The sequence below is a fragment of the Bacteroides sp. genome, from assembly GCA_036351255.1.
GTDB lineage: Bacteria > Bacteroidota > Bacteroidia > Bacteroidales > UBA7960 > UBA7960.
Genome location: JAZBOS010000128.1, coordinates 57,672 through 115,342, shown reverse-complemented (window position 1 = coordinate 115,342; position 57,671 = coordinate 57,672). Strand labels below are relative to the sequence as shown.

Annotated in this window: 37 protein-coding genes (1 of these 37 only partly in view); 30 read left to right on the top strand and 7 right to left on the bottom strand. The window is 46.3% G+C overall.

The genetic code is table 11. From position 1 onward, the window contains the following. Positions 1-61: 61 nt before the first annotated feature. The 13 genes from V2I46_12780 to V2I46_12720 all read left to right on the top strand — a co-directional run bounded on the left by V2I46_12780 (position 62) and on the right by V2I46_12720 (position 22,769). On the top strand, positions 62-3,457 hold the full coding sequence (locus V2I46_12780) for a hypothetical protein (GenBank protein MEE4178372.1): 3,396 nt from the start codon (positions 62-64) through the stop codon (positions 3,455-3,457). A gap of 2 nt (positions 3,458-3,459) precedes the next feature. Beyond that, positions 3,460-4,812: an MFS transporter gene (locus V2I46_12775; protein MEE4178371.1), complete on the top strand. Its 1,353-nt coding sequence runs from the start codon at positions 3,460-3,462 to the stop codon at positions 4,810-4,812. Between the two features lie 59 nt (positions 4,813-4,871). Beyond that, complete coding sequence (locus V2I46_12770; GenBank protein ID MEE4178370.1) at positions 4,872-6,140, top strand: hypothetical protein; 1,269 nt, start codon at positions 4,872-4,874, stop codon at positions 6,138-6,140. 166 nt (positions 6,141-6,306) lie between these two features. Then, positions 6,307-7,665: a glycoside hydrolase family 30 protein gene (locus V2I46_12765; GenBank protein MEE4178369.1), complete on the top strand. Its 1,359-nt coding sequence runs from the start codon at positions 6,307-6,309 to the stop codon at positions 7,663-7,665. A gap of 21 nt (positions 7,666-7,686) precedes the next feature. Beyond that, complete coding sequence (locus V2I46_12760) at positions 7,687-9,117, top strand: MFS transporter (protein ID MEE4178368.1); 1,431 nt, start codon at positions 7,687-7,689, stop codon at positions 9,115-9,117. A gap of 53 nt (positions 9,118-9,170) precedes the next feature. After that, entirely contained in the window at positions 9,171-10,091 is a 921-nt protein-coding gene (locus V2I46_12755) for a glycosyl hydrolase family 17 protein (protein MEE4178367.1), read from the top strand. Further along, positions 10,078-11,013, top strand: coding sequence for a hypothetical protein (locus V2I46_12750; GenBank protein ID MEE4178366.1), 936 nt, complete (start codon positions 10,078-10,080; stop codon positions 11,011-11,013). The genes V2I46_12755 and V2I46_12750 overlap by 14 nt, the downstream gene beginning before the upstream one ends. Before the next feature lie 94 nt (positions 11,014-11,107). After that, a complete protein-coding gene (locus V2I46_12745; protein ID MEE4178365.1) occupies positions 11,108-14,326 on the top strand; it encodes a T9SS type A sorting domain-containing protein in 3,219 nt (1,072 codons plus the stop codon). Positions 14,327-14,431: 105 nt separating this feature from the next. Continuing rightward, positions 14,432-15,070, top strand: coding sequence for a hypothetical protein (locus tag V2I46_12740; protein MEE4178364.1), 639 nt, complete (start codon positions 14,432-14,434; stop codon positions 15,068-15,070). A 1,673-nt stretch (positions 15,071-16,743) separates the two neighbouring features. Further along, entirely contained in the window at positions 16,744-17,898 is a 1,155-nt protein-coding gene (locus V2I46_12735) for a hypothetical protein (protein MEE4178363.1), read from the top strand. A 587-nt stretch (positions 17,899-18,485) separates the two neighbouring features. Further along, entirely contained in the window at positions 18,486-19,541 is a 1,056-nt protein-coding gene (locus tag V2I46_12730; protein MEE4178362.1) for an FAD-dependent oxidoreductase, read from the top strand. A gap of 262 nt (positions 19,542-19,803) precedes the next feature. Beyond that, positions 19,804-21,027, top strand: coding sequence for a DEAD/DEAH box helicase (locus V2I46_12725; GenBank protein MEE4178361.1), 1,224 nt, complete (start codon positions 19,804-19,806; stop codon positions 21,025-21,027). A gap of 314 nt (positions 21,028-21,341) precedes the next feature. Then, a complete protein-coding gene (locus V2I46_12720) occupies positions 21,342-22,769 on the top strand; it encodes an aspartate aminotransferase family protein (protein ID MEE4178360.1) in 1,428 nt (475 codons plus the stop codon). A gap of 118 nt (positions 22,770-22,887) precedes the next feature. On the opposite strand, the gene katG is transcribed toward V2I46_12720, so the two are convergent. After that, a complete protein-coding gene (gene katG, locus V2I46_12715) occupies positions 22,888-25,095 on the bottom strand; it encodes a catalase/peroxidase HPI (protein MEE4178359.1) in 2,208 nt (735 codons plus the stop codon). A 205-nt stretch (positions 25,096-25,300) separates the two neighbouring features. Between katG and V2I46_12710 the strand changes: the two genes are divergently transcribed. Further along, on the top strand, positions 25,301-25,696 hold the full coding sequence (locus V2I46_12710) for a hypothetical protein (protein MEE4178358.1): 396 nt from the start codon (positions 25,301-25,303) through the stop codon (positions 25,694-25,696). A 40-nt stretch (positions 25,697-25,736) separates the two neighbouring features. Here the strand turns inward: V2I46_12710 and V2I46_12705 are convergent, their stop codons facing one another. Beyond that, positions 25,737-27,170, bottom strand: coding sequence for a radical SAM protein (locus tag V2I46_12705; GenBank protein MEE4178357.1), 1,434 nt, complete (start codon positions 27,168-27,170; stop codon positions 25,737-25,739). A 198-nt stretch (positions 27,171-27,368) separates the two neighbouring features. Between V2I46_12705 and V2I46_12700 the strand changes: the two genes are divergently transcribed. The 9 genes from V2I46_12700 (at position 27,369) to hisF (ending at position 35,940) form a co-directional block, all read left to right on the top strand. Continuing rightward, on the top strand, positions 27,369-28,493 hold the full coding sequence (locus V2I46_12700) for a peptidoglycan bridge formation glycyltransferase FemA/FemB family protein (protein MEE4178356.1): 1,125 nt from the start codon (positions 27,369-27,371) through the stop codon (positions 28,491-28,493). Positions 28,494-28,738: 245 nt separating this feature from the next. After that, positions 28,739-29,602: an ATP phosphoribosyltransferase gene (gene hisG / locus V2I46_12695; GenBank protein MEE4178355.1), complete on the top strand. Its 864-nt coding sequence runs from the start codon at positions 28,739-28,741 to the stop codon at positions 29,600-29,602. A 104-nt stretch (positions 29,603-29,706) separates the two neighbouring features. Next, complete coding sequence (gene hisIE, locus V2I46_12690) at positions 29,707-30,339, top strand: bifunctional phosphoribosyl-AMP cyclohydrolase/phosphoribosyl-ATP diphosphatase HisIE (GenBank protein ID MEE4178354.1); 633 nt, start codon at positions 29,707-29,709, stop codon at positions 30,337-30,339. 41 nt (positions 30,340-30,380) lie between these two features. Further along, the gene (hisD, locus tag V2I46_12685) at positions 30,381-31,646 is read left to right on the top strand and encodes a histidinol dehydrogenase (GenBank protein MEE4178353.1); all 1,266 of its coding nucleotides are present in this window, start codon (positions 30,381-30,383) and stop codon (positions 31,644-31,646) included. Between the two features lie 15 nt (positions 31,647-31,661). Further along, positions 31,662-32,705 (top strand): histidinol-phosphate transaminase, encoded by a 1,044-nt coding sequence (gene hisC, locus V2I46_12680; protein MEE4178352.1) that lies wholly within the window; start codon positions 31,662-31,664, stop codon positions 32,703-32,705. A gap of 10 nt (positions 32,706-32,715) precedes the next feature. Next, positions 32,716-33,798 carry a bifunctional histidinol-phosphatase/imidazoleglycerol-phosphate dehydratase HisB gene (gene hisB / locus V2I46_12675; GenBank protein MEE4178351.1) on the top strand — a complete coding sequence of 361 codons (1,083 nt, stop codon included), beginning with the start codon at positions 32,716-32,718 and terminating at the stop codon, positions 33,796-33,798. A 12-nt stretch (positions 33,799-33,810) separates the two neighbouring features. Continuing rightward, a complete protein-coding gene (gene hisH / locus V2I46_12670) occupies positions 33,811-34,392 on the top strand; it encodes an imidazole glycerol phosphate synthase subunit HisH (GenBank protein ID MEE4178350.1) in 582 nt (193 codons plus the stop codon). 3 nt (positions 34,393-34,395) lie between these two features. Next, positions 34,396-35,103: a 1-(5-phosphoribosyl)-5-[(5-phosphoribosylamino)methylideneamino]imidazole-4-carboxamide isomerase gene (gene hisA, locus V2I46_12665; protein ID MEE4178349.1), complete on the top strand. Its 708-nt coding sequence runs from the start codon at positions 34,396-34,398 to the stop codon at positions 35,101-35,103. Positions 35,104-35,184: 81 nt separating this feature from the next. Next, positions 35,185-35,940, top strand: a complete 756-nt coding sequence (gene hisF, locus V2I46_12660; GenBank protein MEE4178348.1) for an imidazole glycerol phosphate synthase subunit HisF — start codon at positions 35,185-35,187, stop codon at positions 35,938-35,940. Positions 35,941-35,954: 14 nt separating this feature from the next. Here hisF and V2I46_12655 read toward each other — a convergent pair whose 3' ends face one another. Continuing rightward, positions 35,955-36,923 (bottom strand): bile acid:sodium symporter family protein, encoded by a 969-nt coding sequence (locus V2I46_12655; protein MEE4178347.1) that lies wholly within the window; start codon positions 36,921-36,923, stop codon positions 35,955-35,957. Between the two features lie 385 nt (positions 36,924-37,308). Between V2I46_12655 and V2I46_12650 the strand changes: the two genes are divergently transcribed. After that, positions 37,309-37,719, top strand: coding sequence for a DUF4332 domain-containing protein (locus tag V2I46_12650; protein ID MEE4178346.1), 411 nt, complete (start codon positions 37,309-37,311; stop codon positions 37,717-37,719). A gap of 394 nt (positions 37,720-38,113) precedes the next feature. Beyond that, the gene (locus V2I46_12645) at positions 38,114-39,691 is read left to right on the top strand and encodes a M81 family metallopeptidase (protein MEE4178345.1); all 1,578 of its coding nucleotides are present in this window, start codon (positions 38,114-38,116) and stop codon (positions 39,689-39,691) included. A gap of 146 nt (positions 39,692-39,837) precedes the next feature. Here V2I46_12645 and mgrA read toward each other — a convergent pair whose 3' ends face one another. From mgrA to V2I46_12630, 3 genes are all read right to left on the bottom strand, one after another. Then, on the bottom strand, positions 39,838-40,833 hold the full coding sequence (mgrA, locus tag V2I46_12640) for an L-glyceraldehyde 3-phosphate reductase (GenBank protein ID MEE4178344.1): 996 nt from the start codon (positions 40,831-40,833) through the stop codon (positions 39,838-39,840). Positions 40,834-40,873: 40 nt separating this feature from the next. Then, positions 40,874-44,422: a choice-of-anchor J domain-containing protein gene (locus tag V2I46_12635; GenBank protein MEE4178343.1), complete on the bottom strand. Its 3,549-nt coding sequence runs from the start codon at positions 44,420-44,422 to the stop codon at positions 40,874-40,876. A 115-nt stretch (positions 44,423-44,537) separates the two neighbouring features. Beyond that, positions 44,538-49,085, bottom strand: coding sequence for a choice-of-anchor D domain-containing protein (locus tag V2I46_12630; GenBank protein ID MEE4178342.1), 4,548 nt, complete (start codon positions 49,083-49,085; stop codon positions 44,538-44,540). 382 nt (positions 49,086-49,467) lie between these two features. Between V2I46_12630 and V2I46_12625 the strand changes: the two genes are divergently transcribed. Continuing rightward, positions 49,468-50,484, top strand: coding sequence for a pirin family protein (locus V2I46_12625; GenBank protein ID MEE4178341.1), 1,017 nt, complete (start codon positions 49,468-49,470; stop codon positions 50,482-50,484). 16 nt (positions 50,485-50,500) lie between these two features. Here the strand turns inward: V2I46_12625 and V2I46_12620 are convergent, their stop codons facing one another. Further along, a complete protein-coding gene (locus V2I46_12620; GenBank protein ID MEE4178340.1) occupies positions 50,501-53,071 on the bottom strand; it encodes a M14 family zinc carboxypeptidase in 2,571 nt (856 codons plus the stop codon). Between the two features lie 227 nt (positions 53,072-53,298). On the opposite strand from V2I46_12620, the gene V2I46_12615 reads away from it, so the two are divergent. The 4 genes from V2I46_12615 to V2I46_12600 form a co-directional block, all read left to right on the top strand. Continuing rightward, positions 53,299-54,072, top strand: coding sequence for an enoyl-CoA hydratase/isomerase family protein (locus V2I46_12615; protein ID MEE4178339.1), 774 nt, complete (start codon positions 53,299-53,301; stop codon positions 54,070-54,072). Beyond that, the gene (locus V2I46_12610; protein ID MEE4178338.1) at positions 54,065-55,078 is read left to right on the top strand and encodes a tRNA-dihydrouridine synthase family protein; all 1,014 of its coding nucleotides are present in this window, start codon (positions 54,065-54,067) and stop codon (positions 55,076-55,078) included. Before V2I46_12615 ends, V2I46_12610 begins: the two co-directional genes overlap by 8 nt. An 85-nt stretch (positions 55,079-55,163) precedes the next feature. Beyond that, on the top strand, positions 55,164-56,630 hold the full coding sequence (gene nhaC / locus V2I46_12605; GenBank protein MEE4178337.1) for a Na+/H+ antiporter NhaC: 1,467 nt from the start codon (positions 55,164-55,166) through the stop codon (positions 56,628-56,630). Positions 56,631-56,741: 111 nt separating this feature from the next. Then, positions 56,742-57,671, top strand: partial view of a glycosyltransferase gene (locus V2I46_12600; GenBank protein ID MEE4178336.1) — the 5' portion only. It continues 204 nt past the right edge of the window; the window shows 930 of its 1,134 coding nt (coding positions 1-930); its start codon is at positions 56,742-56,744; its stop codon lies off the right edge, out of view.

Sequence of the window (57,671 nt, the reverse complement as noted above, 5' to 3'; positions counted from 1 at the left end):
AATCCCCATGAACAAAGCATATTCAGGCGAAACAAAAAACACTACAGGAAAAAAGGTTGAAATGGAGATCGTAGCTCATGAAAATGAAAGCTATTTCAAAATTATCAATCACGACGCAATGCGTCCCTTCTTTATGAGCATCGTAAGTGACTCTAATCACTGGATGTTTGTTTCGAGCAATGGCGGTCTTTCTGCCGGTCGCAAGAACCCCGAATATGCTTTGTTTCCTTACTACACCGACGACAAAATAACCGAATCGGCCGATATTACGGGAAGCAAATCCATTTTTCAAATTCATTTCAATGGCGGCACCCATATTTGGGAACCTTTTTCTGAAAGGTTTACAGGCAAGTATGTCATTAGCCGAAATTTGTACAAAAGCGTTCATGGCAATAAGATTATTTTTGAAGAGATCAACCATGACCTGAATCTGGTTTTCAGATACCAGTGGAACTCATCCAAGGTATTTGGGTTTGTAAGAAAAGTTTCTTTAAACAACCTGTCGGATACTGATTACCAGATTACGCTCCTTGACGGAATTCAGAATATCATGCCATTTGGGGTGCCCAGCGATCTGCAACGATCGACCAGCAATCTGGTAGATGCCTACAAAAGGAGTGAACTGGAACCCTCAGCTGGAATTGGCATTTTTGCCCTCAGCGCAATAATCGTTGACAAGGCCGAACCCAGCGAAGCACTCAAAGCCAACATCGCCTGGTCATTGGGGCTGGAGAGACCCAAATACCTGCTCTCTTCCTTGCAGCTGAACAACTTCAGGAAGAAGCAGGAGATCTTTGGAGAAACGGATGTGAAGGGTGAGAAAGGCGCTTATTTTGTTTCCTGTACTATTTCGATGCCACCTAAAGCTTCGAAAAAGTGGGAGATCATTGCCAATGTCAATCAAACCCATTCGCAGATTATCAGCCTTGGCAAAGAAATTAAGGACAACCCCGATCTCCACAAGCAAGTCCGGGCGGATATTGAATCAGGAACCAATAGCCTGATTCAGTTGGTTGCAGGCGCGGATGGCCTGCACTGCACCGCCGATAAACTGAACGATACCCGCCATTTTTCCAACACCCTGTTCAATATCATGCGCGGGGGAACCTTCGACAATAACTACCAGATTGAGAAGGAAGATTTTGTCCAATATCTTTTAAAGGCCAATAATAAAGTTGTGGGCAAACACCAGGACTTCATTGGAAAATTGAAGAAAGTTTTCAGCCAGCTAGAGCTTAAAGAGCTTCTTCAACAAACCGGAGACGCCGATTTAATGCGGCTTTCCATCGAGTATCTGCCCTTAAAGTTCAGCCGCAGGCACGGAGATCCCAGCCGCCCCTGGAACTATTTTACCATCAACGTACAAAACGAAACCGATGGGTCCAAGATCCTTGATTATGAAGGCAACTGGCGCGATTTGTTTCAAAACTGGGAAGCATTGGCCCACTCCTATCCCGAATTTATTGAAGGGATGATTTTCAAGTTCCTCAACGCTTCCACTTTCGATGGTTATAATCCATACAGGGTAACCAAAGACGGCTTCGACTGGGAAACCATTGAGCCCGACAATCCCTGGTCGTATATCGGTTATTGGGGTGACCACCAGATCATTTACCTGCAGAAGTTTTTTGAGATCATTGAAAAACACCAGCCCGGTCATTTGCAGTCCTTGTTCGACAAGGATTGGTTTGTGTATGCCGCTGTGCCCTATCTTATCAAGCCCTACGATCAAATCCTGATAAACCCCAAGGACACTATCGAATTTGATCATAATTGGGACTTGGCTATTAGAAAACAGCGCGATTTGCTTGGAGCGGACGGTGCCCTGCTCACTGCCAATGACAAAAAGATTTACCGGGTCAACTTCATTGAAAAAATTCTGGCCACGGTGCTGGCAAAAATGTCGAACCTAATACCTGAAGCCGGTATTTGGATGAACACCCAGCGGCCCGAATGGAATGATGCCAATAATGCGCTCGTTGGAAACGGCGTTTCAATGGTTACGCTATACTATCTGCACCGTTTCATGAAGTTTTTCCAGCAAATCGTTGATCGTTCAGAGCTGGAAAGCATAAAGTTATCGGGTGAACTGATTGAATTCTACCACAGTGTGAGAGAAACCTTACAGGAGTTCAGCCCCTTGCTGTCAAAATCCATGAACGATAAAGACAGAAAAGCTATTGTGGATCGCATTGGAAAGGCGGCATCAGACTATCGTCAGCAAATTTACCAGAACGGCTTTTGGGGTAAAAAAAGAACTTCTTCCATCTCAGGACTAAAGACTTTCACGCAGGTGTGCCTCGATTATATTGAGCATTCAATCCGGGCCAACCAAAGGCCTGACAAGCTTTACCACGCCTACAATCTTTTGACTTTAAAGGAAACCGAAGTTTCTTCTTCGCACTTGAGCGAAATGCTCGAAGGGCAGGTGGCGGTTTTAAGCTCGGGTTACTTGACCGCTGAACAGGCTTTGGATGTGCTCGACGCCATTAAAGGCAGTGCCCTTTTCAGAAAAGACCAGTACAGCTATATTTTATATCCCGAAAAAGAATTACCGGGGTTTTTACAAAAAAACATCATACCTGAACCTGATGCACAATCATCAGAATTAATACGAAGGATGCTTTTTGTCGGACGAAGGGAAATCGTGGAACAAGATGTTCTGGGAGGAATCCACTTCAACGGCAATTTCAAGAACGCCAGGGATCTTGAAAATGCCTTAAATGCGCTGGCCGCCAGCGAATACAAGGAATTGGCAGCGAAAGAGAAGAAGCTTGTGCTGGATATTTTTGAGAAGGTGTTCAACCATAAAGCTTTTACGGGCCGCTCAGGCACTTTCTACTCTTATGAGGGGCTGGGCTCCATTTACTGGCATATGGTTTCGAAACTGCTGCTGGCTGTGCAGGAATGCTGCCTGAAGGCCATGGAAGAAGGGGCTGATCCGGTTATCGTTGGCAAATTGCTTGATCATTACTATGAGATCGAAGCGGGTATTGGCGTACACAAATCGCCCAAACTTTATGGCGCCTTCCCCACCGACCCATATTCGCACACCCCCAAGCACAGGGGCGCTCAGCAACCCGGTATGACCGGTCAGGTGAAAGAAGATTTCCTGGCACGCTTGGGAGAACTAGGCGTGTTTGTGAAGGAAGGAAAGCTTTATTTCGACCCCTGCCTGCTCCGGAAGGAAGAGTTTCTGACTGAAGCACAAGCATTTGAATACTACACCATTAAGGGAGAATTAAAAAATCTGAAACTAAAAAGAGATCAGCTTGGGTTTACCATTTGCCAGGTACCAGTAGTTTACTCTATTTCAATCACTGAAAGCATCAATGTTTTTTACGCCGATGGAACCAATGAGAACATTAATGGAAAGGCTTTAAACCATAAAATAAGCAGCCATATTTTCGGCCGCAGCGGAAAGGTTGAGCGGGTTGAAGTTTCAGTAAATAAATAACCATGAGCAAAACCATTACGAAGCTATCAGTAAAGGAAAAGATAGGTTATGGCTTGGGCGATACTGCCTCCCACTTCGTATGGGATATGGTGGGCTTCTGGATTTTGATTTTCTATACCGATACTTTTGGAATATCTGCTGCCGCAGCTGGCACCATCATGCTGATTGCCCGCATCTGGGATATGGTTAGTGATCCGCTGATGGGCGTAATTGCCGACAGGACCAATACGCGCTGGGGTAAATTCCGCCCCTACTTGTTATGGATGGCATTGCCCTATAGTATACTGGCTGTGCTGACTTTTACAACTCCTGATTTCGGTCCCAGTGGTAAAGTAGTGTATGCCGGGGTAACCTATTTCTTGCTGATGACCGTTTTTACTGCCATCAACCTGCCTTATTCTTCATTGGGAGCGGTTATGACCTCTGATTCATACGAAAGGGCAGGATTGAACTCATATCGCTTTATTTTTGCCTTTGCAGGGCAACTTATCGTAACCGGCACTGCGCTATACCTGGCAAACTATTTCGGTAGAGGAAATACAGCCCAAGGGTACCAATATACCCTGATCCTTTTTGCGGTGATTAGTTTAATTCTGTTTATGATCACCTTCAAAACCACAAAGGAAAGGATTAGCCCTCCTCCAACCCAGCAAAAAAACCTAAAGGAAGATATCAAGAACCTCTTTAGAAATAAGCCCTGGGTTATTCTGTTTTTTGTTGGTATCCTCTCTTTTGTGATGTTCGCCATGCAAAATCTATCCATTGCCTATTACTTCAAATACTACATTGGCAATGAAGAAAGCGTTCAATTGTTCAATGTGATTGGTTCTGTTGCCTTGATTTTGGGCATACCCCTATCCAAACCACTTGCCAAGCGATTTGGAAAACGAAACGTTTATATCGCAAGTTCTCTAATATCAGGGACATTCTTCATTTCCCTTTATGTTCCGGGAAATGATAACGTCTATACTATTTACACACTAAACATCCTGGCAAAGTTCACCTATGCACCTGCTGTTCCGTTACTTTGGACCATGCTCGCCGATGCTGCAGATTACTCTGAATGGAAGTTTGGCAGGCGGGCAACAGGGCTGGTATTTTCGGCAGCCACTTTTGCCCAAAAAGCTGGCTGGGGCATAGGTGGGGCACTTGCTGGTTGGCTACTTGCATTGTTCAGATTTATCCCTAATATTGAACAAACAACCACCACAATTACCGGAATAAAATTGATGATATCTGTTTTCCCAGGCATCCTTTATATGTCGTGTGCCATTCTCCTGTATTTCTATGCCATTGATCATAAAACCTGTCTGGTAATGCAGGATGAATTGGAGCAAAGAAGGGAGAGACAATAATAAATTATTATTTCACAGTTATTATGAAACAATTTAATTCGAATACAATCCCAGCTGCTTTGAAGAGGTTCTTTTCAATCCTGATTTCCTTGGTTACCCTGGCGTTAGTGACCTCATGCGCTCAAAGCCCACAGCAAACCAGTAAAACTGCCGCCGAAATATTAGGTAATTCTGATTATCAGGCCATTTCTTATGGGGGTTATCGGGAGAAATCAAGGGATATTCAACCAACAATTTCTGAGTTGAAAGAAGACATGAGAATTCTGTCGGCCATGGGAATAAAAGTGCTCAGGACCTACAATGTGTATTACGATGAAACAGCCAACCTTTTGCAAGCAATAACCGAATTGAAGCAGGAAGATCCGGATTTTGAAATGTATTTGATGATGGGAATCTGGATCGACTGTAAAAACGCCTTTACTGACCTGCCCGACCGGATAAGGAACGAAGAAAGCCAGGAAAACGCGGCGGAAGTTGCCCGGGCCGTGAAACTAGCGCAGCAATATCCCGACATCGTAAAAATAATTGCCGTGGGCAACGAAGCCATGGTACACTGGGCCTGGGAGTATTATGTGGAGCCGGCCATCATTCTGAAATGGGTAAATTATTTGCAGGATCTGAAAAAAGCAGGTGAATTGCCTGAAACCTTGTGGATCACAAGTTCCGACAATTTTGCGTCCTGGGGCGGCGGCGGAAGTGAGTATCACAATGACGATCTGAATGAGCTCATCAAAGCCGTGGACTTTATTTCCATGCACACCTACCCCATGCATGATACCCACTACAATCCCGATTTCTGGGGCGTCCCTGAAGAGGAAGAGCATTTGTCGGACCTGGAGAAGATTCATGCTGCCATGCTCAGGGCCCGCGACTATTCAAAAAACCAGTACGAAAGTGTGGTGGACTACATGCAGAGCTTGGGGATAGACAAACCGGTGCATATCGGCGAAACCGGCTGGTCCACACAATCAAATGAGCACTATGGAGATGAAGGATCAAGAGCAACCGATGAATACAAATCTGCCCTCTATTACTGGAATACACGCGAATGGACCAATGATGCCGGCATTACTTGCTTTTATTTTATTGGATTTGATGAACAATGGAAAGATGCTGAGAATCCGCTTGGATCTGAAAACCATTTCGGGCTCATAAACCTGAAATCGCAAGCCAAATTTGCCATCTGGGATTTGGTGGATGCAGGCACTTTCGATGGTTTAACACGCGATGGAATGCCCATTACTAAAACCTACAATGGCGACAAAGACGCGCTGATGAGCGATGTAAAAGTTCCGCCCACCGACAATGAAATTCAGGCACGAAAATAAAAACCGTATGAAAGCATTGACCAAATTCTTATTCACAATTTCCATTATTCTTCTTTTGATGAATAGTTGTATGAAACCGGAACCATTAAATTTTGAGGTTTTTGAAACATCGGAAAGTGGCCACCAACTTACCAAATTAACAAAATTCCCTTCCGTTGAGAAAACTTTGGAGATTTCCATTTTACCGGAAGAAAAGTTTCAGACTATTACTGGGTTTGGCGGCTCCTTTACCGAAGCTTCTGCTTACCTGCTCAATCAGTTGAGCCAAGAGAACAGGGATAAAATCCTGGAAGCCTATTTCGGTGAGACAGGCGCAAGGTATTCTTTGACCCGCACCCATATAAACTCCAGCGACTTTTCACTGGGCAACTATTCTTATGCCCCAGTGGAAGGCGATAAGGAGTTGGAGCATTTTTCAGTTGACGAGGACATGGACGACATCATTCCCATGATAAAAAATGCCATGGCCATTTCAAAAGATGGGTTCAAAATCATTTCCTCGCCCTGGACTGCTCCCCCATGGATGAAGGACAACAACGACTGGCGCGGCGGAAAGCTCTTGCCTGAATATTATGATACCTGGGCTTTGTTCTTTTCAAAATACATTGAGGCTTATGGTGAACAAGGAATTGACATTTGGGCATTAACAGTAGAAAATGAACCCCTTGGCAACGACAGCAACTGGGAAAGCATGCATTTTACGCCGGAGGAACAAAACGAATTCGTTAAGAATCACCTGGGTCCAAGATTGAGGGATGACGGACACCAGGTTAAAATTCTGGGTTTTGACCAGAACCGCGACGAAGAGTTAAAAAAATGGGCAGATGCCATGTTTGATGATGAAGAAGCAAAAAAATTCTTCGACGGTACTGCTGTACACTGGTATGCCAGCACTTTTGATTTTTTTCCTGATGCCTTGCAGTATACTTATCATAAAGCACCTGGCAAGCATCTGATTAATACGGAAGCATGCATAGATGCGGAAGTACCCGAATGGGAAAATGATCAATGGTACTGGTCGAAGGAAGCCACAGACTGGGGTTATGACTGGGCTCCAGAAGAACATAAGTACTTGCATCCAAAATATGTTCCTGTGTTCAGGTATGCCCGTGATATTATTGGCTGCCTTAACAACTGGGTAGATGGATGGGTTGACTGGAACATGGTGCTCGACAGGCAGGGCGGCCCCAATTGGGCGAAAAACTGGTGTATTGCCCCTGTTATTGTTGACCCTGATATGGACGAAGTGTACTTCACCCCCTTATATTATACCCTGGCTCATTTCAGCAGGTTTATAAGGCCCGGCGCCATTAGAATTGGCTTTACAAGTCCTGATGAGAACCTGCAGATTACAGCAGCTCAGAACCTTGATGGCAGTATTGCCGTAGTCATTTTCAATCCTACTGAAGAAGCCAGTGGAATCCGCCTTTCTTTAGGTGGAAATGCCTTTGAATTCTCCATAAACGGAAAGGCTATTCAGACAGTTTTAATCACAGGTCAGGAAAAAATCATTGCCGCAATATAACCATAAACTAAAATCACCACCATGTCAACCCACGTTACCCCATTAAAAGACAGGGTCCCTTTAGGGCAAAAAGCAGCTTTTGGAGCAGGCCACCTGGTCAATAACCTTTTGCCTGGATCATTAGGTATTTTCATGTTCTTTCTACTTACGGCCTTTGGCATGGATCCATTTCTTGCAGGCCTTCTAGGTGGCTTACCGAGATTTTTCGATGCCATTACTGACCCTATCATGGGCTATATCTCGGACAACACCAAATCGAGGTTTGGGCGCCGAAAACCTTACATTTTTTTTGGGGCCATTCTGAGCGGAGTGCTTTTTGCCGTGTTATGGCAACTCAACCCGGATAATTCGCAGATGTACAATTTCTGGTATTTTCTCATCCTTTCTATGGTTTACCTGATTGGAAATACCATGTTCTCGACCCCCCTAATAGGGCTGGGATACGAAATGACATTCGATTACAACGAGCGAACCCGGCTGATGGGTTTCTCGCAAACCATCGGGCAAATTGCCTGGATGATCGTTCCCTGGTTCTGGGTGCTTATTGCTAATCCAAACTTATTTGATTCGCAAGCCATTGGTGTTCGTCGGCTTTCCATTATAGTTGGAGGGATATGCATGATTTTGGGTCTGATGCCGGCTTTGTTTTGTAAAGAAATTGACCAGGCAAACCTAAGCAACAGAGACGACCTCACCATAAAGAATATTGCCAAAAACTTTAAGAGCCTCATACATAATATGGTGCTTATTTTCAAGAACATTACATTCGTGAGACTTTGCGCTGCCACCTTTCTGGTTTTCAATGGCTTCCAAATGGTTGCATCCTTTAGTTACTTCATCATTGTTTTCTACATGTTCAAAGGTGATTATGGCCTTGCCGGCACCTGGCCCGCATGGTTCTCTACCGTTAGTGCGCTGGCTACCGCATTTCTGGTTATTCCGATTATTACCAAGATGGCCAACAAATGGGGCAAAAGAAATGCCTTTATTGCCTCCACGGCCATCTCAATGGTAGGATACGCATTGAAATGGTACGGCTTCAATCCGGAAATTCCATGGCTAATGTTCATGCCGCTGCCATTAATGGTATTTGGTATTGGTGGCTTGTTTACCCTGATGATGAGCATGACAGCCGATGTATGCGACCTGGATGAACTGAACAATGGCATGCCCCGTAAAGAAGGCACCTTCGGGGCCATTTACTGGTGGATGGTGAAACTCGGGCAGGGCTTGGCGCTCGTATTGGGCGGACTTGTGCTTAAACTGGTTGGCTTTGATCAGAATGCTGCACTTCAAACCACCGAAACAATCACCCGCCTGAGACTTGCAGATATCATCATACCTGCCTTGACGGCCGGCCTGGCTATCCTGGTCATGTGGAATTATGACCTGACAGAAGAAAAAGCCCGTGAAATAAAAGATGAGCTGGTACGACGCAGAGGGGAGCTATAAAATAAGAGCGCGTTTTTAATAATTGGATTTTTTGAATTTAAATAACTTGAAATATGTCATTCAGAGCGGAAAAGTATCTAAAATTCAGGGGATCAAAAAGCATCCCCGCCGAAAACTTTCTCGACGACAAGTCGCCTGAGTATCTAAAAAATTTGTTCCTGGAAATCCTTCATGGTGGGGTCCACGGTTTTTGTTTCAGCCTTTACGAGGAAGGACAAGGGCCTGGAGATATTATTCCGGAAGCGCAAATAAGAAAAAGGATGCAGATCCTTAAAAAGCACACCAGCTGGATTCGTTCCTTTTCGTGCATTGAAGGCAATGAATTAATCCCCCAGATTGCCAAAGAATATGGGCTGAAAACCCTTGTGGGTGCATGGCTGGGCGATGATCCGGAAAAAAACCAGGAAGAAATCGAAGGCCTGATCCGGCTGGCCAAAGAGGGTTATGTTGACATTGCCGCCGTAGGAAATGAAGTACTTTACCGCAATGATTTATCCGAAGATGAGCTCCTCGAATTTATCCGGAAGGTAAAAAAAGAAATTCCTGAAATTCCAGTGGGATACGTTGATGCCTACTATGAATTTGTGGTCAGGCCCGAAATAACGGAGGCCTGCGATGTGATCCTTTGCAACTGCTACCCTTTTTGGGAAGGCACTGATTTCAGGTATTCGCTGCAACACATGCAACAAATGTTTCAGCAAGCCAAAAGCGCCGGTAAGGGTAAGAGAACCATTATTACCGAAACGGGATGGCCCAGCAAAGGCGGAAACCTGGGTGGTGCTATTCCATCGGTGGAACATGCCGTAAAATATTTCATCAACACCCAGCTATGGTCTAATGACGATGATATTGAAGTGTTTTACTTCTCTTCGTTTGATGAATCATGGAAAGTGGGAGCCGAAGGTGAAGTAGGCGCATACTGGGGAATCTGGGATCATTTGGGAAAACTGAAATTTGTCGATGAACTTGTTTAAAAAACTTGGAATAAAACCCGGAAGGGCCATTTGCTATTCCGGTTTCCGTAAAGGCCAAAATCCTGGAGGAGTTTATCCATCGTATGACGAGATAAAGGAGGATTTACTAATCCTTCAGGGGCATTGGAAATATCTTCGGCTGTTTGATTGCGATCAGCACGCAGATACTATTCTGGAAGTCATCAGCAAGGAAAAGTTTGATTTTCAACTGATGCTGAGTGCTTATATCACCGCCGAAATGAATAACTTCAATTGTCCCTGGAATGGTGGGGTTTACTCCGAGGAACGCCTGGAAATAAACCGGGTTCACAACCAAAACAGTATTAACAGGTTGATTGAATTTGCCAATCAATACCCTGATATTGTTTTTTCTCTTTCAGTTGGAAATGAGGCTTGCGTAGAGTGGACCGACCATTATGTGCCGCAAAACAAAGTGCTGGATTATGTAAAACAAGTGAAAAGCCAAACCAAACAACCTGTTACTTTTTGTGAGAACTATGTGCCCTGGTTGGTAAAACTGGATAAACTGGCAGAAGAGGTGGACTTTATTTCCATACATACCTATCCTGTTTGGGAATACAAGCATATCAATGAATCACTTGATTACACCAAGGAAAATTTTTATTCTGTTGCAAAGAAATACCCCAATAAGCCGGTGATCATAACTGAAGCAGGCTGGGCCACTAATTCAAACGGAAGAGGGATAAATCCTGAAAATGTAAATGAAGAGTACCAGAAAATATATTTTCAGAACTTGATGGAATGGGCAGAAAAAGAAAATATCCTAACTTTCTTTTTTGAAGCTTTTGATGAATTCTGGAAAGGCTCACCTGAACCTTTGGAACCCGAAAAACATTGGGGCCTGTTTAAAATAGACCGGACGCCAAAACTGGCGGTTAAGCACCTTCAAAAACAAAAATAAGTGGTACCTTTATGTAAAACAGCAATTTAAGCATTTTCAACATAAATTTTTTTTAAAATGAATGTTCTTTTTTAACCTTAAACCTGAATCTATTATGAAAAAAACTACAATTTTCTTAATGATGCTTATTGCATCATTAATGAGTTTTGCTCAAAATGGCCCGATCGATTTTGAACCGGGTGGGCACGGAGCCGACTGGACGTGGACAGTCTTTGAAAACGATACCAATCCTGCATTGGAGATTATTACTAACCCTGATCCGTCAGGAATCAACACTTCTGCAACAGTAGCCAAGTTCACAGCTTTGCAGGCAGGTCAGCCTTGGGCTGGTGTTGAATCTGCCCATGGCACAACTGACCTCGGCCCATTTGTGCTGGATGCGACCAATTCCACAATTAAAATTATGGTTTGGAAAACAGTTATCAGCGATGTGGGCATTAAATTGGTCTCAGCAAATGGCTGGGCACAAGTAGAAATTAAGGTTCCGAATACCTTGGTAAACGAGTGGGAAGAACTTACTTTCGACTTCTCAGCATATCTTAACCCTCCTGAAGAAGAAGGTCAGTTGGATCAGGTGGTTGTATTCCCTGATTTTGATCTGGAAGGAAGAGAACAGGACAATATTATTTATTTTGATAATATTACCTTCAATGCTGGAGGAACCACACCTGACGGCCCTACTGTGGCTGCCCCAACCCCTACCGAAGATGAGGCCAACGTGCTTTCCATTTTCAGCGGTGCTTACACCGATGTGGCAGGGACCAATTTTAACCCAGGATGGGGACAATCTACCGTGATGTCTTTTGTTGAAATTGCTGGAAATGAAACATTAAAGTATGCCAACTTCAATTACCAAGGGACTGAATTTGCCAGTGCACTTAATGTTACGCAAATGGAAACCATACATATTGATATGTGGACGGCCGATGCAACTGTAGTGAATTTTACCCTGATCAGCCCAGGACCAAGTGAAATTGTATATTCATTACCAATTACACCAAACCAATGGGTTAGCTACAACATTCCGTTGACGGAATTTGCTGACGTAGTTGATTTGGCCAATGTAATCCAGTTCAAGTTTTTCGACGGAGATGGATCCCCAACCATATTCCTTGATAATATTTATTTTTACAAGGATGGCTCAGGACCAACCGAAGGGCCCAATGCCCCCATCGATTTTGAAGAAGGCGGATACGGCGCCGACTGGACTTGGACAGTATTTGAAAATGATACCAATCCTGCGTTAGAAATTATCGACAATCCTGATCAATCAGGAAATAACACTTCTGCTAAGGTGGCCAAATTTACGGCACTGCAGACCGGACAACCTTGGGCTGGTGTTGAATCTGCTCACGGGACAACTGACCTTGGTCCATTTGTACTGGATGAAACAAATTCCACCATCAAGATCATGGTGTGGAAAACTGTAATCAGTGATGTAGGCATAAAGTTAATTGCCAACAGCGGTTGGGCTCAGCCTGAAATTAAAATAGCCAACACCTTGGTTAATGAATGGGAAGAACTTACTTTTGACTTTTCTGGTCTTCCAAACCCGCCAGAAGCTGAAGGTCAATATGATCAAATTGCTATTTTTCCCGACTTTGATCTGGAAGGCAGAGAGCAGGACAATATTGTCTATTTCGATAACATAACCTTCTCGGCGGCTGGCAGTGGCGGTGCTCCTCAGGTGCCTGCAGGTCTGGCTGTTTCAAACATGATAGGTGAAACTCCGGTTGGAGATGGAGAATTATTCATTGCTTGTGGCCCCAACCAGGTAGGTGGCGATGTGGTTTATAAAATGTTTTACTCAAAAACTGCCGAAGCCCCTGCTGATCCTACCACTGCAACCGAATATATTTTTGGTTCGACTGCTGGTGATGGTGATGGCATCAATGCATTCGGTTTTGTGCTCGGAGGACTCGAACTTGGCACCAGTTATACTTTCTGGCTGTATCAATACAACACCGTTGAAGAATTATTCTCTCCCGGTGCTGCAACTGCAAGTGCTGTTTCAGGTGGTGGGGGAACCACACCAGAAGGGCCCAATGCTCCCATCGACTTTGAAGAGGGTGGCTATGGCGCCGACTGGACCTGGAACGTGTTTGAAAACGATACCAATCCTGCACTTGAAATCATTGCAAATCCCGACCAATCTGGGGCAAATACATCAGCCACTGTGGCCAAATTTACAGCACTGCAAACCGGACAGCCCTATGCTGGGGTTGAATCAGCCCATGGCACAACTGACCTTGGTCCGTTCGTGCTGGATGAAACAAACTCTACCATCAAGATCATGGTATGGAAGTCTGTAATCAGTGATGTAGGCATTAAGTTGGTGGCCAACAGCGGTTGGTCGCAGCCTGAAATTAAGGTAGCCAACACCCTGGTGGATGAATGGGAAGAATTGACCTTTGATTTCTCTGACTTTCCAAATCCACCTGAAGCAGAAGGTCAATATGATCAAATTGTTGTATTTCCTGATTTTGATTTGGAAGGCAGAGAACAGGATAACATTGTTTATTTTGACAACATCACCTTTAATGCCGGAGGTACAACGCCTGACGGCCCAACGGAAGGAGCACCAACCCCAACCCAGGATCCGGCTGACGTGATTTCCCTGTTCAGTGATGCCTACACAGATGTCCCTGTTGATACCTGGAGAACTGATTGGTCACAAGCAGCCTATGAAGAAGTAACCATTGATGGTAATCCTACCAAAAAATATTCGAGCCTCGACTATGTGGGGATTGAAACAGTGGCAAACCAGATTGACATAACCAGTATGACACATTTCCATTTGGATGTTTGGTCTGCAGATTTCACAACATTCCGCGTGAAACTTGTTGACTTTGGTCCTGATGCTGGTTATGGCGGTGGTGACGACACCGAGCACGAAGTTGTATTTACCGATTTAACCCAGGGTGAATGGGTGAGTCTGGATATTCCCCTGGATGATTTTACTAACCTTGCGGGAAGACAAAATATTGCGCAGTTAGTTTTATCTGGCTTGCCAACCGCAGCATTCACGGTTTATGTCGACAATGTGTTCTTCTATTCTGACGGAACCAGCGTGAACGAGCTTGATGCCGCCCAGAGTCAGGTTAGGTTGTATCCAAACCCCGTCAATTCGGGCCAAGTGGTGACTCTCAACGCCCAGGTAAAACAATTGGAAGTGTTTGACCTTAGCGGAAGAATGATCCTTTCAACCAACGCTTCCAAAATAAACACCGGCGGCATGAACCGGGGAGTTTATTTCGTGAGAATTCAAACATTGAACGGAGGATTGCAAACCCAAAAACTGATTGTGAAGTAAATTTAATTTCATTTAAAAAAAGCCGTCTGTAAAAGGACGGCTTTTTTCTCTTTTTCTCATCGCATTTTAAAATTGTTTTATTACATTTATTAAAACTTCAAAAAAATGTCTTCAGAAACTATCCTAATCATCATTGGTGCTATCCTTGTTTTGATTGCGATTGTGGATAGCATTTCATTTCGAGGAGCTTCACTGGATTTAATAAATATTAAATTAAAAATCCCGTTGGCTATATTGGGTATTTTATTAATCTTTTATGGCGCATACGCCTATGTGGGTGCAAATATGCCAGGCCAGATTGAACAACCAGTATTAGGAAGCAAAAGACAAATAGAATATCCGGTAAAAAGTGTTCAGGTAATTTCGCCGGTTGAAAATGACTCTGTAAAATGCAGGATTTTAACTTACGGCGTTTATCCAGAATCGCATGAAAAAGATATTTGGGTTCTGTTAAAACCCAGTAACAATTTATATTATCCTCAGTCTGATCATACCAATACTTCGTATAAAAGAAATGGTGAATGGCAGGTTATCACTCGTTTTGGAGGCGATAAAGGAGAAAAGTATGATATCATTGTATATGAAACTGATTCATATACATCAGCGTTTTTTAGCACCACCATTCAACAATGGAATGAAAAACAGTTATTTCCTGGCCTGGAGTTAGAGGAAATTCCTGCAGGAGCCCGTGAAGTTGACAGGATTAGTGTTTATTTGCAAGAGAATTGCAGGGGGGTATATTAATTATCCGGGAAGATAATTGGTATCTTACACAGGATTGGCAAAAAGAATACGAGGTATATCCTAATACATGTCGGAAACCTACAGTATTTTTTATTATATTGCATAAATATAAATACTGACGACACAGAAAACATTTGAAGGCTTCTTTTATCCTTTTATTTTTATTTTTTTTCGGCACTTTTTCGCTAACAGGGCAAAATTTTCCGGAAAAAGGAGTTCCTTTGCTTGAAAACTTTTCACCTTCTGACTTTCATAACAAAGGAAAAATATGGGATATTGCATCAGCGCCCAATGGCATAGTTTATATGGCCGCCGATCTGGGTTTGCTGGAGTACGATGGCAAAACCTGGAACAGTTACAAAGGGAGTAGCGGTATAACCCGTGCCTTATTGGTTCTTAATGATTCGATCATTTATTCTGGTTCGGATTTGGATTTTGGAGTCTGGAAAAAAAATAAATACCAGGCCTTTGAATACATTTCTTTATACCCATTTCAGCAAGATCTTTTTGAGTTGTATGAAGAGTTTTGGGACGTTCACTTGCTTGAGGACAATGTCATTTTTGTTTCAGCACAAAATATTTACATATACAAAAATGAACAACTTACAAAGATAGCGGCACCAAGTAAATTTACCGACTGCTTTTTCTCTAACGATAACCTGTATTTTGCAGATGAAACATTTGGCCTTTATCAGTTCGCCGATCTTTCACTCAACCTTGTTTTCAGTTTCCCGGATACAATAAAATTCCAGATTTCCGGAATATTTCAGAAAAACGAGGATACTATTATTGTCACCAAAAACTCCGGGCTTTACCGATATTCAGGAGGCCAGCTCAGCCCCATTAACAACAGCTTATCGCAAAATTTAAAAACTGCGAATGTTTTTAGCTTTGAACACATTGACAAAAGTTACCTGGCTTTTGGAACTGTGTTGAAAGGTTTGTACATCGCTGATCTTGATGGAAAAATAATTCATCATATAAATAAAAATAAGGGATTACCCAATAATACTATTTTAAGTTTACATTACAGTCCTGCAGGGAAATTATGGATTGGAATGGATTATGGAATCGCTGCGCTAAACCTTAAGAACAACATTAGTTATTTTTTTGATTACAGGGGAGATTTTGGGACAGGGCATACCGCATGTCTGAAAGAAAACATATTTTTTCTTGGAACAAACCAGGGGTTGTACAAGGCAAACTGGACAGATCTCAACAACGATGCTGAGTTTATTCGTTTTCAGCTCGTTTCAGGGTCAGAAGGACAAGTCTGGACCCTCGAAAACATCGACAATAATTTGTTAATCGGTCACGATCAGGGTTTATTTGTTTTAGAAGGAAATACCATCCGTCAAATTAGCAATCAGCACGGAGTATGGACTATCGTTCCTTACAAGGATTTTTTATTGACTGGAAATTACAATGGCATCTCCATTTTTAAAAAATCGGATAACAATTGGGTGTTTTTTAAAAAAATGGAACTTATTCTTGGTTCCTGTAATCAGCTGATCTTAGAGAATGACAACATTTTATGGGTCAATATCCCCAATTTTGGTGTAATCAGGGCTTCCCTGGATAATAAGCTGTATCCCCTTGAGAGACAGATCTTTCCTGAAAAGGATTTTGAAGGAACCAATCCTTTCCTGTTTCAAAACAACAAAGGCATTCACGTGATTACGAATAAATCTCAGTATACTTTCGATTCCATTGCCAACAAATTTTTACAAGATACAGGAGTGGTAAGCTATCCCAACATTGATTATCTTTTGCCTGGATTCTATAAACCTATTGAACTGCACCCGGAGTATAATTTTTTTCCGGTTTACAACGGTTTTGCATTTCAATACCTAAATTCTGCAGAAGAAAAGCTAGCTGCCTTCAACAACCCTGTTTTACGTAAAATTCAAGCCTTCAATAACAAAGAAAAAACCCTGTATTTCAATGGTGCAACGATTTCTTCCAGGCTAAACAACCTGAGAATTGAATTCATTGTTCCAAACCAAAACAATGTTTTATACCAGTTCAAACTTAGTGATGAAGAAAACTGGACTCCCTGGACATCTGATAATAATTTTGATCTGTTTAATTTAGATTTTGGGAACTTTACACTTCTGGTTAGAGCAAATTTAAATGGGAAAATAACAGGATCACGGGAGGTTTCATTCCAAATTGCGGCTCCGTGGTATCATTCCTGGTTTGCTTATGTTTTTTACGTTGCCTTACTGTCATTGTCCATCTATCTTGTTCGCGAACGGCAAAAATTGACCCTGAAAAAAGAAAAGAAAAAGATGTTGATCAGGGAACAGCAATCGCTAAGACAGCAAGCCGAAAAATACAGACAAGAAATTCTGCTTCTAGAGCAGGAACGGCTTAAAGTGGAATCGGACCAGCTCAAAGATCTATTAAAAAACAAGACCGTTGAACTGGCAAAGAAAGCAAAAGAGAATGAAGATAAAAATCGCCTGCTTGTCATTCTGAAAGAGAAATGCGACGATGCACAAAAAAATCCTGCCCTGGCTAAAATGAAATGGAGTGAAATGCAAAGATTATTGGACTCCTACCTAATTGTGGATGACAAAACCTTTGAGATACAAATGGATGAATTGCATCAGGAGTTTTTCAAAAAATTAAAGGAGCAATTTCCAGCCTTGTCTGTCCATGATTTGCGTTTGTGTGCATATTTAAAAATTGGTTTAAACTCGAAGGAAATCGCCGACATCCTGAATATCCTTCCATCAAGTGCTTTTATCAGCCGTTCGCGACTCAGAAAGAAGTTGAACCTAAAAACGGACGAGGATCTGCATGACTTTCTGAATGCCATTTAATAACTTTTTGTATTCCTGTTCGGAATGAAAGAGCTCGGATAAATCACCAAACCTCTTTTCTTTTCAAAATTTTCCTTCTTCTCATAATGCGATTACGCCTACAAAATGATTTTTCCTGATTACCGGATGGGAAACCTAATCCCCAAATAAAATTAAACTCAAAATACTGTATTTGTGACTGTTGCGTACTCAATCAGGATCTTATTCGAAGACCAGAAAGAAAATCCATCTCTTGCAAATCCTTGCCAGGCCTAATCTGCTTCATAGTTCAGACGTAGTTAACACGTAGTTAACACGTAGTTCAGACGTAGTTTATTCGGTTTTGCACGTCTGAACTACGTCTAAAATACGTTTAAAATACGTGTCAAATCAAAATCAAATTCTTTTTGAAAAGCTTTGGGATGCCCCCTTTCCTAAGAGATGGAAACAGCAGGGGGTTCCGGGTAAAACTTTTTTCGAAAAACAGGCATTGGGGGTTATTATCCAAATCTTTTTCTTTTCACAATTTTCTTTCTGCGTATCATACGTTTCTGTCAATTAAACTATCTTTAAGTATTCGCAAAATAGAATTACCAAATTCTTTCATTTTGATTACCACACAGGTTTTGATTATCGGACAAGGACTGGCGGGCAGTTTGCTGGCCTGGGAGTTGTGGAAACATGGGGTGAATTTCATGGTGATGGACCCCGGCCTGCCCAATACTTCATCCAAGGCTGCAGCAGGGTTGTTTCACCCCCTGGTAGCCCGTAAAATTCTCTTAGCCGATAAGGTTGACGTCATGCTGCCTGCGCTGAGAAACTCGTACAAGGCCCTGGAAGACCTGCTGGAAGTCAAACTGCTTTTTAAAATCCCTTCGGCCAGGCTAATCCTGCCCCAAACCATCCCCGAATGGACAATGGCAAAGAATGGGGAGCTCAGCGGATATATCACTAGATTTTTCCCTGCGGGAAATATTGCCGGACTAAAACATGAAAAAGCGGCTGCAATTATTGGTCATTCAGGTTTTTTGGAGGTGGCGGGGCTGATTTATGCAATGGCCCGCTGGCTCAGAGAGAAAAACAGGCTTATCAACAACTTACTCGATTATGAAATGATAAGTTTCCTACCGGGCAGGGTCTTTGTCAATGGATTGATTCAAGCCGAGCAGATTGTATTTTGTGAAGGGCCTGGAGCACTCCAAAATCCCTGGTTCAAAGACTATGGATTATTAGCCAATAAGGGCGAAGTCATTGAGATCATTGCCGAGGGTTTGGAGGAGCAATACATCATCCGTGATGAGGTTTTTATCCTGCCTCTGGGCCAGCATCGCTTCCGTGTGGGCGCCACGTATAGTCACCAAAGCCTGGACTATGAGCCAACAGAGGAAGGGCTGCGCGAGCTAAGGGAAAAACTGGATAAAATACTTGAGGTGCCTTATGAGGTGGTTGACCACTGGGCCGGCATGAGGCCCGTGGCAAAAGATCGTTCTCCTGTAATGGGTTTCCACCCCCTCCACCCCCAGCTGGCCATCTTTAACGGGCTGGGATCTAAAGGCGTAATACAGGCACCTTGGTATGCAGCACAGTTGAGAAGATTGCTTACAGAAAAATCATTTAGCCTGCCAAAGGAGGTCAATGTAAGCCGCTTTTTTCGGACATTGTAAAAGCCACTGGTATTATGCGTATCTTTGCACTCGCCGTAAAAAATACATTTGACAAACGGCAAGAAGTCCCAGAATGATTGGGCAGGTTTAAACGTTAATAAAGGTCTGCGAAAGCAGTCGATGCGACAGAGAAACAGTCTGTCAATACCTCCGGAATATCATTCCCCCAAATTAAAGGTTTAAACAAAAAGCATTCTTTTTCATCAGACCGGTGAACAAGAACCTTTATTATTGATTCCGGTCTGAAAACAAATACTATATAATGACTTTTGAAAATTTAAATTTAATTGAGCCCATCCTCAGGGCTGTAAAGCATGAGGGCTATACCACTCCCACGCCGATCCAGGCAAAGGCCATTCCATTGGTCCTGAACAGGAATGATATTTTGGGTTGCGCCCAAACAGGCACAGGGAAAACGGCTGCCTTTGCCATCCCCATCATACAACTGCTTTCGCAAGAGACAAACCTGAATGGCGGCAAGCGTCCCATCAGGAGCCTGATCCTCACCCCTACCCGTGAGCTGGCCATACAAATCGGCGAAAGTTTCGCGGCTTATGGTCACCATACCAACCTCAGGTATCATGTCATATTTGGCGGTGTAAACCAGCACAGCCAAGTCAATGCCCTTAGAAAAGGCGTGGATATCCTGGTAGCCACACCCGGCCGCCTGCTCGACCTGATGAACCAGGGTCATGTAATCCTCGATAACATCCGGTTTTTTGTGCTGGATGAAGCCGACCGCATGCTCGATATGGGCTTTGTGAACGACGTAAAAAAAGTGATCGCACGCCTGCCTAGAAAAAGGCAGTCCTTGTTCTTTTCCGCTACCATGCCTCCTGCTATTGTACAGCTGGCCGATACCATATTGGTGAACCCTTCGAAGGTTTCCGTAACCCCCGTTTCGAGCACCGTAGATACGATCAATCAGTCCGTCTATTTTGTAGACAAGAAAAATAAAAAGAACCTGCTGATCGAAGTTTTAAAGGGAGACACCATCGACAGGGCACTGGTATTTACCCGCACCAAGCATGGTGCCGACAAGGTTTCACGCGACCTGAGCCGCGCCGGTATTATGGCCGAAGCCATCCATGGAAACAAATCGCAAAATGCCCGCCAGAAAGCGCTTAGCAATTTCAAATCAAGACAAACCAGGGTCCTTGTGGCGACCGATATCGCTGCCAGGGGAATTGATATCGACGACCTCTCGCATGTGATCAACTTTGAACTGCCCAACATCCCCGAATCCTATGTGCACCGCATTGGCCGCACCGGCCGCGCCGGCGCCAACGGTTCTGCCATTGCATTTTGCGATACGGAAGAAAAAGCATATCTGAAGGACATCCAGCGCCTGATCGGAAGACAGATCCCAGAAACGGAAAATGTGATGTATCCGCTATTGAACCACACCATTACGCAAGAGATCCCTAAAGTCCAGCGGAAACCTTCCAATTCCTTTCAAAACCAGAGGAGAAGAAGATATTCATAAATCCCCCGACCTTCCTTTACAGGATTAGGGCCTTTTGCTGAAAGGCCCTAATCCTTATTCTCCTTTTGGTAGGTTCAAAGTCTTTGAAAACTAATCATTACCTGGTCATCAGGGCTGCTTTCCTGTCCTTCTTCAAGGGCCTGAAGGGTTTTCGTATATCAAGTCCTGCCTATTGAGGAAATAGATATTAACAGGTAATCAACTTTTTAGCTATTCACTCTAAAAATTTGATGAGATTTTGTAAATTTCAAAAATATTTTTTTGTAACACCTCCCCAAGAGCAAAATTATTGGTTTTCAATTTAATTTGAGAGCATGGAAAAAGTCTCATTTCCAAACGAAGGCAGGGATCCGGAGGATATCCTCCGGGAGCTGGAAGAAAGGCGCGGGGAAGATATCCACTGGAAAAAAGGTAAGGTATGGAGCCTGGTTTATTACCTGAATGATGAACACAATGAACTGTTGCAGAAAGCCTACACGAGTTATTTTTCAGAGAACTACCTGAATGCTTTTGCATTCCCCAGCCTAAAAAAAATGGAGGCTGAGGTCCTTTCATTGACTGCTCAAATGCTGCATAACCCCCAGGCCGTTGGAACGATGAGTTCGGGAGGCACCGAAAGCATCATCCTGGCCATGTTCACCTACCGCGAATGGGCCCAGCACAAATACAAAAACCGTAAAAGGAACAAGATCCTGGCGCCTGCCACGGTTCACCCCGCCTTCGAGAAAGCGGCCCACTTGCTTGATATGCAGTTAGTTCGGGTTCCTTTGGATGATCACTTCCGAATGGATGCCAGGGCCCTGCAGAAACGCATCAATAACGACATCCTGGTGGTGGTTTGCGGCGCGCCCAATTATCCCTATGGTATTATCGATCCGGTAGAGGATATTGCCAGGATCGCCCAGGAAAACAACCTCCCCCTGCACGTGGATGCCTGTGTAGGAGGATTTATCCTTCCCTGGGCCGGGAAACTGGGATACTGGGATGAGCCCTGGGACTTTCGCCTGCCTGGCGTTACCTCTATCTCGCTCGACATACACAAGTTTGGATTCAGCGCCAAGGGAACTTCATTGATCATGTATAGCAGCATGGATTACCTGCGCAACCAATTCTTCATCTCCACCGAGTTTCGCGGCGGGGTGTATGTTTCGCCCACTATCCTGGGCACCCGCCCGGGTGGAGCCATCGCGGCTGCCTGGGCAACCATACAGCACCTGGGCCAGAAAGGCTATATGGAAAATACCCGCCGCCTCATTGAAGGCAAAAACCGCCTCGCCGAATTCTTTCACTCCATCCCCGAACTGGAAGTACTCGGAAATCCCAAAATCAACCTGCTGGCATACCGCACAAAACTTAATAAACCCGACATCTTTGTTATTGCCGACTACCTGGAGGACAAAGGCTGGCTAGTCGACCGACAGCAACTCCCCCCTTGCATCCACCTTACCATTCTGCCCAGTAACCTGCCTGCTATTGACGAATATATGAAAGATGTAAAGGCTGCCCTGAATTATGCCCTAGCCAATCCTCAGGCTGAAGCTAAAGGAAATGCGGCCATGTATGGAATGATGGCGAGAATCCCATTACGTGGAGTGGTGAAGAAAAACCTGATCAAGCTGTTTGAGGAAATATACCAGCCCTCACAAGAAGAGCAGGTGAAAGAGATTACATCCACTTCACAACTGGTCGGTCCAATGAACCGTATATTGGCATTCTGGAACCGCTTGAAATCGAGGTTTTGAATTGCTTAAATGTAACCGGGGCAGCCCTGAAATATAGCAAACGATTGCAATCATTGCGTTTGCCAGACCAGAACTGCCCCGGGTTCCTGTATTTTATCCTTTACAGGAAATAAAAAAATTAAAACAAGTCGAAACGGTCGAGGTTCATTACTTTATTCCAGGCAGACACAAAATCCCTAACCATTTTCTCCTTTCCATCAGCACAGGCATACACCTCTGCCACGGCTCTGAGTTCAGCATGATGACCAAAAACCAGGTCGGCTCGGGTAGCCGTCCATTTGGTCTTTCCTGTCTTGCGATTGAAACCTTCAAATATCTCCTTCGATTCGGAAACGGGCTTCCATGCAGTATTCAGGTCGAGCAGGTTCACAAAGAAATCATTGGAAAGGACTCCGGGGCGGTCGGTAAGGATGCCGTGTTTAGATCCATCAAAATTGGCATTCAGAGCGCGCATACCGCCCACAAGAACCGTCATCTCGGGTGCTGTTAGCTTGAGCAGCTGGGCTTTGTCGATCAATAGCTCCTCCGTGCGCATTGCAAACTTGGCTTTAAGGTAGTTGCGGAAGCCATCAGCAGCGGGTTCGAGTGCTTCGAACGAAGCCGCATCAGTCTGATCCTGCGAGGCATCCATACGCCCAGGAGTGAAAGGTACAGATAGGCTTACGCCTGCATCCTGAGCGGCTTTTTCAACTGCAGCGCAGCCAGCCAGCACGATCAGATCGGCCAGGGAAACCTTTTTTCCATTGGTTTGCGAGGCATTAAAATCCTTCTGAAGACTTTCCAGGACGTCCAGTACCTGGGCTAGTTCTTTGGGATTATTAACCTCCCAGTCTTTTTGCGGAGCCAGTCTGAGGCGCGCCCCGTTGGCCCCTCCACGCTTATCCGAGGCGCGGAAGGTGGAAGCTGAGGACCAGGCGGTGCGTACCAGCTGCGATACGGTCAACCCAGTTCCAAGGACCTTTTTCTTCAGGGCTCCAATATCATTGCCGTCAATCAGTTTATGATTAACAGCTGGAATAGGGTCTTGCCAAATAAGATCTTCCTCAGGCACCTCAGGTCCAAGGTAGCAAGCCCGCGGTCCCATATCGCGATGAGTCAGCTTAAACCAGGCACGGGCAAATGCGTCGGCAAAGGCTTGAGGGTTCTCATAAAAACGCCTGGATATCTCCCCATACACCGGATCGAAACGAAGCGAGAGGTCAGTGGTTAGCATGGTACGGGGATGCTTTTTGTTGGGATCCTGTGCGTAAGGCACATCTTTGGGGCTGTTTTTAGCCACCCACTGATAGGCCCCTGCAGGGCTTTTGGTCAGCTCCCATTCATTTTCAAAGAGGTTCTTGAAAAATAAATGGCTCCATTTTGTGGGGGTCTGCGTCCAGGTCACTTCCAGGCCACTGGTAATGGTATCGTCGCCTTTACCTGTTTTAAAGGCGCTTTTCCACCCCAGGCCCATCTCTTCCATGCCGGAGGCTTCGGGTTCAGGCCCCAGCAGGCCGGCATCGCCGGCACCGTGGCATTTCCCAAAGGTATGCCCACCTGCAATCAGAGCTACGGTCTCTTCATCGTTCATGGCCATACGTTCAAAAGTCTGTCGAATGTCTTTGGCAGCAGCCAGTGGATCTGGATTCCCATTGGGTCCTTCGGGATTTACATAAATTAGCCCCATCTGCACGGCGGCCAGCGGATTGTCAAGGTCATTTTCCTCTTCGTAACGCTCCTTGTTGCCCAGCCATTCAGTTTCAGCACCCCAAAATACATCCTCCTCAGGCTCCCAATGATCTTCCCGCCCACCGGCAAAACCAAAGGTTTTAAAGCCCATAGACTCGAGAGCAACGTTGCCCGCTAGAACCATTAAATCGGCCCAGGAGATTTTGCGGCCGTATTTTTGTTTGATGGGCCAAAGTAGCCTGCGGGCCTTGTCCAGGTTCACATTGTCAGGCCAGCTGTTGAGGGGAGCAAAGCGTTGCTGTCCCCCTCCTGCTCCGCCTCGACCATCACCTGTACGGTAAGTACCGGCACTGTGCCAGGCCATGCGAATAAACAACCCGCCATAATGTCCAAAATCGGCCGGCCACCAGTCCTGCGAATCGGTCATAAGCTTTTGAAGGTCCGCTTTTATGCCATGAAGGTCAAGCGTCTTGAATTCTTCAGCGTAATTAAAATGCTCACCCATAGGGTTCGACAGCTGTGAATGCTGACGAAGGATATTTAGTTTCAACTGGTTCGGCCACCAGTCGCGATTCTGGGTACCACCCCCGCCAAACTTGGCCTTCCCGCTTGCACCTGTCACAGGGCATTTGCTGTTATTGTCTGATTTATCTCCCATAATGAATATTGATTTTGGTTTGAAATAAAGTTTTCCATAAATATAGAAAATGTTTCTAAAAATGAACTTGAAGACTAAAACTATTTAACAAAATCCCAAACTGAAAGAATAAACTTTTAAGCGAAAGCAAGTCATTCACTTGATTTGGTCGTCTCTGAAGGGATTCAACAAATTCCTTGTTGATCATGTAAAGTCGGCTGTTGTAATGGTCCTGTGGGAAGGTATTTCCTTCATGAAAGCCATCGAAATCAAAGGCCGTGAAATTAAACTCGCAAGCCGAGAGCTCCCAGTTGTCCTCACCCATTTAAAGAAGCGGCAACCCTTGGGTGCGGCATATGATGGGACGGTATGCGTAGATCACTCAGCGATGATTCACCAGAAAATGACAAGCCTTTTCAACAGAAGGTGCCTGTCCTTTTTGCAATTCAGGTCCAGCCTGCTCCAGGATGGCATAATATTCTACTGGGAAAATGCTGAAGTCAATGCATCAGTGATCAAAGCCTTCCCTGCACAGGAGATGAGGGGCGTGCAAGGCAAAATGCCGGGTGCACTGCTGGTCGAGCTCTTCGCGCAAAGCAAAGTATTTTTGAAGGGCTTGTGATTTTGGCATGGGTAAAGGTAACCATTATCCCGTTCAGGCCTTATTTCCCCATTTTTTCGACCCTGTGCCAATGGGCTTTCAGTTTTTTCTTTAGAATGATGGAGGCCAGTCTGAGCAAAAACAACTTTCTAATCTCCATATGATGATTTTCATCCTTTATTTGCGGGTTCCCCAAAAGCTTTCCCATTTGTTTTTTGAAGAAATGACCAAGGGTCACCTGAAAGGAATAGCAACTCAAATAGAGGGCAATCCACGATTGGTAGAAGCGCCTGACTGGCATACGGGTCTGGGTGACGGCATGGGCATAGTCGAAATAATGGTAATCGAGAATGATATGTTCGCGGGATTCCTCATAGGACTCGGTTCCCGGAATAGGGGTTAAGATGGGGAAGATGGGGCTGTCGAGCCTGAGGCGGTGCACATAGGCCTTGAGCCGGTCAAAGTCTGCCTGTTCAAATGAAGGCTGAATGAGAAAATGGGGCCTGAAACGGATGCCCAGCCTGTTTAAGATCCGGGCCGCTCCTTCGTTGCTGCCAATGGCATTTCTTTTATTCAGGGCTTCCAGGGTAGCGTCATCGGTACCTTCGAAGCCCACGCAAAGGTTTTCGAGGCCGATCTCCTTCCACTGGGCCATAAGCTCAGGGTGGCGGGTAATGGTATCGGAACGGCAGTAGCCCGAGTATTTCAGGCGGATGCCTTTTTCCCGAATCAGCTCGCCAAGCTTTTGCTGATAATCGGGCCTGAGAAAGGAGTTGTCGTCGGCAAAGAAAACGTGCTTAACGCCTTTGGGCAGGCTGGCAATTTCATAAAACACATCCTCGGGCTGGCGAATGACCACTTGGCCCCCACTCGACCTCCACACCGAGCAGAAGGTGCAGCGGTTGGCGCAGCCCCTGGTAGTATTGACCAGGCCCGTGGGCATAAACGAATCACTGCGGTAGCTCTTCAGGTATTTCTTCACAAGGTCCCTGCGCGGGTAGGGAATCTCGCTGGCTTTTAGATTGAAAGGGCTTTCGCTTCTGAAAACTCGACTGCCATTTTCAAGCATTTCAAGGCCCTCAACCCCATTAAAATCCTTTCCTTTTTTGAGGCTTTCCAGGAAGGCAGGAAAACTTTTTTCGGCCCAGCCAAGGAAAATGAAATCGACCGTTGGCAGGTGAAAATCCTGGGGAATCATCGTCGGATGATGACCGCCAACGACGGTGATGGCCCTGGGGTGCTTTTCGCGGATATGCCTTAATAATGCCCGGGCTTCAATGACATGGATGGTGCTGTTAACAGAAATACCAACCACATCCGGGGAAAAAAGCGTAAGCTGGCGATTCAGCTCACTGAAGGAATCCACACGCAAATCTATGATCTGAACCTCGTGGTTTGGAATGCAGGCGGCCAAAACCTCCAAACCAAGGGGTTCGAGACGGCCCGGAGCAATGCTGAACTTATTCTCAGGCGGTTGTATCAATAATACCCGCATGGCCTTCTGAGATTAGCACAATTGTTTAAATATAAATCATTTATATGAATTGTACAAGATCTGGAAGAAAGAAATTAAAGTTTTTTGCGCTTGATTTGGCTTTATGGTTTTTAGAGGTTAAATTTGCCTGCTTCAGTAAATAATTGTTTATCATCTTTTTTTCAAATTTTTAGAAAAAATTATAGAATTTAAATAAAAATGCTTTCAGATATTAAGCCCAAGGATCCTGAAGCGCTATTTTCAACACCCATTGTCCAGCAGACCACTTTCTGGTCGAAAGTCAAAGACCACTTGGGGGAGGAATCCCTGGCAATAGAATTCAAATCGGGGCGCTCTGCTTTGACGAATGACCCTGCCCAGAAGGGTGTGATACGATCGGATGTATTGCTTATGATCAAGCCAGTGAGCCGGCAGCATACTGTTGCTTATGTGCCCTATGGGCCTGAACTTGAGCCTTCGCAGGAGCAGCAGGGCTTGTTCCTCGAGGAGCTGTCGGAAAGCCTGCGACCCTTCCTGCCCAAAAACTGCATCTCCCTTCGTTACGACCTCTTCTGGGAGTCGCTGTGGGCTACCGACAGGCAGTTTTACGACCAGGACGGATGGTGGATGGGACCCCCAGGCAAATCGATGCAGGAACTACGATTCAATATGAATACCATCCGCTGGAATTTTCATAAGGCTTATTCCAACAACCTCCCCAGTAACACCATGTTCCTCGACCTGACTAAAAGTCCCGGGGAATTGCTGCAAGGCATGAAGCCCAAAACCCGCTATAATATCGGTTTAGCAACACGCAAGGGTGTGGAAGTGCTCGAGATGGGGATAGAAGATCTGGATGTCTGGTATGCACTGTATGGAGAGACTGCTACCCGCAACCATTTTTCCCTGCACGGCCTGGATTATTTCAGGGCAGTAATGGCGGCCCGCCAGGAACAAACCGACACCGAAGTGATTTTGCTGATGGCTGAGCACAAGGGTACTCCCCTGGCTGCCATGTTTCTGGTTCTTGCTGGTGGAAGGGCATCCTATCTTTACGGAGCCTCATCATCAGAGAACAAGCACCTGATGGGCACCTACGCCCTTCAATGGAATGCCATAAACGTCGCCAAACAAAGAGGTTGCCGTGATTATGATATGTTCGGCGTATCGCCTTCCCCTGACCCTTCCCATCCCCTGTATGGGCTTTATCGCTTTAAAGCAGGTTTTGGTGGACAAATATTCCACAGCATGGGCTGCTGGGATTACCCACTGATTGAGGATCAATATCATTATTTAACCTCAATGGAATTAAGCGAAAAAGGGTTCCATGTTCACAAATTTTAAAAAAAAATATTTTTGTATTGAAAAAACAATTTCCTTTGCAATCTGTTTAAATACAAACGCAAAAATGAGAAACTCAACCTATAGCACGCTGCACCATCATCACCATTCACAACTACGCGAGTGGTGGTCCGCAATTGGTATAGGTTAATAGCATACAGTTCTAATTAACCCATTATCCCGGGGAACTGCCAGTCAAAGGCAGTTCCCCGGTTTTTTTATCTTAAACAAGAAAGAAATAATACCCAATGAAAACACAAAAACTAACCCTTGCAATACAAAAAAGCGGACGCCTGAGCGATGGATCAAAAGATCTGCTGAAGCTATGCGGTATTAAAGTCAGCAACGGCAACAACCAGTTCAAGGCCGTAGCCGAGGGCTTCCCTATGGAAATACTGCTGCTAAGAGACGATGACATACCCCAGTATGTGGCTGATGGGGTAGCTGATATAGGCATTCTGGGAATGAACGAGGTGCTGGAGAAGAAAAAATCAGTGGATGTCATTCGTAATCTTGGATTTTCGCGCTGTCGCCTTTCAGTGGCTGTGCCCCGTAATGCCGAATACACCGGCCGCAGCTATCTGCAAGGCAAACGAATTGCCACCTCCTACCCTGCCATTCTTGAAGACTTCCTTGCAGAAAATAAGATCACTGCCGAGATCCATCCCATCAGCGGTTCGGTGGAAATCGCCCCTGGAATTGGACTGGCCGATGCCATTTTCGAGATCGTGAGCAGTGGCGGGACCTTGCTTAGTAATGGCCTGGAGGAAGTGGAAGTCATCATGAAAAGTGAGGCCGTGCTGATCGCCAATCCCAAGCTATCGCAAGAAAAAGAGACCTTGTTAAATAAGCTGACTTTTCGCATGGAAGCCGTGCAAAAAGCCCGACGCAACAAATACATCCTGCTCAACGCACCCGAAGATAAACTCGACAAGATTATTTCACTGATCCCCGGGATGAAAAGTCCGACGATTCTTCCCCTGGCACAGAAAGGCTGGGCATCCTTGCATTCCGTCGTCAGCGAAGACGACTTTTGGGAAGTCATTGACAACCTGAAGGAAGCCGGGGCCGAAGGAATTCTGGTGGTACCCATTGAAAAAATGGTACTCTAAAGAATGATTTAGAGTACTTATTTGAATTGAGGTATCATAACCTCATTATAGAATTGACTAGATCTTAACCATACAACAATGACAACCTGAAAACAATGACAACAATGATAACACTGACACCCCTTAATCCGGACTACGAAAAACTATCCGGTCTGCTCCCTGCCGTGGTGCAGGATGCAATGACGAATAAACTGCTAATGGTAGGATTCATGAATCCTGAGGCATTAGAAAAGACTGTTGCAAGTGGTCTGGTAACCTTTTTTAGCCGCAGCCGGAAAAAGCTATGGACCAAAGGCGAAAGCTCGGGCAATTTCTTGCATGTTTTGGAAATTATTCCCGATTGTGACAACGACACCCTGCTTATAAAAGCCCTTCCTGATGGACCTGTTTGCCATACCGGCCAGGATACCTGTTTCAACGAAAAGAATGAAGCCGATATGGGTTTTCTGAAAAAGCTGGAGGCCGTCATCGAGTCGCGCCGGGAAACCGGCGGACAGGAGAGTTATACGGCTCGCTTACTCGCTGGCGGTCCGCGAAAAGCGGCCAAAAAAGTGGGGGAAGAAGCCGTTGAGCTGGCAATGGAAGCCGACAACCCTGACAGCGAGCGCTTTTTGGATGAGGCTGCTGACCTGGTTTATCACCTGCAAGTTCTTCTAGCGGCCCGCAACCTGCGAATGGACGATATCGGCCGGGTGCTTGCCCTTAGACACAAAGAAGCCCTGATGCCAAAGCAATAAAAAGCCCAAAGCGTATTAGAACACAAAAACAAGTTAATAAAATGAGCATTCTTAAATATCACTCAAAAGAAAAATTGGCGCAAAACCTGCAACGGCCCTTGCAGCATGATCCCATTTTACGGCAACGGGTGCAGGACATTATCAGACAGGTGCAGACCGGAGGAGACGAATCACTTTTTCAACTTAGCAGAGAACTTGACCGGTTTTCAGGAAATAATCTGGAAGTTACAAAAGCTGAAATGAATGCAGCTTCAGAATTGGTAACCCAGGACCTGAAAGATGCCATAGCGCTTGCCAGGCAGAACATTGAGCGCTTTCATGCAGCACAAATGCCGGCAGACATTAGCCTGGTTACCCAGCCTGGCGTATTCTGCAGTATGCAGTTCAGGCCACTCCAAAGGGTTGGGTTGTATATTCCGGGTGGTACAGCACCCTTGTTGAGCACAGTGCTGATGCTGGCTGTGCCGGCCTTGGTTGCAGGCTGTAAAGAACTGATCATTTGCACACCCCCAGAGCCTGCGGCCGAATTACTTTACACGTTAAGCCTATTTAATGCCCGTGTCTTCAGGCTGGGTGGGGCGCAGGCCATTGCTGCCATGGCCTTCGGAACACAAACCGTACCAAAGGTTGATAAGATATTTGGACCTGGCAACCGCTATGTTACCGAGGCTAAGGTGCAGCTTGGTGCCATGGGAATACCCATCGATATGCCTGCCGGGCCTTCCGAGGTGCTGGTCATCGCCGATGAGAGTGCCAATCCCTCCTTTGTGGCTGCCGATTTGCTCTCACAGGCGGAACATGGAACTGACAGCCAGGTGGTTTTGCTGACCACCAGTGAAGAAATAATGACGGCCTCCATGAACGAGGTAAACAAGCAACTCTCCACCCTTCCACGTCGCGAAATAGCCGCAGCCTGCCTGGAAAAAAGCACCGCAATCCTGGTAAAAGACCTATCAGAAGCCATTGAGATCAGCAACGAGTATGCACCTGAGCACCTCATTCTGGCGGTAAAGAACCCGGCAGCCTTACAACCTAAAGTGGAGAACGCCGGTTCCGTTTTTATGGGGCATTTCACGCCCGAATCCCTGGGAGACTATAGCAGCGGCACCAACCATACCCTGCCCACTTCGGGCTTTGCACGCAACTGGAGCGGGGTGAACCTGCTTAGTTTTATGAAAACAATCACATTTCAGGAAGCCACCCGCGAAGGGCTGGAGCGCCTGGCCGGGGCAACCAGCCTTTTGGCTCGAGCCGAAGGCCTTGAAGCCCATGCACGCGCTGTTGAGGTAAGACAAAACCCTGATTAGTTCAACTCTGTAGTTATGATTGAAAACCTGTTACGACCCAATATCCGCTCACTGAAACCTTACTCCTCGGCACGCGATGAGTTTGAAGGGGAAGGTTCTGTATGGCTCGATGCAAACGAAAATCCTGAGGCACCTCCGGGGCTGATGCCAGGCATTAACCGTTACCCATCGCCTTTGCAACCGGATCTAAGAAATCAAATAAGTCGGGCTAAAGGAATAGATTCTGACCGCATCTTCATTGGCAATGGCAGCGACGAAGCCGTGGACCTTCTTTTCAGAATATTTTGTATGCCTGGAAAAGACAAAGCAATGGTGTTTCCTCCAACGTATGGTATGTATGGCGTTTGCTCCGCCGTAAATGATGTGTTGGTTATCGAGTCGTTGCTGGATGAGCATTTCAGCATTAACCTGAATGACTTTGAAGAAAAAAACAAGGCTGGAAGCCCTAAGCTGACTTTTATCTGCAACCCCAACAACCCTACAGGCAATGTGCAAAGCCCTGAAATGATCAGGCAAATCATTGAGGAATCAAAAGGGATTGTGGTAGTGGATGAAGCTTATGTTGATTTTTGCCCTGAGCAGTCTGTTCTGCCCTGGATCGACCTCTACCCCAACCTGGTGGTATTGCAGACCCTGTCAAAAGCCTGGGGACTTGCCGGGGCCCGTATTGGGATGGCATTTTCTTCGCCTGAGATCATTCAGGTTATGAACAGGGTGAAGTTCCCTTACAACATTGGCAAGCCTTCCATTGAAGCAGCAATAATCGCATTAACCCAAACCCCGGTCATTCGACAAAGAGTTGAAGAAATCATTGAACAGCGTGGTTTGCTTTCAGAATGCCTCTCGAAATTCCCTTTTGTGGAGGAAGTATTTCCTTCTTCAGCCAATTTCTTGTTAGTAAAGTTTCCCGAAAGCGATAAAATATATCAATATCTGACAGGAAAAGGCATAATTGTGCGCGACCGCAGCACCCAACCGGGTTGTGCAGGCTGTCTTCGCATTACCATAGGCTCTGAAACTGAAAACCAAACATTGATAAATGCCCTTAAAAATTTCTAACCATCCGGAAATGAAGAAACTTCTAATCATAGACCGCGACGGCACCCTGATAAAGGAACCCGCTGATTACCAAATTGATTCTTTCGAAAAGCTTGAATTTTTGCCTGGTGTTTTTACCTGGCTGGGTCGTATTGCCAGGGAGCTGGATTATGAGTTTATTATGGCTACCAATCAGGATGGGCTGGGGACATCATCTTTTCCTGAAGACAGCTTCACCGGACCTCAGCAACTCCTGCTGAAAACCCTGGAAGGCGAAGGAATTGCTTTCTCTGACATCCTGATTGACCGATCCTTTGATGAAGATAAGCTCCCTTCCCGGAAGCCCGGCACTGATATGTTTGGCAAATATCTTGATGGGGATTACAACCTGGCCGAATCCTATGTGATCGGTGACCGGAAAACCGATATCCAACTAGCTCTTAATCTGGGCGCCCGCCCCATTTTCTTTAACGGTGAGCCTTCAGCGGAGGCCGTGCTGACCACCCAAAGCTGGGAGGATATATATCACTTTCTGAAGCCCAAAAGGAAGGCCACTGTGCAGCGGAAGACCTCAGAAACTGATATTTCGGTCAGCGTTGATCTTGACGGTTCCATTGAAGGAAAAATAGATACGGGCATAGGATTTCTGAATCATATGCTTGAGCAGATTGCAAGGCACTCCGGAATGGGTTTATCTGTAGTTTGTCAAGGAGACCTGCACATTGATGAGCATCACAGTGCTGAAGATGTGGCCATTACCCTGGCCCTGGCCCTCAAGCAAGCTTTGGGCGATAAGGCTGGCATTGGCAGGTATGGCTTTGCCCTGCCTATGGACGATTGCCAGGCCAAAGTGCTGCTCGATTTGGGAGGAAGGCCATACTTTATTTGGAAAGCCCGCTTCAAAAGAGAAAAAATCGGTGATATGTCCACTGAGCTCCTCCCCCATTTTTTCCGCTCCCTTGCCGACACCCTTGGCGCCAATATTCATATTAAAGCCAAAGGCAAAAACGAACACCACAAAGCCGAGGCCATTTTTAAAGCCTTTGCCAGAGCGCTGGGTCAAGCCATAAAGAAAGAAGGAACCAAGCTACCAACCACCAAAGGAGTGATTTAAAACCCAAAAATGATGAGCATTGGAATAGTATCCTATGGCGCAGGCAATGTAGCCTCTGTGCAAAACGCCCTTGATCGGCTGGGTGTGAAGAGTTTTATCAGTGATGACAAGAAAGCCCTTCAAAAAGCCGACAAACTGATCTTCCCGGGAGTTGGGCACGCTACCCATGCCATGGAAAACCTTTCCCTGAGAGGCCTTGATCAATTTATCAAAGATTTCAAAAGACCTGTCCTGGGCATTTGTTTAGGCATGCAACTGCTTGGGATGGAATCGGAAGAAGGCCCTACAACAGGTCTGGGTCTGTTCGATTTTCAGGTTAAACAATTTAAGATAAGCGAGAAGATCCCCCATATGGGCTGGAACACAGTTGAGTTCATTGACAACCCGCTTTTCCTGGGTATTCCCCAAAACAGCTATTTTTATTTTGTGCACGGATACTATGCAGAACTGGGTTCAGTTACCATGGCCAAAACAGTCTATGAAATACCTTTCACCACTTCAGCAAAAAAAGACAATTTCTTCGGTGTGCAGTTTCACCCTGAGAAAAGCGGAGAAACAGGCTCGCGCCTTTTACAAAACTTCATTAATCTTTAGACCATGTCAATAAAACTAATACCCGCCATTGACCTTATCGATGGGCAATGCGTGCGACTCACGAAAGGAGACTTTGCCAATAAGAAGGTTTATAACAGCGACCCCTTGAAGCAGGCCAGGATTTTTGAAGAGGCCGGCATTGAACACCTGCACCTTGTCGACCTGAGTGGCGCACAAGCAGGCAAGCCCATGCACTCGGGTGTGCTTGAAAAGATATGCCAGGGCACAAACCTTAAGGTTGATTTTGGTGGAGGAATTCGCTCAGAGCAGCATATCAGGGAAATATTAGACCGGGGGGCAAAACAAGTAAACCTGGGAACCCTGTTGATTAAAAAGATGGAACAAGCCCCTGAGTGGATCGCCCGTTATGGTGCTGAAAGCCTCATTGCCTCGGTGGATGTGCTTGAAAATAAGGTAAAAATATCTGGCTGGCAAGAAGACTCCGGACTGGAAATATTTTCTGTGATTGAAAAACTGCTAAAATCAGGTTTTCAATACTTTACTGTCACCGACATCGACCGCGATGGCACCCTTGGAGAACCATCATACCAGCTTTACAAAGAGTTGCTTGACCGCTTTCCCGGCATAAAGCTCAACGCCAGTGGAGGCGTATCCGAACAGGAACAACTAATAAAGCTCGACCTGATAGGCTGCTGCGGTGCCATTGTGGGTAAGGCCATTTACGAAGGAAATATCAAATTTTCATCATAACATATTGTAAATCAATGTTTAGTGATGGGAATATTCCCCTTGCACCTTGAGCTCCTACTTTAAACCCCAAACAAATTAACAATGCTCACCAAACGTATTATCCCCTGTCTTGACATTAAGAATGGCCGCACCGTTAAAGGTGTAAATTTCCAAAATTTGCAGGATGCCGGTGACCCGGTTGAACTTTCAAGAATATATTCAGCAGAGGGGGCCGACGAACTCACCCTCCTTGACATTACTGCTACACTGGAAGGTCGCGAAACATTTGTTAAGGTGGTGAAGGAAGTGGCAAAGGCCATAAGCATTCCCTTTACTGTGGGGGGAGGTATCAATACCCCACAGCAGGTTGAAACTTTGCTGGCATCCGGGGCCGATAAAGTTTCCATAAATACTTCGGCCATTGTTAATCATGGCCTTATTTCAGAACTTGCCAAAAGGTTTGGTTCACAATGCGTTGTAGTTGCTATTGATACCCAACTCACTGAAAAGGGCTGGGAGGTTGTTAGTCATGCCGGCACCCGCTCCACCGGGCTATTGGCAGTTCCCTGGGCCAAAACATGCTATGAAAGAGGTGCAGGCGAGATTCTTCTGACTTCCTTTACTTCTGATGGAACACGCCAGGGGTTCGCCCTGGAAATTACCCGGGAAGTCTCAGAAAAAATTAACATTCCCGTCATTGCTTCAGGTGGCGCAGGCAATCCCGGGCACTTTGAAGAGGCATTCACCACCGGAAAAGCGGATGCTGCCCTGGCTGCAGGGATATTCCATTATGGGGTGCTTAGTATTGCCGAAATTAAAGCTTTTCTGAAAAAGAAAGGGATCCCGGTAAGGATTTAAAATGAATAAGGAACCTATTTTTCATTCCTTACGGGCACCTTAGCCTCCTGTGCTACCGGCATTTTTATTCTCGAGAGCAAAGCGGCCAATAACAATCCACTGACCATTTGCCAGATACCCCACCAGGCTGCCATAAAGGCCATGCCACCATTGGCATCAAACAATTTGGGATTAAAGATCAGGATCAGGGCAAGGCCCGAGTTTTGAATCCCGGTCTCAATGCTCAGGGTCCTCCTGTCAGCCCGCGGGACCCTGGCAATGGTCCCAACAAGAAAACCGCTGGAAAGAGTCACGACATTTAAAAGCAACACCAAAATGCCAATGGGCAGGATGCTCCCGGCAAAATGTTCCAGGTTTGCGTACAAGGCGCCAAAAATAAAGCTCAGGTACAGTATCACAGAGCCGATCTTGATGGGTTTCAGATATTTTTTGGTAAACTGCGGGAAGCGATTCCCCACATACATCCCCAATAGAAGGGGAACCCCAAGCAGGATAAAAACCGTTTGGGCCATTTGCACGAAGTCAATTTCAATAGGAATATTCAGGTGCATGGCCCTTGCTGAATATTGCACATACATCCCTCCCCACAAGGCAAAGTTCAGGGGGGTCATAAGGGTGGCCGAAAGGGTGGCTGAGGCTGTAAGGCTCACGGAAAGGGCTATATTGGCTTTCGACAGCGAAGAAATAAAATTGGAAATATTCCCCCCGGGACAGGCAGCGATCAGGATCATACCCATGGCCACCGATGGCGGCGGGTTCAGCAGGATCACCAGCAGAAAAGTCAGTGCCGGCAAAACCACAAACTGTGAACCCACCCCCAACATGAACGATTTGGGGTACTTAAGGATATCCCTGAAGTTTTGAATTTTGATTTCAAGGGCCACGCCAAACATAATGGCGGCCAGGGTTATATTCATAAACAGCAGGCTGCCCTCGCTAAAGTTCAGCCTGATATTATCAATCCCTTCCAGCAAAGAATACATAACATCAGATTTTTTGAAAGCCCCAAAGGTAAGAAATATTACCAGCAACTAAACAAACATTTAACACCATTAAAGTCCCGGATTAAAATTATTATCCCTCGCAGTCCGAATTTTAACCCCTGTCAACCGCTCTTCTTTCGGGTGGTTTTTAGCAAATTCATAGGAAATAAAAACACCCCTTTGGGGAAACAAGAACCTGTAAAATCCAGTACAATTCATCGGTTCGGAAATGCGGATCAGAAAAATGAAATTGTTGAAAAAACCCGTGTTCTTTCAGAAATTTTTTCTATTTAAAGAGAATTTCATTAAATTTATCCTTCGCAATCATTTAAAACTTTAACTGAACCTTTTATCGTTCACTTAATTAATTAAAAAACTTACGATTATGGCTAATTACAAAATTGAAGATTTAGAAGGCGTAGGCCCAGCATTGGGTGAGAAATTCCGCGCAGCAGGCGTTAACAACACCGATGGTCTGCTGGAACATGCCAAAACGAAGAAACAGCGAAAGGAACTGGCCGAAAAAACCGGCATTAGCGAAGAAAAAGTACTGAAGTTTGCCAATATGGTTGACCTATATCGCATCAAGGGCATTGGCTCTGAGTTTGCTGAACTGCTGGAAGCTGCCGGCGTGGATACCGTTCCCGAACTGGGCCAGCGCAATGCCGAGAATCTTACTAAAAAAATGGAAGAAGTGAACCTGGAGAAAAAACTGGTTCGCCGCACCCCTGCCCTGAAAGAAGTTGAAGACTGGGTTGCCCAGGCTAAAGAACTGCCAAGGGCGCTTGAATATTAATCAAAGCGCTTCTACCCGATTCATTTGCGGGCATATAACCACGGGTTGTATGCCCGCAATTTTTTTGCCCTGGCTTTCCGCCTCACTCCCAAAATCCTCCTGGCAGGCAGAATTCTCACTGATTTTATCTTATTTATTATCAGTGAATTATAATACCACAATAATAGTTAATACGGAGTTAATACGGAGTTTATTCGGTTTAAACCGAATAAACTCCGTATTAACTATGACGATGACCCGACCCTTTTTACTCCGATTTCTTTCAAAACAAAAACTTAAATTTTACCGGAAGGACAGCCCTGAAGCTGGTATTGAAAAATCGAGGCTCTATTTTTATTGTCTTTTTCGGGTGAAAATATTTACTGAAAAAATATCTTTGCAAAAAAGAAATTCCATGAAACGATTCTCAATACTATCTTCCGGATTCCTTTTCTCAGGTTTATTGCTGGCATCCCTCCTTACCGGATGTGAAAACGAAAAGCCCGCAGCAGGTTCAAAGGAGACCCTGACGATTGTTTATGCCGAGTTTATGCACGAGGTAAATAGCTTTTCACCGGTGATCACTAAGGAGCGCGATTTCAGGGCCGATCACCTGTTTTATGGTGAAGATGCCAGGGCATCAGGCATCGCAGAGAAAAAGCAGCTGTCAGGCTTCCTGAAGGCGGTTAGAAAGCTGGGCAAGGAAAGTATTGAGGCCATCCCACTGGTGCACGCCAAATCAATGTCAGGTGGCCCAGTAGATAGTGTGTTTTATCAGCATATCAAAACCATCCTCCTCGAAGGTATTGCAGGTCAACCGAGGGTGGATGGCGTTTACCTCTCGTTGCACGGGGCCATGGGGGTGCAGGGAATGCACGACCCGGAAGGAGACATCATCGAGGCTGTAAGGGAACTTGTTGGACCAGCTGTGCCCATTGCTGTCAGTTTCGATCTTCATGCCAACGTGACCCAACGCAGGGTCGATTGCGCAGATATCATTGTTGGGTATAAGACTAACCCTCATCGTGACCACAGCAAAACCGGCTTCAAAAGTGGGGAATTGCTGATTCGCACCATGCGCGGGGAAATTGAACCCGTGATGGTAATGAACAAGATGCGCTTGCTGAAAGGCGGCGGAATCAACATTGATTTCCTCTCTCCTTTCCGCAAGATCTTCCGTCAGATGAAAAAGATGGAAAAGGATGACGGGGTATTATCAGTTTCCTTTTTCCCGGTGCATATCTGGATCGATGGGCCTGAACTGGGTTATACCACCCTTGCCATTGCCGATGGCAAACCTGAGCTGGCGCAGGAAAAGGCCGATGAGCTGGCCGATATGGCCTGGGCCGTAAGAGATGTCCCCCAGCCTGAAGGCAATTCCCCTGAGGAAGCCGTTGAAATCGCACGAAGGAAAGGTTTTGCCCGCCGCCTTGGCACACTGGTATTTTGCGATGTTTCGGATGCAGTAGGCACTGGAACCCCTGGGGAAAGCACCTGGATTCTGAAAACCCTGATAGAGAAAGGCCCCGAACTGACCTCATACATCACTATGCGCGATGAAGAGGCCGCCAGGGAAGCCTGGAACTATAACATAGGTGATCAGGTGAGCCTCACCGTCGGGGGAAAGATCGACACGGTCTACAATCAACCCCTGCAATACAGTGGTGAGATCATCTTCAAGGAAGAGACCAGCTATGGGAAAACCCTGATCATCAAGCATGATGGCATCCATATGGTGTTGGCTGAACTGCCCATTGCCTCGCGCTACACGGCCGACTACAAGGACCTGGGCCTTTCGCTTTGGAAAGCCGATATTGTAGTGGTCAAAAACCTGTTCCCATTCCGTTACCGGTATATCCTGTATAACCGAAAAACGGTGAACGTAATGAGCCCGGGACTGAGCAGTACCGATGTTACCTCACTCCATTATGAGCATGTTCCGCGGCCAATCTATCCCCTGGATAATTTGGATTCGTGGAGATACATTGATTGATACAGAATAATGCAAAATAATTGCAGGCTAATCTGAAGAAAAGAGGATTGAAGGATGAGCAGATTACCTGGCTAATTCGGACGCCAGAAACCTGAAACCAGGAACCTTGAACCCTCAACCCAAAACTTCAGATTTCAAATCTTTAATTAAAAATTTGCAAGCGTTTCATTGATTTGCCTGAGTTCAAATTCATCGAAGTAGGGGTTATTGAGGGCTTCGAGGTTTTGATTGAGCTGGTCAACGCTGCTGGCGCCAATGAGTACCGAGGTGACCCGTTTGTCTTTCAGCAGCCAGGCAATAGCCATCTGGGCCAGGGATTGTCCCCTATTATGGGCAATATCATTGAGCGCTCTAATCACCATCATTTTGTCTTCAGTGATTTGTTCAGGGCTAAGAAAACCGGTAGGCCTTCCGGCACGCGAATCAGCTGGAATTCCCTTCAGGTAGCGGTCGGTAAGCAATCCCTGGGCCAGGGGCGAAAAGACAATGCAGCCAATGCCATATTGTTCAAGGGTATCGAGCAATCCGTCCTCCACCCAACGATCGAGCATGGAATAGCGGGGCTGGTGAATCAGGCAGGGTGTTCCCAACTGGCGAAGGATCTCAGCGGCTTGGGCCGTTTGCTCAGCAGAATAACTGGAAATGCCGGCATACAAGGCTTTACCCTGTCTAACCGCCTGATCAAGGGCCATCATGGTTTCTTCGAGGGGAGTGTCGGGATCAGGGCGATGGGAGTAAAAGATGTCAACGTATTTAAGCTTCATCCGCTTGAGGCTCTGATCGAGGCTGCTGAGGAGGTATTTGCGCGAGCCCCATTCGCCGTAAGGTCCGGGCCACATCAGGTAGCCAGCCTTGGTAGAGATGATCAGTTCATCGCGATAAGCCCTTAGATCGGTAGCCAGCATCCGGCCAAAGTTTTCTTCGGCACTGCCGGGCGGTGGGCCATAGTTGTTGGCCAGGTCGAAGTGGGTAATGCCGGCATCGAAGGCGCGGTGAATGATCTGGCGGCCATTTTCATAGAGGTCAACGCCTCCGAAATTATGCCATAAGCCAAGGGAAATGGCCGGGAGCAGGAGACCGCTGCGGCCTGTGCGGTTGTATTGCATGCCCTCGTAGCGGGCTGGATTCGCTTTATATAGCATAAAACTCCTTTTTTATTTCAAAGCTAAGCATAATTCAACTTTAATCAATCACCACAATGCGTCCCGAATAAACACTTTGCTTTTCGATAAGCTGGAAAAAATAGATTCCCTGGGGTAAATGGCTTACATCAATAACTCGAAGGGTTTCAGAAGGACTCAGTTCAATGGAAACCACTTCTTTTCCGCTCAGGTCAATCATCAGAAAACGGGTCAAAGCCAGTTTGGAATCAATAACCTTCAGCGTCAGTGTTGAAGAGACGGGGTTGGGATAAACCAGAATGCCTTCCTGGACCTGGTGTTCTGTGAGACCGGTGCAAGCATCTACCAGAATTTCTTTGGTTGCACTTGCCGAACAGCCTTCGGGGGTGGTATAGGAATAGGTCAGGGTGTGCGTGCCGACTCCGGCTGTTTGGGGCAAGAACAAATCACCCTCTACTCCGGGTCCGCTGTACACTCCCCCGGGAGGATCGCCCCCTGTCAGAGGAAGAGAGGGTACTTGCAGGCAAACCGTTTCATATTCCCAATCCCAGGTCACCAAAGGTATTTCATTCACCGTCATTGCAATGGTATTGCTGGTGGCGGGGTTTCCCAATGTGCAGCTTTCACTGGAAGTTAAAATAACAAGTACTTCGTCACCGTCTTGGGGGACATAAGAAAACTCAGGATTATTGCTTCCCGAATTCTCCCCATTCACTTTCCACTGGAAAGCAGGCGAATCCCCTGCATTGACAGGCACCGAAGTAAAAGTCACGGATGTCCCATCGCAGACCTCCGTTTGGTCGGAAGAAATGGCTACACTCACCTGCAGTGCTTCGATCACCGTTATGTAAAATTCGCAGGAAACCTCCTGGTAGGTGTAGGTAATCAAATGACTTCCCGGCCCAGCGGTGGCAGGGTCAAAAGATCCTGCAGAAACGCCCGGGCCTGCGTAAACCCCTCCCGGAGGAGTGGCTCCGGTCAGAGCGAAAAGTGCAGCTGCCTCACAAACTTCCATATCTCCCGGGCAAATCACTTCCGGGGGCTCAGGTTCCGTAGAGAAACCATATGGACCTGCCCAGGCACTCACATTAGCCTCCCCGCAAACAGCCTGAACATAATAGGAATATTGGGTTGCTGCATTAAGACCGCTTAATGGAAAAGTATTATTGGTCAGACCTGAAACGAGGGTACCCCCTCCCGGGGAAAAGGAACCCTCAGCCCATTGGAGGTTCCATTCGGTTTCATCTCCTCCGGGAGTCCACAGCAAAGTGGCAGAAACCTGGGTGATATCTTCTGCACTCAAACCGGTTGGGATAACACAAACAGGGGGCTCTCCGGTCACTTCAACCTCTGTAGCAGCAGAACCAGCACAGCCATAAGGTGAGGTATAGGTATAAGTCAGGGTATGGGTTCCCAAACCCGCAACAGCAGGATTAAAGAATCCGGAAGAGACCCCAGGGCCCGAATAAATGCCTCCTGAAGGCAGTCCTCCTGACAGGGCTACCGGTGCATCCGTGATGGCAATGGTTTCAACCCCCCATTCCCAGGAAACGCTTGGATAAGGATGGACGCCAATGGTAAGAATATTTGAAGTGGCAGGACTACCAAAAGCACAGGATTCACTTGAAGTCAAAATAACCCATACCTGGTCATTGTTGGAAGGAACAAAGGCAAACTGCGGACTGTTATTTCCAGCATCCTGGCCATTTAATTTCCACTGGAAAACGGGTGATGTTCCACCATTGACCGGGCTGGCCGTGAAAGTTACCGGGCTGCCTTCGCAAACATCCGTTTGATTGGCAGAAATACTCACGCTGACCGTAACTGCGGGAGTCACGGTAACGGTAAACTCGCAGCTAATCCCCTGGTAGGTATAGGTGATGATATGTTCACCTGCACCAGCCGTTGTTGGATTAAACATACCTTCCACAACCCCTTGTCCTTCGTAGGAACCCCCTAATGGGGTAGCACCGGTAAGCAGAAAAGCATCAGCAGCCTCGCAAATTGTGAGGTCTCCCGGGCAAACCACTTCTGGAGGCTCCGGCTCAGTAGTAAAGCTAAAGGGGCCTGCCCATGGGCTGGAGAAACCCTCTCCGCAAACCGCCTGAACATAGAATGAATAAAGTGTTTCTCCATCAAGACCTTCAAGAAGATAGGCATTTGTTGGAATCCCTGTGATGAGGGTGCCATTCCCCTGTGAGAAGCTGCCCGGACCCCACTCCAGGTTCCAGGACACCGCAGCTCCCTGTGAAGACCAGCCCAAGAGGGCGCTTTCATAGGTAGTGGCGGAAGCAGAAAGGTCAACAGGCAAGGGGCAGGTTTGGAAAGGTTCCAGTTCAAAATCATCGATACCGAATCCCCAGTTCTCTGCGCCTGAAAAATATTGAAAAAATGCCACGTAAATCGTTTGACCGAAGAAATCTCCCAGCGAAAGAGCGTGCTGAGTCCACTCGGTGTTGTTACAAATAATATCTGCCAGCTCATGGGTAAAAGAACCGATATCTGGGGTAGTCGTAGAAACCAAAACCTTGTATGAGTTTATCCGGGTTTCACTTTCCACCTTGTCAAACCATTTAAGGGTGACATAATCACTGGAAAGGTCCAAGGCTGGTGAAATAATCCAATCGTTTTGATTTCCCATTCCATGAGCGGCATAGGGTTCAGATGGCGTGGGTTCAATGTAGGTATTGGCCTGGGTCCAAGTAAAATCATCCCCATCGCCATTGATTACCGTCCAGCTCTCAGGAGCAGCGGGATCCCCAATCCAGGTTCCATCAAAATTCTGAAGGTAGGGGAATTGACTAACGGGCCCTGAGGCTGTAATAAAACTCCAAACCGGCCCATTGGTAAAGGCTTTGCTAGCATTGAACGCCATGACTTGCCATTGGTAAATGGTATTTTGGTTCAATCCAGAATAAGTGTAGCTGCCAGAAACCCCGGCCGAAGCCCCTGATACCACTTTGATCATGTTACCCTCCGGTCCAAACCAAAGGTCATAGGTCTGGGTATTATTCCCGAAATCCCAGCTCAGGGTCCCATCCAGGCTGACATTGGTTTGGTAATTGGCAGGGATCGGGTTCGAAGGAAGCCTTGGAGCATTCTGAGCAAGTATAATTACGTCCCCGGAAACAATATGAGGCTGACTGCCATAAGTATCCCCATGCAAGGTATAACTGGCTATGATTGAACCGGCGAAATCCGGTTCCACATTTACATTCACTGAAAATTGGTAGCTTCCGGGAAATAAGTCACCAAATTGAGATCCCCCGGGAATGGTTCCCCAGGAAATGGTTTGCCCGGAAACGGGAATGTTTAGTGAAATCTCACTTTCAATATCCCCGATAACGGTGGAAGTCCCAGCTTGGGTAGGGACCACGCCGTTAGGGAAAGAAATTTCAAAACCATCCGCATATTCAAAGTCAGGTGAGGAAAAAGAAAGCGTAAACGCAATCAGGTTATTCTGACCAGCCACGTAATCGGTTGAGGTGGTAACAGAAACATTGGTCAGAGCTTTCGGTAGGCCTGGCCTTTCTCCTAAGGGTCTCTCATTGGCAACAAGCGCAATGACAGGCCATGCGAAACTTACGAAAAACAGTAAACGTTTTTTCATAAACTACGGTTTTAATGCATAAATAAAACTTGAGCCTTTGATTCCAGAATTACTAATTCTAAATGCTATTCAAAGATAACATGGAAAAAGAGCCCCCGGTAAACATTGAAAAAAATTACATTACCACAAATTTTCCTCTAAGCAATCCCTTTTCCCCAAGGAAATGAATAAAATAGACTCCTTTGGGAAGAGAACGAATATCCAAAGTATAGACTCTCCTTGCTTCAGGTTTTTCAATTTCCAAAACGAAATTCCCCTGAATATCAAGAACAACAATCCTTTGGAGTAAAATGGCATCTTTTTCAAGACGGACATTAATCTGATTTCTGGCTGGATTTGGGTAAATAGTAAAATCAGAATTTTCCAGGCCTTCACTGATTCCCGTGCACGCATCAACAAAGATATCCGCCAGTGCACTATTTGAACAACCCTGATCATCAGTGATTGTATAGGAAAGTGTATGCCAACCCGGGCCTGCCTGTTGCGGGTAGAAAAGGGCTCCTGAAACACCTGGACCGCTGTACAAACCCCCTTCAGGAGTTCCTCCGCTGAGCGGCAGGGATTCCACCTGGATACAGACAGATTCATATTCCCAAACCCAACTCACTTCAGGTTTCGGAAGCACAGTAACCTCCAGGGTGTTGCTGGTAGCCGGATTATTGACTGCGCATTGGACATTGGAAGTCAGAACAGCCCAGACCTGGTCACCATCATCAGGCACATAAGAAAAGACTGGGCTATTGGTTCCCATGCTTTCGTTATTGACTTTCCATTGGTAGGCAGGTTGTGTTCCTCCATTGGTTTGTAAAGCAATAAAATAGGCAGTGGTCCCTTCGCAAACCTCGGTATAATCAGAAACTACATTAATACTTACCGGAATAGAAGGATGAACCACCATTTCAATGGTATTACTGGTGGCTGGGTTTCCTGACACACAAGATGCACTTGAAGTTAAGACCAAAGAAACCTGATCCCCATTTACTGGAGTAAAAGCCAGCGAAGAACTGTTAGATCCTGCGTTATTCCCGTTAACCTTCCACTGATAAACAGGAGAGCTACCTCCATTAACAACGCTAGAAGAAAAGGTCACGACGGTTCCTTGACAAACTTCAGTTTGGCTGGCATTAATGCTAACACTGACGGGAAGTGGTGGACTCACAGTCATGGTAATGGCGTTGCTGGTGGCAGGGTTTCCTGATGTGCATCCTGCACTTGAAGTCATTACAACCCATACCTGATCGTTATTGGCCGGGGTATAAGCAAAAGAAGGGCTATTTGATCCCACATTATTGCCATTAACCTTCCATTGATATTGAGGTGAATTTCCACCATTTACAGGGCTTGCCGTGAATGTTGCAGCACTTCCCTGGCATACTTCAGTCTGAGTGGTCGAAATTGTAACACTCACAGGCAAAGCAGGCTGAACAATAATCGTAAACTGGCAAACGCTGCCCTGGAAAGTATAGGTGATTAAATGTGATCCAACACCTGCCACTGAGGGATCAAATAGGTCGGCTGAAACACCGGATCCTTCATAAACACCGCCAGCGGGTGTTGCCCCAGTAAGGGTAAATATAGATTCAGAAATGCACACCGACATATTTCCCGGGCAAGAAACTTCTTCCTGCGATGGTTGTGTGGTAAATTCATAAGGGCCAGCCCATCCACTGGTTATACCACCGGCACAAATCGCCCGCACATAAAACTCATAATCAGTCGAGGCCAATAATCCAGATAAACTGTATTCCGGATTCGTCGAAATCGTCACCTGATTGCCAGAACCAATTCCCGGGCTAAAGCCAGACAAACCCCATTCCAGCAGCCACTGGGTTTCATTACCTCCTGATGTCCAGGACAAAAGTGCTGAATTAAATGTAATATCAAATGCAGCCAAATTTGTGGGTGAGGAACAATCTGGTGCCTCCAAAACTTCAATCATAACCTGGGCACTTCCCTGACAACCAGAAGTGCTCGAGTAAGTATAGATGAGAGTGTGAATTCCAGGACCCGCAACCAAGGGGTAAAAGACCCCTGAGGAAACCCCTGGTCCTGTATACTGGCCTCCGGAAGGCAAACCCCCACTTAAGGTAATGGGATTATCCCAGGGATATAAAGGTGCTGGTTGCCAATTCCAGGAAACGACGGGGTTTTCATTAACGATTATCCCAATGGTGTTGCTGGTGGCCGGGTTACCCGTGGTGCAGGTCTCACTGGAGGTCATTACAACCCATACCTGGTCTCCATTGGCAGGGGTGTAGGCATAGGTTGGACCACCTGTGCCAACATTGGCCCCATTCTTTTTCCATTGGTAAACCGGACTGCTGCCGCCGTTCACTGGCGTTGCCGTTAAGGTCACCGATGTGCCCTGGCAGACTTCCGTCTGGCTGGCTGTGATGCTCACGCTTACTGGCAACAGTTCAGGACAAACCGAAACAAGATCCAGGACATTAGCCCGTCCATAATTGTTGATCCCTTCAAAAGCAAGCTGATAACTTGCCGAAGGCTCGGGAAGGGCCAACATCTCCTGAGTCCATGAACTGATATTTTCAGTATAATGGGCCAGCTGAACCCAAGGGTTGATTTCGCTCGTACGGTAAAAAACTTTGGTTTCATTTTGGTCACCGCTCCAGTCCTGCTGTCCCATGAAAAAGACTAAACTAGGTGCTGCCATCCCTGTAAGATCTAACAAGGGGGTAATCAACCGGGTAATGGGAGAACTGGACCCGGCAACCGAAACAAATCGTGCATTCTTACTCCCCTCGTATGCTGTTGTAATTAATCCTCCAGAAGAGCCAGTAGAATAGGTCCAACTAGCATTGCCTGCTACCTTCACCTGCGTCCAGGCAGGCCTCGACAAGGAGTGATCTTCAAAGGTTTCTGTCCATGGAAATTCAGTTACCATCCCGGAATAAGCCCTCCCGCTGAGCGGGACCTGATGAAGGACCTTGCCACTGAGGTTATCCTCAATGAGGATGATGGAAGTCTTGTCCCCGGGACTCTGTGGTACAAAGGAAACGGAAAAGGTGGCCGTCTGCCCGAAAGAAAGGTTTATAGTCTCAGTCAGACTGGAAAGGATAAAATCTCCTGGGTCATCACCGCCAAGGACAATGTTTTCCGGATGTATGGTCAGAATACCACCGCTGGTGTTGGTGAGCGTAAAGGTTTGTAAGGCCGATGCACCCACCATAATATCTCCGTAATCCTTGCTTGAGGGCAAAACGCTAAACATTGGGTCGGGCGGCATAGGCTCCCACAACACATCATCAAGGTAAATGGAACGGTTGCTGCCCCCAAGTCCGTGCATGAAAGCAATGTATTTGTTGCTCCCGGTGTATTCCTGCAGCGAAAGGTAAAACCTGTTGTAAGTATAGGCTGGTATGATAATTCTTTCGATCTCCTCAAAGGTCTCTGGGTTTCTCGGATCGGAAAGGGTGCCGATTTTCAACAACTGATTAAGGGAAAAAGTTTTTACGCTGAACCCGAGCCAGTTTACATCAAAACCACTTACTGCTGGACTTACCAGCATAAGTTGAGCCGCTGCATCTGCCGCATTGTCCATCCTGAGGTGATTGGGCAGCGAATTGGGGTCAGCCAGGGTATAGGTGCCAACAAAGGCGTTGTCAACGCTTGACTGTATGATCTTTCTCCAGGTAGGAGGCAAAAATGGTGCCACAACCCCATCGAATTGTTCAAAAAAATACTCCAGGGGTTCATACCCCTCCCCCGAGATGTTAACAGCTGTGGGCGTGTTTTCCCCGTTGTGAGCAATCTGCAGCTGGGCATTATGAGCCCCGGCGGAGGCAGGCAAGAAGCCAAGCCCGATATCAAATGATTCATAATTCCCAAGTTCAATGGGATAGCTGATCTCGCTCAGTGTATAGGCCCCTGCACCAGTCTCGGAAAGGACGATGTCACCCTGGTTGATGATAAGGTTTCCCTCACCGACATTCCACAGCCTGATGTTCCTTGATTCACCATCATAGCCCACCGGCACAGATCCGAAATCGATAGCCGGTGGGATTACTCCCAGGGAAGGAAGGCCTGGAGTGATCTGCTCCACAAAGAATGCATCCATGTGCAGGTTGGCCCCAAAGCCACTAATCGCCTTAAAGATCAGGTAAATATCACCGGTCAGAGGAATGGGGAAATCGAAGTAAAACCAGCCTTCAGTGGGAACCACAGGCGAAAGGGCAATGCTGCGGTGGACCACCCCCAAGCTAGTGGCCCCATTTATCATGGCCTTGCTATTGACCAGCACTTCGATGCGATCACTGGCATCCGGGAAACTTCCGTCGCGATACATTGAAAACCGAACCCGGTAGCCCGATGATGGTATCGTGATCAGAGGCGTGATCAGGGCCGCAGAACTCCCGGATACACCATCATATAAGGTGTTATAAGATATAAGAAAATTACCATCCTCAGGAAAGGCTGTGGGCAAAACACCCTCTAATTTGTTTTCCCAAACAGCCAAACCAACCAAGGCCTGATTCAAATAACCCGAAGGCGGAAAAACCGGGTCATTAAAATTCTCGTGCACAATTTGTTTTTCTCCTCCCTGAATATCCTCATTTTGAATAAATGGGAATTCCAATTGGGTCATTGCCATGCTTATAAAAGCCATAAAAAGGGATCCCGTAAACAATAAGATTTTCTTTTTCATGCCCTGAAGATTAGTGAATCGCCTGAAAGGTCTCTTTTAACTTTCGAAAAAACACCGATAATAATCTTCCCGGATAAATATTTTGTGGGAGGGTCATAGAAAGATTATGGTTCGGAAAATTAATAAGAAGATTTGAATAAAACAACATTTAATAGAACCTTTTTAATTGAAAAGCGATTTAATTCCCCCCTTAAGGCGGGAATTATTTCGATTGGTAAATTTTTCATGTTATTTATTGCTTTTAAAGACCTTTTATAGTTTTCTAAATTTTTCTTATTTTTCCATATAGAAACCTGAAGCTGCGAAAAACAGTAAAAAATGCGCTAACTTTCTTTTCACGATATCCCTATAAAAATTAAAGCATCACCATAATCTTATAATTATGTACAACAAAGCCATTATCAACATCAGGCCACTGGGATTTATGTGGGATACCCGCGACCCGTTTTTATTCTGCGTGCATCATGCTGATGCCTACCCTCCGGCCAACGATCAGATGGGACCCAATGCATCGCTGGCGGGACGTAACCTGGGGCAGGACTTTACCCTGAAAGATGGTTGGCGAATGTATCACGGGGAAACCATTCCCGGCTTCCCAGCGCATCCTCACAGAGGTTTTGAGACTGTGACCGTGGTCCTTAACGGATTTGTAGACCACAGCGATTCACATGGAGCTGCAGGCCGTTATGGGAATGGAGATGTTCAATGGATGACTGCCGGTAGTGGATTACAACATTGCGAAATGTTTCCCCTCCTCAATAAAGAGAAGGAAAACCCTCTGGAGCTTTTTCAGATCTGGATCAATCTTCCGCGAAAAGATAAATTTGCTGCTCCGCATTTCAAAATGCTTTGGGACCAGGAAATTCCAAAAGTAAAACAACCCGATTCCTCGGGAAAAGAAACGGAAGTTACCCTTGTTGCTGGTCGGCTGGGGGATTCTGCAGCTCCTGCACCTGCTCCTGACTCATGGGCTTCCAAACCCCAAAATGAAGTAGCCATATGGCTCATCAAAATGGAAGCGGGGGCTTTCTGGACACTGCCTGCGGCTTCTCCCGAAACTGAACGTTCCCTCTATTTCTACAAGGGTGATTCGATCACCATTGCGGGCATAGAAGTAGAAAACTACCAGTCCATTGAATTGTTGGGTGATCTGGATATCATCATTCAAAGCGGGAAACAGGAAGCTCGCATGCTCCTTTTACAGGGCAGGCCCATTGCAGAGCCTGTTGCCCAATATGGTCCTTTTGTGATGAATAACCAGGAAGAGATCCATCAGGCCATCAGCGATTTCAGGAGAACCCAATTTGGCGGATGGCCCTGGCCCCGCTACGACAATGTTCACGATAGGGAAAGCCAGCGCTTTGCCAGGTATGCTGATGGTCAAATTGAGCAGCCATAAAGCAACACCATCCAGTTTATCTCCTGATGATAGGCCCGAAGAACAGGGCATTCATAAACAAGCGGCTCGTCCCAAACCAAAATCCGCGACTATTGGGGTTATCCATAAAGGAAATGATGTTTCCCCTGCCACTGCTGTTGATAAGAATTCCAGCAGAATTTTCGATCAACTGCCGATTAGGCTCGTAAATGTACCCGCTCATCAGGTTATCTTTCTCATAAATGAGGGGATTTGCAAAAGCACTGCTGTCAGGTTTTGCAAAGCTATTCCCCGCGATAAAAACAGGGATTTGTTCACGGTGGTATCCATACCCTATGGGATGAGTCACGTCTAGCCTTGCCCTGAAAATGCTACCCGGATTACGCCTCGCGCCCAGATATTGACTGCGTTGGCTATAGGGAAGCATAACCGGTTCTTCCACGGCCGCTTCCTTTTTAAATTCCATTTTGACAAATCCATTGCTTTCCAGCCATTGGTTGGCACTGCCAATGGCAACAATTGTACCCCCGCTGCGCAACCAGCGGGCGAGCGACTCCTTGCCTGAAGACCCAATACTCCCATAGGAACCCGAAACCATCACCATGGTATTGTAGTGCGACAGGTCAAGGCTGTTGAATCTTTCCAATTCAACCATTGTTACTGGCATATCAAATCGTTGGTCAAGCAAATGCCATACTTCACCGGCTTCCCGGCTGTTAACCCCCTGCCCGACAAGCATTAGCACCGAAGGCTTCTGAAGATTATTAAAACCACTACTTCCCAGGTTAATGCCCTCCAAAGTCAATCCACTTCCAGCTGCGTAAATGGTCAAACCAGATTCAGATGCTGCCTGCCGGACCATTTCAAACACTTTTTCTCCACCTTGATCCTGTATCTCTATTGGAATCAGAATACTTCCATAGCCAAAATCTATTTGCTCCTCTCCTACTTGCGAGGTAAAAGGCTGGGTAGAAACCTTTGCCCGGATACCATTCTTCTGCAGGTAATATAAAGCTTTCGGAGCATTGAAGTTATCCCATTTAAACAAGTATGCATAATGACTTTTTCCTCCTTTTATCAATCCTTCAGCCAATGGTATATATTGAAGGGGTTCCCCTTTAAGTGAGACTATTTGTCCGGGACGAGTGATTTCATTAAACGGAATATTAAAGGCCAAGGGGAGAGTCCATGTGGATACATCATAAAATATGCTGTCACCATACTCATGGACGCTTTCAAACAGGGAGCGGATCATCCTGAATTGAGGCTGTTCAAGAGGAACGATCCAGGCCTTCCCGGGTTGATAATGATGCTCACCCAAGGTAACAGCCTCTTGAAGTTCATACAATTCAACCTGATGCCTCATCAAAAGCCCCAAAAAATAGCCATTGCGTCCCTGGTCAAATGCATCGCCAAAGACATAACCCTTGACAGGGAATTGAATGGCCTCCCGTATGGCAGACTGAAAGAATTCCCGCTGATGTTCAAGCAATTCCATCCGAAGATCAAAAGCAGCCTCCAGACTCGATAAGGAAACCAGCACCTGATTGCGGACAGGTAAAGAGAAGTCGACCACCCCGTGTATGGTTTCCACCCGGTGTCCTCGTGTGCTTGCCTGTTCAAATAAAATGCCAATACTGCCATTCACATCAGGATAGGATGAACCCTTGCCATAATAATAGTCATCAAAATCTTCCTGGGTATAGTATAGTTGACCTGCCTTATCAAAAGCCCTGGCATGGTAACGGCCGAATTCCATGGTTAGCTCATCTGTACTTTCTGGTGTAAGAGGGTTGCCGCGCGAGGGGACTCCTGGTTGAAAATAAAACGTTGAGTTACCGCCGAATTCATGGTGATCGGTATTCACATTGGGCTTCCATCGGTGAAATTCCTCCAGGCGCCCCTGGCTCTCAGGATGCTGAGCAGGCAACCAGTCGCGGTTCAGGTCAAACCAGTAATGATTGGTGCGGGCACCTGGCCATACATCTGAAAACTCCCTACTGGCCGGATCAGGATTTAACGCCCGGCTCCGGTGACGATTTACCCACGAAGCGAACCGGTCCTGTCCATCCGGATTTAACGATGGATCCAAAAGGACAACCGTTTGCTTAAGCATTTCCGTAACTTCAGGGCTCTGGGAGGCGACTAAATAATAGGCCACCAACGGTGCTGCATTATGCCCACTGGCCTCATTACCATGAACCCCATATCCTAGACGCACGACTATTGGCATTTCCGTGATATCCAGGTCTCCCGACACTTGTGGATCAGAAACCAATAAGTGCCTCTGGCGGATGGTCTCAAGGTTTTGCTGGTTTTCAGGTGAGGTGATTACCAGGTGAACTAACGGCCGCTGCTCGTGCGACCTTGCATATTCATAAAGAATGGCACGGTTAGACTTCTCTGCAAGGTACTGCAAATATGCCAGCAATTGCCCGTGATCAAGGTGCCATTCTCCCACCTGAAACCCGAAATAGGTTTCAGGAGATTGAATAGTTGAATCATATGCCCCTTCTGGGAGATAATAAGACAGCGGTTTGCCAGCCTGACAGGAAGGTCGGAAAAAAAGCAGCAAAAAAGCAAACAGGATTATGGACTGGGCTCTCATATGAAAGAATTGAATGGATAAATTTTAGGGGATAAATTTAAACAATTGTCATGAAGTCCAAAAAAAATCATCCCCTGTTCAATCACTCTGATGGCAGGCTGTTCCATTCAATCAACAAACCAAACCCGGTTAGCTTCAAAATATATTGATTAATCAGGAATATTTTAAATATTTTTATTTTAATTTTTTTTAAACTTCCTTTGTAATCATTAACAGGAAACGAAATCATGGATTATAAAACCCTGAAATACTACCAGGAAGGACCTGTGGGTATTCTGACCATCAGCCGCCCCGAAGTTTTGAATGCTCTCAACGACCATTTGATGTTCGAGATGCACCATTTCGTACTTTCCATTGGTTGCCGTGAAGGCTTGCGCGCCCTGATCCTGACTGGTGAAGGAAAGGCTTTTGCTTCAGGCGGAGACATCTCGGAGATGCAGCACCTCGATGCTTCCCGGGCCTATGATTTTTCAAGAAAGGGCCAGATCAACCTTCAACGACTGGCGGATCTGGAAATCCCACTAATTGCTGCGGTGAACGGTTATGCACTGGGTGGTGGTTTTGAGTTGGCTTTGGTCTGCGACTTCATCACCGCAAGCACCGATGCCCGCTTTGCTTTCCCCGAAACCAGCCTGGGCATCATCCCTGGCTACGGTGGATCTCAAAGAATAACCCGGCGTTGCGGATTGTCAAATGGCCTCTTTTTGATGCTCACCAGTGAAATGATCGATGCCTTTGAGGCACGCAGGATGGGCCTGGTGCAGAAAATATTTGAACCAACAGAATTGATTCCAAACACCATTGCCCTCGCAAATAAGATAGCAAAAAACGGACCAAATGCCATTAAAATGGCAAAAAAATTAGGTCGGGAGGGCATGGTTTTAAGTTTTGAAAAGGCCCTTGAACTGGAGCGGGAATTATTCTCCAGTCTTTTTGAAACCGATGGCCCTGAAGGGCTTAAAGCATTTGTTGAAAAGCGCAAACCTCAGTGGCGTGAATAATCCCAAATTGCTTTTCGCGCCATTTAAAGGACTTACCACCAAGGTTTTTCGTAATGCTTTCGAAAGGCATTTTGGAGGGTTCAACGCCATGTATGCTCCCTTTGTTTCCGGTTTGGGAAATGATAGGATTCATCCTGCCAAACTCTACGATTTTCTTCCTCGCTCAGCCAACCTGGTTGATACTGTGCCCCAGATCCTTTCCAATGATGCCCGTCAAATCATCCTCCTCGGGAAGGCCATCCACACGCAAGGATTCGACCATTTGAACTGGAACCTGGGATGCCCATTCTCACGCATTGCAAGCAAAAAAAGAGGCTGCGGTATCCTGCCTTATCCTGAGCAACTGGACCAAATACTTCATAAGGTATTCAAGGAATTGCCGTTAAAGCTTTCTATAAAAACCCGATTGGGTTATTTTCAACCTTCAGAAATTCTTTCAGTGCTTGAAGTATTGAATCATTACCCCATCCATTTGCTGATCATCCACGCTCGCGTAGGGACACAGATTTACAGCGGAGAAGTTGATCTGGATAGCTTCGGGAAATGCCTTGATATTTCAAAAATCAAACTTTCATACAATGGTGATATTGTCCACATTCCCCGTTTCCGGGAATTACAGCAACGTTTTCCAAACATATCAACCTGGATGATTGGCCGGGGTGCCTTGATCAATCCCTTCCTGCCTAATGAGATCAAAGGCATCCACTTTGAATATTCCGAAAAGAGGAAACGACTGTCCGGTTTTCATCAGGAACTTATCGCAGAAGGCTTGTCAACGAAGGAAAACGAAGCCAGGCTCCTGGGGTCGCTTAAAGCCGTTTGGTATTATATGTCCGGTTATTTTGAAAACCCCCTGGAGGTCTTTTCCGCAATAAAACGCACCACCACCCTTGACCAATATCAACAAATCCTTGGTCACACCCTCGGGCTCCCCTTTGCTGATGATGATAAGATGGCGTATTATTTCCGGAATGGCATTAAACACCTGGGTGATAAAGGTTATTAAGCCCTGACATTTTTTTGCCCAATTAAAAAAAATCACGTTACTTTACGGGTCTTTGCTGACAGGTTCTGAATTTAATCCCAATCCTATGACCAAGGCGAAACGACGGCCTAAACTTATTGAGGCACTCATCCCTGTAATCTTCCTGACAGCACTGATTTCCATTAACGTTTTCATTTTTGGTGATGATTCGCTTTCCGGGTCCAACCAAATCGTCCTGATCCTTTCGGCTTCGGTGGCCGCCATCATTGCCATGCGCCTGGGTTACTCCTGGGACCATTTGCTTAAAGGAATTGTAAAAAGCATTGGCTCTGCCATGTCATCCATCCTGATCCTTCTGTTGATAGGGTCACTGGCTGGGACCTGGCTCCTGAGCGGCGTGGTGCCTTCCATGGTTTATTACGGGCTGAAAATCCTTAACCCAACCATTTTCCTGGTAGCCGCCTGTGTGGTGAGTGCCATTGTGTCATTGGCCACGGGAAGCAGTTGGAGCACGGTAGCTACCCTCGGTGTGGCCCTCCTGGGAATAGGACGCGCACTGGGAATTCCAGACGGAATGATTGGGGGTGCCATCATTTCTGGGGCCTATTTTGGGGATAAAATGTCGCCCTTGTCAGACACAACTAACCTTGCCCCTGCGATGGCTGGGACCGACCTGTTTACCCATATCAGGTATATGGCTTTGACCACCGGGCCAACCATACTCATTACCCTCGTCATTTTTACAATAATGGGCCTCACCCGCTCACAGGGTGGGGAAATTAATGACATTGCTCCGGTACTGAGAGCCATCGACAGCACGTTCAATATTTCCCCCTGGCTTTTTATCGTTCCCGCACTGGTCATAACGCTTATCGTCCGTAAAGTTCCGGCCCTGCCTGCCTTGCTCGTGGGAACCCTGGCAGGTGCGCTCTTTGCCCTGATTTTCCAGCCACAGATCATACGACAGGTTAGCGGAATGGAGGACAAGTTCCACATGGCTGCTTATATCGCCATCATGAAGTCAATGTACACCAACATCAGTGTAACCACCGATAACGCGATGGTCAATACCCTTCTGGAAACAGGGGGGATGCGCGGCATGCTCAATACGGTCTGGCTCATCATGTGCGCCATGATCTTTGGCGGCATTATGGAAAGCAGCGGATTGCTCCACCGCATTACTGAATCAGTCATCAAACTGGCCCACAACACTGGATCACTGGTGGCTTCCACGGCAGGGACCTGCATTTTTTTCAACATTACGGCCAGCGACCAATACCTGAGCATTGTGGTGCCGGGCCGCATGTTTGCCGAGACCTACCGTGAACGGGGCCTCAAGCCACAACTCCTCAGCCGTACCCTCGAAGACAGCGGCACCGTGACCTCCGTCCTGGTGCCATGGAATACCTGCGGGGCCACCCAGGCAACAGTCCTTGGGGTGTCTACCCTGACTTTCCTGCCCTACTGTTTTTTTAATATCATCAGCCCTTTCATGACCGTTGCCTTTGCATATCTAAACATCAAAATCGCACGTTATAAAGAAGGAGAAGAAAAAGCACCGAGCGTGGAATAGGCAGGAAGGCCGTTACCCTGAGAAACTTTTGATTTCAGATTAACGATTAAGGATTGATAATTTTTGATTTGCTAACCCTTGAACCTGAAACGCAAAACCTGAAACCTTAACATGCGCCGTGTAATCTTCACCGTCACGAATGATGTCTTCACCGATCAGCGGGTAAATAAAATGGCGCAGACCTTGCAGGCTATGGGATTTCAACCCCTCATTGCAGGGGTTATGCGAAAAGGAAGTCCGCCTTTTTGTCCTGAATGGGCCGAGGTTAAACGCATCCCGGTTTGGTTTCAAAAGGGCCTCCTGTTTTATGCTGAGTTCAACCTGAAATTGTTCTTTTTCCTCTTGTTTTCCAAGGCAGACCTGTTTGTGGCCAATGACCTCGATACCCTTTTGCCCGTCCACCTGGTGGCCAGACTGCGCCGCAAACCCCTTGTTTACGACACCCACGAATATTTTACCGGCTCACCGGAAATAGAAGACCGGCCATTCAGGTGTTGGTTCTGGAAAAGCCTGGAGAAATACCTATTCCCCAGGCAAAATACCATCATCACCGTCAACGAGTCCATTGCCGCACTTTACAAAAAGGATTTCGGTAAAAAACTGCACGTGGTGCGCAACATGCCACGCTACCGGAAACCCGTTGAGATGCTCTCACGAACAGAGCTGGGGCTTCCTGAAAGCCAGCCCATTATCCTCCTCCAGGGAAGCGGCATCAACGTGAACCGGGGCACCGAAGAACTCATTGAAGCATTCCTTCCTGAATACGGAATCGGAAATGCGCTTTTGCTGATCATTGGGGATGGAAATGTAATGGAGCAATTAAAGGAAAAGGTCAAGGATTTACGCCTTGAAAAGAGGGTACGCTTCCTGCCCAAAATGCCCTATGAACAATTGATGCAATTTACCTCCAACGCCACCATAGGCGTTTCCCTTGATAAGCCCGGAAGCCTGAATTACCTTTACAGTCTGCCCAACAAACTCTTCGATTACATTATGGCCGGAACCCCGGTGCTGGTCTCCGACCTCCCTGAATTAAGTCGT

Coding starts and splice junctions, on each gene's coding strand:
- V2I46_12780 (MEE4178372.1), top strand. CDS start 62: ATGGAGATCGTAGCTCATGAAAATGAAAGCTATTTCAAAATTATCAAT.
- V2I46_12775 (MEE4178371.1), top strand. CDS start 3,460: ATGAGCAAAACCATTACGAAGCTATCAGTAAAGGAAAAGATAGGTTAT.
- V2I46_12760 (MEE4178368.1), top strand. CDS start 7,687: ATGTCAACCCACGTTACCCCATTAAAAGACAGGGTCCCTTTAGGGCAA.
- V2I46_12755 (MEE4178367.1), top strand. CDS start 9,171: ATGTCATTCAGAGCGGAAAAGTATCTAAAATTCAGGGGATCAAAAAGC.
- V2I46_12750 (MEE4178366.1), top strand. CDS start 10,078: ATGAACTTGTTTAAAAAACTTGGAATAAAACCCGGAAGGGCCATTTGC.
- V2I46_12745 (MEE4178365.1), top strand. CDS start 11,108: ATGAAAAAAACTACAATTTTCTTAATGATGCTTATTGCATCATTAATG.
- V2I46_12740 (MEE4178364.1), top strand. CDS start 14,432: ATGTCTTCAGAAACTATCCTAATCATCATTGGTGCTATCCTTGTTTTG.
- V2I46_12725 (MEE4178361.1), top strand. CDS start 19,804: ATGACTTTTGAAAATTTAAATTTAATTGAGCCCATCCTCAGGGCTGTA.
- V2I46_12720 (MEE4178360.1), top strand. CDS start 21,342: ATGGAAAAAGTCTCATTTCCAAACGAAGGCAGGGATCCGGAGGATATC.
- katG (MEE4178359.1), bottom strand. CDS start 25,095: ATGGGAGATAAATCAGACAATAACAGCAAATGCCCTGTGACAGGTGCA.
- V2I46_12710 (MEE4178358.1), top strand. CDS start 25,301: ATGGTCCTGTGGGAAGGTATTTCCTTCATGAAAGCCATCGAAATCAAA.
- V2I46_12705 (MEE4178357.1), bottom strand. CDS start 27,170: ATGCGGGTATTATTGATACAACCGCCTGAGAATAAGTTCAGCATTGCT.
- V2I46_12700 (MEE4178356.1), top strand. CDS start 27,369: ATGCTTTCAGATATTAAGCCCAAGGATCCTGAAGCGCTATTTTCAACA.
- hisG (MEE4178355.1), top strand. CDS start 28,739: ATGAAAACACAAAAACTAACCCTTGCAATACAAAAAAGCGGACGCCTG.
- hisIE (MEE4178354.1), top strand. CDS start 29,707: ATGATAACACTGACACCCCTTAATCCGGACTACGAAAAACTATCCGGT.
- hisD (MEE4178353.1), top strand. CDS start 30,381: ATGAGCATTCTTAAATATCACTCAAAAGAAAAATTGGCGCAAAACCTG.
- hisC (MEE4178352.1), top strand. CDS start 31,662: ATGATTGAAAACCTGTTACGACCCAATATCCGCTCACTGAAACCTTAC.
- hisB (MEE4178351.1), top strand. CDS start 32,716: ATGAAGAAACTTCTAATCATAGACCGCGACGGCACCCTGATAAAGGAA.
- hisH (MEE4178350.1), top strand. CDS start 33,811: ATGAGCATTGGAATAGTATCCTATGGCGCAGGCAATGTAGCCTCTGTG.
- hisA (MEE4178349.1), top strand. CDS start 34,396: ATGTCAATAAAACTAATACCCGCCATTGACCTTATCGATGGGCAATGC.
- hisF (MEE4178348.1), top strand. CDS start 35,185: ATGCTCACCAAACGTATTATCCCCTGTCTTGACATTAAGAATGGCCGC.
- V2I46_12655 (MEE4178347.1), bottom strand. CDS start 36,923: ATGTATTCTTTGCTGGAAGGGATTGATAATATCAGGCTGAACTTTAGC.
- V2I46_12650 (MEE4178346.1), top strand. CDS start 37,309: ATGGCTAATTACAAAATTGAAGATTTAGAAGGCGTAGGCCCAGCATTG.
- V2I46_12645 (MEE4178345.1), top strand. CDS start 38,114: ATGAAACGATTCTCAATACTATCTTCCGGATTCCTTTTCTCAGGTTTA.
- mgrA (MEE4178344.1), bottom strand. CDS start 40,833: ATGCTATATAAAGCGAATCCAGCCCGCTACGAGGGCATGCAATACAAC.
- V2I46_12635 (MEE4178343.1), bottom strand. CDS start 44,422: ATGAAAAAACGTTTACTGTTTTTCGTAAGTTTCGCATGGCCTGTCATT.
- V2I46_12630 (MEE4178342.1), bottom strand. CDS start 49,085: ATGAAAAAGAAAATCTTATTGTTTACGGGATCCCTTTTTATGGCTTTT.
- V2I46_12625 (MEE4178341.1), top strand. CDS start 49,468: ATGTACAACAAAGCCATTATCAACATCAGGCCACTGGGATTTATGTGG.
- V2I46_12620 (MEE4178340.1), bottom strand. CDS start 53,071: ATGAGAGCCCAGTCCATAATCCTGTTTGCTTTTTTGCTGCTTTTTTTC.
- V2I46_12615 (MEE4178339.1), top strand. CDS start 53,299: ATGGATTATAAAACCCTGAAATACTACCAGGAAGGACCTGTGGGTATT.
- nhaC (MEE4178337.1), top strand. CDS start 55,164: ATGACCAAGGCGAAACGACGGCCTAAACTTATTGAGGCACTCATCCCT.